A 43,097-nucleotide genomic window follows, 5' to 3' on the forward strand; every position below is an offset into this window, starting at 1 on the left:
GGCGAACCTTGAGTCCGCCGGGAAGCACTCCGGTACGTTCCAAGGAAGCGTCTTTGCATTCCTCCATGACCTTGTAGATATGAACTAGACCCGAACGAATTTCTTCGCGAGTGCGGTAGGTCTCTTCATTGGCCATCATGATCTCGGCAATTGACTTGCCAGAATTCTTCGAGTGTTCTAGTAAGCGTGCAGCCGTGGTGAACGGGTACGGTTGCTGCTTAACCTTTTCTTCAAGGTTTTTTTCAATGCGTTCTTCGGCGCCCTCGCGAACAATAAATCCGCCACCGACAGAGAAGAACGTTTCGTTCAGTAGTTCTTCGCCAGCTGCATTGAGAGCAATGAACTTTACTCCGTTGGTATGGCGCGGCAAGACCGTCAGCGGGTGCTGAATCATGTCGTTGACGGTGTAGTTCAGGTCCTTGCGAGCATCCATTTGGGATGCAAAACGAAGCACTCCACTTTGTTCCATCTGTGCCAAGCGCTCATCAACTTCGGCAGGCAGAATGTTTTCTGGCTCGTACCCTTCGAGTCCAAGCATGATCGCGGTGAAGGTTCCGTGACCCCGGCCGGTCGCTGCGAGCGAACCGTAAACATCAATGCGCAGGGAGGTGAGGGATTCAAGCTTGCCTTCACGAATCACCTGGGCCACAAATGCGTGCGCCGCACGCATTGGTCCCACGGTGTGGCTGGAAGATGGTCCAATGCCAACCGAGAACAAATCAAATACGCTGACCGCCATGACGGGTCACTTCCTTAAAACAGAGAGAATTCGGTACTGCTAGCACCAAATAATTATGTGGTGGGGTAGAAAATTGTGGTTCTTTCCCATGCCTCGCATTTTCTGTGGATGCCAGATGCGAGAGAGACAAAGGGCCCGGAACGCGATGTTTCCGCTTTCCGGGCCCTTCCTTCAATCAGAAGCTGTTACTCGGAAACCTTTGCAAGTTCCGGATACAGTGGGTGAGCCTCGGCGAGCTTCAGCACTCGTTCCTTGAGCTCTGGCAAGACGGCGGTGTTGCCATCAGCGCCAGCAATCAAAGCCTGCGCAATAATCTCCGCAACCTCAACAAACGCAGCCTCAGAAAAACCACGAGTCGCCAACGCCGGAGTACCAATACGCAAACCCGAAGTAGTCATCGGCGGACGAGGATCAAACGGCACCGAATTACGATTCACCGTGATCTCCACCTGAGCCAACAGATCTTCACCCTGCTGACCATCTAACTCGCTATTACGCAGATCAACCAACACCAGGTGCACATCAGTACCACCGGTCAACACGCTAATACCCTTAGCAGCAACATCCGCCTGAGTCAGACGCTCAGCAAGAATCTTTGCACCAGCCAAAGTCCGCTCCTGGCGCTCCTTAAACTCCGGAGTACCAGCGATCTTGAAAGCCACAGCCTTACCAGCGATCACATGCTCCAACGGACCACCCTGCTGACCAGGGAACACCGCCGAATTCAACTTCTTCGCAATATCAGCATCATTGGACAAAATAATGCCGCCACGAGGACCAGCAAGAGTCTTATGCGTAGTGGAAGTAACCACATGCGCATGAGGAACCGGCGAAGGATGCAACCCTGCTGCCACCAGACCAGCGAAGTGCGCCATATCCACGAACAAGTACGCACCGACCTTGTCAGCGATCTCGCGGAAACGCGCAAAGTCCAACTGACGAGGGTAAGCAGACCAACCAGCAACGATCATCTTCGGCTGGTTCTCCACCGCGAGGCGTTCCACCTCGTCCATGTCCACCTCATAGGTCTGCTCATCCACACCGTAAGGAACGATGTTGAACAAACGACCCGAGAAGTTCAGCTTCATGCCGTGAGTCAAGTGACCACCATGAGCCAGGTTCAAACCCAGCACGGTATCGCCCGGGCGGACCAGTGCGTGATACACCGACGCGTTCGCCTGCGCACCGGAGTGAGGCTGCACGTTAGCGAACTTCGCACCAAACAGGTCCTTCAGACGCTCAATAGCCAACGTCTCAACAACGTCAACTTCCTCGCAACCGCCGTAGTAACGGCGGCCCGGGTAACCCTCGGCATACTTGTTAGTCAGTACCGAACCCTGAGCCTGCATTACTGCCTGCGCCGTGTGGTTCTCCGAAGCGATCATTTCCAGACCACGCTGCTGACGAGCCAACTCGGCATCGATACGCTGCGCAATCTCAGGATCCAGCTCCGCTAGCGACTGCGTCAAGGACGCAGGGGCTAGGGATTCAAAAGTTGCGTTGCTCATTATTCGACGTTTCCACCATTCGCGCTGGCGTAATCTACTGCGGAAAGCAGTGGGCCTTCTTCGGTGACCTCAACGGTGAACAGCCAACCATTGCCGTATGGGTCTTCGTTCAGGATTGCCGGGTTATCGGCAGCTTCCTGGTTGACCTCAACGATGGTGCCGGTCACTGGCGAGTACAGGTCGGAAACCGACTTCGTGGACTCAACTTCGCCACAGGTCTCGCCTGCGGTGACGGTGTCGCCAACTTCTGGAAGGTCAACGTAAACCACGTCGCCTAGTGCGTCGGCGGCTACCTGGGTGATGCCAACCTTGGCTGGTGATGCTGCATCGATCCACTCGTGTTCGGCCGAGTAGCGCAACGATGAAAGAACTTTACTCACGATAATTCCTCTCCCAAGGGAAATGGTGGGCGTCTTTACGACGCCCGCTTAGGTTAAACGTTACTTGGCTCGGGTGTAGAACGGCAGTTCTACGACCACAAATGGCAAAGTCTTGCCACGAAGGTCGACATCTAGCTCAGTTCCAACTTCACTAAATGCAACATCTACGTAACCTAGGGCTACCGGGTAGCCCAGGCTTGGCGATGGCTGGCCGGAGGTGATCTCACCAATGGTCGCCCCATCCTTGACGATGGCGTATCCGCCACGGCCTGCCCGCTTGCCTAGACCCTTCAGGCCAACAAGCTTGCGTGACTGGGTCTGTCCGCGCAGTGCCTCAAGAGCTTCGCGACCAACAAAGTTTTCGGTCTTCTTGAAGGAAACTACCGGACCAAATCCAGCGTCAAATGGGGTGCGTTCAACGGACAGCTCGTTGCCATATAGCGGCATGCCAGCTTCCAAACGCAGTGAGTCACGCGAGGCCAAGCCACAAGGAACTAACTCGTGGTCCTTGCCCGCTTCCACGGTCTTGTCCCAGATCGCGGTGGCGTCTTCGTTGGCGATGATCAGCTCGAAGCCGTCCTCACCGGTGTAGCCGGTGCGTGCCAACAGTACGTCGATACCGCCCAGAACTACTTCGATTGCCGCGTAGTAGTTCAAGTCCTTCACGGCATTCACGGTCTGCTCATCGGTTGCCAGTGCGGTGACAATCGCTTCAGCGTTCGGACCCTGCACCGCGATCAGCGAGGTGCGTGCCGATGCGTCATCAACAACCACGTCGAAGCCAGCTGCGCGTTCTGCCAGCTTGGCGGCGACTACCGGTGCGTTACCAGCGTTTGGAACAACCAGGAAGCGTTCTTCGCCGAGGCGGTAAACGATCAGGTCATCAAGGATTTTTCCGTCTTCGTTGAGGATCAGCGAGTACTTCGCTTTGCCGATCTTCATTACCGCCAGGTTGCCAGCCAGTGCGGTGTTCAGCGCAACGCCTGCCTCTGGACCGGTAAGCCAAACTTCGCCCATGTGGGAGAGGTCAAAAAGGCCCGCGGTGGAACGTACTGCCTTGTGCTCGGCTAGTTCCGAACCGTACTTCAGGGGCATATCCCAGCCGCCAAAGTCGGTGAACGAAGCGCCTAGTTCGGCGTGCTTCTCGTGTAACTCTGTGTGCAAAATATCAGTCATCACGATGTCCTAGTCTTCGAAGGCTTCAGGAGGTGGGCAGGAGCAGATCAGGTTTCGGTCACCAGCTGCACCATCGATGCGGCCGGTGGCAGGGAAGTACTTATCGCGCTTGAGGCTGGCGACCGGGAAGGCTGCCTGCTCTACGGAGTACTTACGATCCCAGCTGCTGTTGACTACGGCCGAGACACTGTGCGGAGCGTTGCGCAGTGGCGACTCTTCGATGCTGTAGACGCCTGCGAGAACTTCCTGCATTTCCTGATGGATGGTGATCATCGCTTCGATGAAGCGTTCGATCTCGCCCAGGTCCTCGGACTCGGTCGGCTCAACCATCAGCGTGCCGGCTACCGGGAAGGACAGCGTTGGTGCGTGGAAACCGAAGTCAATCAGGCGCTTAGCCACATCTTCTGCGGTAGCTCCGGTCTTTGCGGTCAGTTCGCGAAGATCCAAGATGCACTCGTGAGCTACTAATTCCTTGTTACCGGTGAACAGTACCGGGTAGTACTCGTTCAGGCGCTTGGCAATGTAGTTTGCGCTCAAGATCGCGGTCTTGGTGGCGTCGGTCAGTCCGTCGCCGCCCATCATGGCGATATAAGCCCAGGAGATTGGCAGTACGCCGGCGGAACCGAAAGCGGTAGCCACTACCGGCACACCGTCACGCTCGGAGTAGGTACCCGATGGGTCACCTGGCAAGAATGGCACGAGGTGTTCGCCAACACCGATTGGGCCAACACCTGGTCCGCCACCACCGTGTGGGATGCAGAAGGTCTTGTGCAGGTTCAGGTGGCTGACGTCGCCGCCGAACTGACCTGGCTGAGCCAGACCAACCAGTGCGTTCATATTTGCACCGTCGATGTAGACCTGACCGCCGGCGGCGTGGATCTTGTCGCAGACTTCGCGTACGTCCGCGTCGTAGACACCGTGGGTGGATGGGTAGGTGATCATGATGGCCGAAAGGACATCCTTGTTCGCCTCGATCTTGGCATCAAGATCGTTCGCGTCGATGGTGCCATCTGCCGCGGTCTTCACCACAACAACCTTCATGCCGGCAAGTACCGCGGAGGCCGCGTTGGTGCCGTGGGCCGAAGCCGGGATCAGGCAGACGTTACGCTGGCCTTCGCCGCGTGAGGCGTGGTAACCGGAGATGGCAAGCAGCCCCGAGTATTCGCCCTGGGAACCGGCGTTTGGCTGGATCGAAACGCCAGCGTATCCGGTAATGGTGGTCAAGCGGCCCTCAAGGTCGGTGATCAGCTCGCGCCAACCCTCGGTCTGCTCGGCCGGAGCGTATGGGTGGATCGAAGCGAATTCTGGCCAGGTGATGGATTCCATCTCGGCGGCCGAGTTCAGCTTCATGGTGCATGAGCCCAGTGGGATCATGGTGCGATCCAACGCCAGGTCGCGGTCTGCCAGGCGACGCAGGTAACGCATCATCTGGGTTTCCGAGGAAATGGTGTTGAAGATTGGGTGAGTCATGAACTCGCTGGTGCGAACCTGGCCCTCTGGGATGTCAAAGCCCTCTGGTGCGGACAGCTCCACGCCGAAGACCTCTGCCAGCGAGCGAACAATCGCCGCGGTGGTGGCCTCATCGGTGGAGATACCAACCTGAGTTTCGGAAACCTTACGCAGGTTTACGCCCGCTTCAGCCGCCTTGGAAATCATCGCTGTGGCATCTTCGACGTTGACTACTACGGTGTCGAAGAAGGAGTCACTGGCTAGGGTGAAGCCACCGGCTACCAGGGAGCTGGCGATGACGCGTGCGTGATTATGTGTACGGCTAGCAATCATCTTTAGACCTGCTGGGCCGTGGTACACGCCGTACATCGAGGCACAAATTGCCAAGAGAGCCTGTGCGGTACAGATGTTACTGGTGGCCTTCTCGCGGCGGATGTGCTGCTCGCGAGTCTGCAGTGCCAAACGGTATGCAGGGGTGCCAGCGTCATCGCTGGAGACGCCAACCAGACGACCTGGCATGGAGCGGGTCAGCCCGTCAGCCACGGCGAAGTAGGCTGCGTGCGGGCCACCGAAGAACAGTGGCACGCCGAAGCGCTGAGTGTTGCCCACTGCGATATCTGCGCCCTGCTCACCCGGAGGGGTGATCATGGTCAGCGCGAGCAGGTCGGCGATAACAGTGACCATCGCACCGGCGTCTTTGGCGGCCGCGATGATCTGCTTGTGGTCGGCAATGGAGCCGTCGTTGCCCGGCTGCTGCAACACGATACCGGAGATCTCCCCCTCGGGCAGTCCCTGCGCCAAGTCGGCAACTTCGATTTCAAAGCCCAGCGCATCCGCGCGTCCCTGGATGACCTTGATGGTCTGCGGGAAGATATTTGAATCCAGGACGGTCTTGCCGTTGCCCTTTTTCTTGTTGACACGGCGCATCATCAGCACAGCTTCGGCTGCAGATGAAGATTCATCAAGCATCGAGGCGTTAGCGATAGGAAGGCCGGTCAGATCCATGACCATGGTCTGGAAGTTTAGTAGCGCTTCGAGGCGACCCTGCGAGATTTCTGGCTGGTACGGGGTGTAAGCGGTGTACCAGGCCGGGTTTTCCACGATGTTACGACGGATCACTGGTGGGGTGATGGTGTCGTAGAAGCCCTGACCAATCATCTGGGTCTTCATCACGTTCTTGGAAGCCAAGGCGCGCAGGTGAGCCAGCGCTTCGGTTTCGCTCAGTGCCGAGGGAAGATCCAAGGCAGAAGCCTGGCGGATATCAGCCGGAACTGCGGTGTCGATGAGCTCGTCAAGGCTGGAAAAACCCAGCGTCGAGAGCATGTGGTTAACATCGGCCGGACGTGGGCCAATGTGGCGTGACACGAATTCGCTACTCGTGGATGCCGAGGTCTGCGTAATAGTCATGGTGCAGTTATCTCCAGGGGGATCTGTCTTGGCGCATGCCAAAGGAAGGTCTCTGTCCCTCCCCATCCCTGTTTCATAACCTGAGAGTTTTACACATCCGACCAACAAAGCCGGTTGCTTGCACCTTCGGTGAACCGGAACGGGCCGGTTTCTTTCCAGAGTTGCCTCGTGATGGCGGTACGGGGGCCTGAGAGTTTCCTGGGGAGGAATTGCTCCTACGGCGCCCATCCATGGTGTGAACGGGTCTCTCCCGCCATCCGTCGAAGGCTGCATTAAAGATCTAATGATCTAAAACACAGTTACATCTTACCTGCATCGGTGAGCGTAGTCCAAGACCTAAAAATCTGCCCAGTTCATAAATGTAGCCAGTAACGTCATCTAAGCAAGTTTCACGTACTCAGGGTACCTAGCGCTCAAGCTGTCCCCCGAAGATGTACCGGTGAGCCGGCGCTTAATCCAAGGACCCAAATGTTCTTTGACCCAGCCCATATCTTGGCGCAGTCGCTCACCGCGAGAATTGACTGGGAGTTCAGGTAGCCCAGGAAGTTTGATCTGCTCCACCCACTTAGGGTCGGCAATATTGTGCTTTCCAAGCAGTTCCAGCACCTTGTTGGCCATCAGTGTGTGACCAAATTCGTTCATGTGCAGACGGTCACCGGCCCAATAACGCAGGTCAGAAAATTCTCGCCAGCGCCAGTAATCTGCCACGATCGCCCCGTGGTTGTCAGCGATTTCGCGGATCTTCTCGTTATAGATCGCCGTGCGTGGCCGCGTCTTGTTAAAGAGCGGCGAATCGACGGTATCAAATCCGGTAAAGAGCACCACGGTACTGCCGGCCGCAACAAAGCGACGCACCATTCCGTCATAACCGCGCATTAGTGCATCTAGGTCGGCGCTCGGACGCAAAATGTCGTTACCGCCGGCATAAATAGTGACCAGATCCGGTTTCAGTGCCAACCCTGCGTCGAGTTGCTGATTGATGACCTGACCAATCTTTTTGCCACGAATCGCTAGGTTCGCGTACTGCCAATCATCTTGGGTGCACAGCACTTCGGCGACTCGGTCGGCCCAACCGCGCACGCGGTTGGGCCGCACCATGCTGATATCGCCGACGCCTTCGGAGAAGGAATCTCCTAGCGCAAGGAATTTCATTTTGCTCCCTTCGCCAAGATCAGCTGGCGTGCCAGCTGGCTGAGCTTCACACCAGTTGAAATGTCTTTGGGTCCTTCGTTGCGTGAAGGGATGAATCCAAAACCAAGCTGGTAGGCCGGGTCGGCGAAAGCCAACGAGGAGTTCGCCCCGTCATGGCCGTAGGCGAAGATGGAGCCGTAGTCATTGCGGGCGGTGGCCTTCATGAAGCCCACGGCGAATGCTTGCAAGAGTCCGTTGGTGCGGTCTGGACCGTACACGAGTTCGGTAGAAACCTGGGCCCAGGTATCGGCACTGAGAATTCCTTTGCTCACTCCAAGTGCCGGTACCGCGCCAAAGGACGCGGCGTAAATTCCGGCGAGGGCTTCGGCGTTGGCCACCCCGCCCATGGATGCTGGACCTAACTGGCGTACCTGTGCAGAGTTGGCCAGCTCGTGCCAGTTGTAAACCGGACCGGATTCTAGGGCGAAACCTGAGGTGGAGTTCACCGATAGTCCGGTTGGTGAGAATGGATCCATGAAGGCAGGTGCTTGATCAGCGGCAGGCAACACGTCACGGTAGCGTGGTTCAATTTCTGCACCGTGCCCGATATAGGCGTCCACGCCTAGTGGTCCGCGAATGCGCTTTTCATAGACGTCTTTGAGTTCTTCTCCGGTCACCCGGCGAACGAGCTCTTCCATCAGTACGCCCATGGTGATTGCGTGGTATCCCACGATGTTCTGGCCCAGTGGCCAGATGCTTGGCATCGAGGCGAGGACCTTAGCGTATTCGGCCGAGTTCAATAGGACTTTGCTGGGGACCCCTCCAGGAACGCCGAGCACCCCGGCTTGGTGACTGAGCACTTCTCCGACGCTAAGTTTTTCTTTGCCGCCGATGGCAAATTCTGGCCAATAGGTACCTATTGGAGCGGTCGGATCAAGCACACCGTCTTGGATCAGCAACGCGATTACCAGTGCGCTCAAACCCTTAGTGCAGGAGAAGATGCAGGTCAGCCCATCACCGGATAGGTGTTCGCCGACACTGTGACTTAACACCAATTCTCCGCGGTGGTAAATGGCTAATTGGGCCGAGTAATTTTCTTCTTCTGCGGCCCGAGCTTCGAGCGCTTCGGCAAGTGGTGCGAAATCTTCTGAAATGACCGAATGCATGAAAATCCTTAAAGTGCTTGTTACTTATCAACTAACACTAGTATCAGTTGATAAAAATCTATGCTTGGTTTTCTACTGTTTCTTGGCGGAACCGTAGTTTCCAGCCGGTGCTTGTCTGTTGCCACCACGAAGAGCACACCAGAACCGGTGAGTTGGCGGGGTTCATCCGATAAGCAATGAGCACCAATGACGGATCCAGTAAGCGGGCGGTCAGTAGTTGCACCGGTCCGGTTTCTGGCAAGGTGCCTGCACCGTCAAGGATTGAACGCACGGTACTGACGTCTAAGAGTGAACCGTCGCGGCAAATTTCCTGGTAGCTAGGATGCAGGAAGTCACTCACCTCGGTGAAGTTCGTGCGCACTTGTGCGTCGAGCAGTCCCTGTTCCAGCTCAAATACGGTTCCGGTGACGTCTAGGCTCGTATTTTCTTCGGCAACGGGCTCCGGCTCGGGCTGCGGCGCTTCCTCGCTAGGCGTCGTCGGCGCACTTGAACCGACGTAGCCGGGTCCTGCATCTGGCGTTTTACCGCTTTGATGCGCGGTGGCAGCTGCACGAGCGCGGTCATCTGCTTCTTCGTTGAGTTGGTGACCGGCATGGCCCTTGACCCATTCAAAGGTGTACTTACGTCCGAGAATCGCGGTATCAAGTTCGCGCAGGATCTCCTGATTGAGTACCGGTTTGCCGTCGGCTTTCTTCCACCCTTTTTTCTTCCATCCCGGCATCCATTTGCTGATGCAATTGATCGCGTATTGGGAGTCGCACAGGATTTTTAGTTCGGTTTCGGGTTCTTTGGCGGTGGCTCTGAAGAGTTCGAGTACCGCTTGGAGTTCACCCATATTGTTGGTTCCGTGGTCCCAACCGCCGGAGCCCCAGTTATTGTCATCGATATACCAGGCCCACCCCGCAGGTCCAGGGTTACCAAGAGCAGAACCGTCAGCTGCCGCAATGATCGTCATATTAATAATCCTGCCATGTCCACCCCACATCTATAGACGACCTTCGCGCTCATGTTCTATTTTTAACGCACAGAAGTCCCGGTGGCCCCTTTTCAGGTGGTCCGCCGGGACTTCGTCTTAGTCTCGTGATGTTTCTGCGTCGCTTAGTTTTTACTGCGGATTATTAGGCCGGGTATAGCGGGTTGTGTCCGGCGGTCACTCGTTCTTCGGGGCGCACCTCGGCTGGCGCTGTGCCATCGAGGAAAGGACCGGAGGTAGCGAGTTCTTCACGTCCATGGGATTCGAGCCAATTACTCAGATCTGGGCCCTTGGGCACGATCTGCGTAGGGTTAATATCTTCGTGGACCACATAGTAGTGGGACTTGATCTGCTCAAAGTCTGTGGTGTCACCAAAGCCTGGGGTCTGGAATAGGTCTCGGGCATAACCCCACAGGTTTGGCATGTCGGTTAGTTTATTGCGGTTTGCCTTAAAGTGACCGTGGTACACCGGGTCGAAGCGCGCCAGCGTGGTGAACAGCCGGATATCTGCCTCACTAATGTGGTCTCCCATGAGGAAGCGTCGAGTTTCAAGGCGCTCTTCCAGATAATCCAGCGTGGTAAATAGCCGGTCATAGGCGTCGTTATATGACTGCTGATCGCCAGCGAATCCTGCGCGGTAGACGCCGTTATTGACCTCGGTGAAGATGCGTTTGATCAGTGGCAGCATTTCTTCAAGCGAACCTTCGGGGATCAAGTTGGGCGCGCCTTCGCGGTGAAATTCCTTCCACTGAGTGGAGAAGTCCCAGGTGATTTGTGGGTAGTCGTTGGTTACGACCGCGCCGGTTGGAATATCCACGATTGCCGGGACGGTGATCCCACGCGGGTAGTCTGCGAACCGCTTGAAGTAATTTTCTTGGACTCGTTCGGTACCTAGAACCGGGTCCTTGCCATCCTTATCAAGATCGAAGGTCCAGCTGCGCGCGTCATGAGTGGGACCTGGCAGTGCGACAGAAATGGCATCTTCTAACCCGAGCAGTCGGCGCGCGATTAGTGTGCGGTTGGCCCATGGACAGGCACGCGCTGCAACGAGTCGGTACCGTCCAGCTTCAACTGGCCACAGCTGTGCGCCTTCACCCAGACCAGCGTGGGGGTGGCCGATGGAACTCTGAGGTTCTCCTTGGGCAAAAGCTTCGGGACGAGGATCTGCCACGATGCGATCTTGAATGTAGTTGGTGTCTCTGGTGAAGTCACCACCGGTGACGTATGCGCCCTTAGTCGAAAATTCGTTGCTCATGATCTCCCCTGAAGATTTGCCCTCGGTTGCTACAACCTGCTTATTCACAGGCTAACGCTGAGGCTGGTCGAAAAGTAGTGTGGTGTTCCCCAAAGCACGGGATGTTCTCTTGCAAACTTCCCGGAGTTCATCCGGGGATTGTTTAGGCGTTGACCGAGGCTGAGGCGCGAACCGTGTTCATTGCGGTAGCCCAGGAAATAAGCTGGTCAAACATTGGCTGTACCGATCTGGCGGCCTGTTCGGTTGGCTTGAATTCTGAGAAGTTCTCAAAGTCGCTAAATAGCGAGAACATGCCGGTCTTCTGCACGTGAGCGATCTGCAGTTCGGAAAGAATACCGCGCAGGTGCTCTACCGCGCGGGCTCCCATGGCCGAGCCGTAACCCACAATGCCGGCTGCTTTATTGGTGAATTCCGCGTTCAGGTAGGACAGCGCGTTGGCCAGTGCAGGTGCGATCGAGTGGTTGTATTCAGGGGTAACGAAGATGTATCCGTCAAACTCGGCGATCTTTGCCGACCAGAGCAAGGTGGTTTCGTTCTGGTAGTTCTGGTAGGCCGCAGGGAATGCTTCGTCTAGCAGGGGCAAGTTGTAATCGGCAATATCCACCAACTCGTAGCTGGCATCATCGCGCTGCTGAGCCTGCTCGAGTACCCACTGAGCGACGCCGTGGTTGTTACGTCCTGGGCGGGTGGATCCGGTAATAATAGCGATTTTCAACATCTTATTGCTCCCTAGCGTTGTAGTGCGCTGCCTCATTATGGTTGACACGTCATCAAGTCTTGCTAAAAACAACATTACACGAGATGATTGATGTGTCAACAACTTTGAGAGTGTGCCTCTCACTACTATTTGCATATTAGGAGAAAAGAAAACATGGGAACCGAAGATACTCGCTGGCTCAACGAGCGCGAGCAGAAACTCTGGCAAACCATCCGCGAGTTCATCTGGCAGTTCCCCAGTGCCATGGATCGTCAGCTAACCCAAGATTCCGCCATGCAATCGGGCGAATACTCGGTCCTCGCAGTGCTTTCCGAGTCAAAAGAGACTTCGCTACGCCCTGCAGAAGTAGCCAACGAGCTACGCTGGGACCGTTCTAGACTCTCACACCTTTTGCGCCGCATGGAAGCTAAAGGGCTTATCACTCGATGTTCCGATGTCCTAGACCGCCGAGGTCACCAGATCGGATTATCCGAGCAAGGCTGGCAGGCAATCCGAGAGGCCGCGCCCGCACATGTGGAGTTCATTCGTCAGTCGCTCTTCGATTCACTGACTCCTACGGAGCACGCGGCACTAGAAACTGCCTTGCCTAAGATTTTAGCCGCAATTACACCGCGAGAACCAGCGAACGTTCCAGCGGACTAGCTGCGCTGCTGAGCCAATTCACTATTGTTTACCAACCGAGCAAATTTACCGTCCAACTTGACCAACTCGTCAAAGGTTCCTGACTCAATAATCTGCCCCTCGTCGAGCACTACAATCTTGTCGGCGCGCAACACGGTGCTCAACCGGTGAGCAATCAACAAGGTGGTTCGCCCCAAAGCCAGCTCATCCAAGGCTTGTTGGACCAGTGCTTCGGTGACCGTATCTAAGGCACTGGTAGCCTCATCCAGGACCAGCACCTTTGGTTGGCGCAACATCGTGCGGGCGATGGCCAGGCGTTGTTGTTCACCGCCGGAGAAGCGGTGACCACGCTGCCCAACCTGGGTATCTATCCCCTCGGGGAGGGAACGAATGAGCTCCGCGATTTGCGCCGCTTCCAAAGCGTTCCACAATTGTTGCTCATCGGCGTTCGGGGCAGCCCAAAGTAAGTTCTCGCGAACACTAGCGTGTAGCAAATAGCTTTCCTGCGCCACCACAGAGACTACCTCCGCAATGTCCTGCGGTTGCACGTGGCTTAGCTGCACACCATCCAAGCTCACGGTTCCCGAGCTTGGATCCAGTAGTCGTGGGACTAGGGATCCGAGTGTTGATTTGCCCGAGCCGGTAGCCCCGACCACCGCGGTCATGGTGCCTGCCTCGAGCTTTAGGTTGATCCCCCGCAAGGTATCGGCACGCGCCCCGGGATACCGAAAATCTACATCCTTGAATTCCAATTCACCGCGCACCGCATCGTGAACCAATCGACGTGGCTGGTTTGGCACCGGTAGCGCCTGGTCAGCGTCGAGGAACTCAAACACGCGACTAAAGAGCGCCAGCGCCGAGACCCACTGAATAGAAATACTCATCAGCCCCATCACCGGCCGGAATATTCCTGCCTGTAACCCGGTAAAAGCAACGAGAGTACCAATACTCATGCCATCCCCGGTGACCGGAAGCCCGGCAACGATATAAAGTATCGCCGGCACTCCGGAGAAAATAATCGACATCGCGGCCATCCGCCAGCGTCCAGCGAGCGCACTACGCATTTCCAGATCAATGAGTTTTGAGCTGGAGTCGGTGAACTGTTCGGCGTCCAAGGTGCCAGTACCCATCACCTTGGCAAGACGAACCCCGGAGATACTGAGTCGCTCTTCAATAATCGAGGTGAGCGTGGACATTTCACGCTGTCGCGCGCCGGTGATTTTCCGGCGCAGTTTTGCTGTTTGCTTGGCAAGGATAATCGCCGGCGGCAAAACCACGAGCGAGATCAGACTCAGCTGCCAGGAAATTGCCACCATCGCGCAGGCTGTAGCAACCACGGTGGTGAGGTTGGAAGCGATGGAGGTGGCCGAGTTGGTGATCACCGATTGCATCTGTCCAACATCATTGGTCAGCCGTGACTGCACCTCGCCAGAGCGAGCATTGGTGAAGAAACCCAGAGATTGTTTTTGCAGGTGAGTGAACAGTGTCGTACGCAACCTATGCATGACCTTTTGGCCCATCAGGGTGGCCCGCCAGGTTTGCACCACTCCGAGTACCGCGTTTACCAAGGCAATGAGTACCAACCCACCGGCCAGCGCTAACAGTAGTTTGACGTTTTGCTCTGGGATGGCCACATCGATCAGTTCCCTGATGATGAATGGCTGCGCCAAGCCAATCAGCGATGACGCGACGATTAGTAGCATTACGAAAATTACCGTGCGCAGATGTGGACGGAAAAGTTGCGCAATGCGGCGCAGCGAGACGGGATGCTCCTGCAACCATTCTTTATCTTTTTGGGAATTCCCCGCGCGGGCGCCGCCTGCCCCACCGCCGGGTCCACCCATCGGCATAGCAACCATGAGCACCTCCGAGATTCTTGTTCTATTTACCTCAAGAATAGCAGAGGTAACCTCACTATGTGGTTTCATCTTGAAATTGTTGGGAAAAACACCCTATGCTTAAGCACATGCTTCCCCAAGAGTCCGGCCCTGACTTGGTCGACCTGTTCAATCGCAGTTCTCGTATGCTTCGTGGCAAATGGCGCCGCGCCTTGACCCCTTACGACATCACACCTCATCAAGTTCGTACCATGATGCTTTTAGGACGCGTTGATGCCGAAGGCCTGCGCAACTCACAACTCGCCGAAAAGCTACATATTGCCCCGCGTTCTACCACCGAGGTCATCGACCAGCTGGTCGCCAAGGACTTGGCCACCCGCACCCCGGACCCTGCGGATCGTCGCGCCAGCTTGATCACGCTAACCGATGCGGGCCGTAAACTGCTGCAAAAATTACATGGCGAACGGAAGCAAAGCCACGAAGAATTTTTCTCCACCCTCGGCGAAGCTGACCGTGCAGAACTCAGCAGAATCTTGGGTATCCTCGTGGCAGACGCGCCCGGTGACCCACGCTGTTAGATAACTAATTTAAACCGCGGAAGGGTGGTTCCACAGGCAATGTAACTGCCTGTGGAACCACCCTTTTCCGTCTGGGTTAGTTCTCGGTTTTGCCCCGGCGCCAGTAGCCCATAAAGGCCACCTGCTTGCGATTTATCCCTGCCTCACGCACTAGGTAACGACGCAGTTCCTTGACCATCCCTGCTTCACCCGCAATCCACGCGTAAAACGGTGCAGATTCTGCCGCCCCGGTTTCCCAGAGGATCTGCTCATCGATATCAATATCTTCTGGATCCGCATCGGTGTGCACCGCGCCGGCCGCCGGAATTGCCACGACGTCTTTTACCGCTGCGGCAAGTAGCACCCCATGCTCGTTAGTTCCGCGGGTCAGCCACTGCACCGAAACACCTGAACGCGTGGAAGCACCAAGGATATCGTCGGTATCTGGAACCTCAATCAGCGCATGCCCGGTGACATTGGCAGGCAATGCTTCTAAAATTGCGCAGATCGCAGGGGCTGCGGTTTCATCTCCAGCGAGCACCACACGGCGAGCGCCTCCGGGGCGGAATTCAATGCCCCCATAGGTCTCATCACTCAGGGCGCGGTTTGGACCGAGTAAGAGCAGCTCATCGCCAACCTGGGCCTTGTCCGCAAATTCGGTCGCCGGCCCACCTTGCAGCGCACCATTAACTACCTGTCCATGCATGACAAAGTCGATATCCAGCTCCGCGGTGTCACCAAGGTTGTCGCGGTGTCCCACCTCGCGAAAGGCGCGAACGGTATATGTACGCATATATCCGCGGGAAGCCGGATCGATGGACAGCCAACGCCGGTACCATCCTTCCTGCTCTGCCGGACTGGATAATGCCTCAGGACGCAATGCTGCGATCTCCGCGGTGAGCGCGGACCCACCGGCAGGCGGCAACAATAGCTTGATGCGCATATCTAGCGGGTGACTGTTGGTGCCAAAGTGCGAAAGATCGGCACCGCCCACGGTGACCCGGCGGAAGGCAGGAGTGAGATCCTGTGTGCGCATCACCATGCACTGGTAGGCCAGGGTGGAAAGGTGTTCGGCGCCTGGGCGAAGCTGCGCTAGCTGATCTTCTTGCATAGCTAAAGCCGGCGTTTGGGGTTCGTCGGCTACCGTAGGTTCGTGTTTGACTGCCGGTTTGGTCAGTTCAACAGATTCTGGAGAGCGCACAATGCCTTGGGCGGCGAGCACATTTTCGGTGCGCAACACCCGGTGGCGTCCGATAGGCAATACCAAGGGAGTGCCGGCGACCGGGTCTGGGATCACCCGGCTTGGCATTCCAAAGACGTCTTTGACGGTGCGCTCGGTGACCACCTCGTTGGGGTGACCGGCGGCGTATATTTTTCCTTCACGTAAGGCCACCAAATGATCTGCGTAGCGTGCGGCGAGGTTCAGATCATGGAGCACAATGACCACCGTGATGCCGCGGGTGCGGTTGAGCTCGCTAATCACGTCGAGTACTTCAAGCTGATGCGCAACATCTAAGAACGTGGTTGGTTCATCTAGCAGCAGCAGCTCGGTCTCTTGGGCCAGGGCCATCGCAATCCATACGCGTTGACGTTGACCGCCGGAAAGCTCATCCACCGCACGGTCCGCCAGCTCCATGGTCCCGGTCAGTTCCAGCGCGCGGTTTACTGCCGCCTCGTCCTCGGCGGAGAACCGTTTGAACAGTCCCTGGTGTGGGTAGCGTCCGCGGCTGATCAGCTCCCGGGCGGTGATACCGTCCGGCGCCGTCGGTGACTGCGGTAGCAAGCCCAACGTCTTGGCGACTTCCTTGGCCGGCTTAGTGTGAATATCTTGGCCATCCAGTAGTACCTTGCCACCGGCAGGCTTGAGCAGTCGCGATAGGGCGCGTAGCAGCGTGGACTTGCCACAGCCGTTAGCCCCCACAACGATGGTCACTTCCCCGGTGGGGATATCCAAGGACAGTTCATCGACGATGGTGACCTTGTCATAGGCCAGGGTCAGATCGTTTGCCTGAAGTTGGGCCATGGGTTATCCCCCGCTTCCTGTTGAATTTGTACGCACCAATATCCAAATCAGAAACGGTGCGCCGAATGCGCCGGTGATAACTCCTACCGGCAATGAAAGATCTGCGAACAAGTTCGCGGCAAAGAAGTTGGCAACGATTACCAGTGTTGCTCCGGTCAGCGCCGCCAACGGAATATTGATGGGACCACGAGATAGTGCGGCGCTAATAGGTCCGGCCAAAAATGCGACAAAGGCCAAGGGGCCGGTCACCGCAATGGGTAAGGCACCCATTGCCACCGCGACAAAAACCAGTAGCACCCGAGCCCAGCTCACGTTCAGGCCCAGAGCCGCGGCGGTGTCCTCCCCCAGTTCAAGCATCTTTAGCTGACGCATCACGAAGGGAAGTACAAAGACTGCGATGATTCCCAGCGGAACCAGGAGCAACAATGCACTGTCCCAGTTGCTCGAAGAAAGCGAGCCGGTCAGCCAGTGCATCACATCGCTTGCGGTGTTCAGCTGCGCTTGGGTCAGCAGGTATTGAATCAATGCCTGCAACATGGCCCCAATGGCCAAGCCGGCAAGGATCAGCCGGGAGCCGGTACGTTTTCCCGAGGCCGAAAGCCAATAGATCAGCGCGGCAACCAGCAGGCCGCCTGCCAGCGCAAAGACGTTAAGTTTCCAGTCGTTGTAGCCCAAGACAATCATCGCAAAGACCGCGGCCGCCGAGGCACCATAGCCCACACCGATCACATCGGGGCTGGCCAACGGGTTGCCCAGCCAGCGTTGGAATAGGGCACCAGAAATACCTAACCCGGCGCCTGCCAGAGCGCCGACGGCCAACCGTGGCAGACGGTCGGACATGATGATGAAGCTTGTTCCGGGGACCTTTTCTCCACCAAGCACCTGAAGCACTTCCAGCGCAGGGAGCCGGTCACGACCCCAGAAAAGATAAGCCAGTGCGGTGGCCAAGATAGCTAGTGCCATCCATAGTGCACTGCGACGCACTCGACGTGACCTGTCAGCGGCTCTCGTTGACATATTTGTGTCTACCCCGTTGGCCGTTGCGGTTATCTCTTTTGAGCTCACAGGCTCACCGACTTCATACCGCTACGCATCATGATGATAAAGATCGGTCCACCGAGCAGGGCGCACATAACGCCCACCTGAATTTCACTTGGTGGCGCGATGACACGCCCCACGGTATCGGCCACCAGCAACAAAATCGGTCCGGCAATCAAACAGGCAGGCATCAGCCACCGGTAATCCGAGCCGACTAATAGCCGCACCGCGTGGGGAATCATCAGGCCCACAAAGGCAATCGGGCCAGCTACCGCGGTGGCGGTACCGGCCAGCACCACCACTCCTATCGAACCGATCACCCGGGCACGGCCTAGATTGAAGCCCAACGCGGTCGCCGTGTCATCTCCCATGGAAACTGCGTTGGAAACCTTCGCGGTGGACAACACGATCAGTGCCCCCATGGCCACGACGGGGATGGCACTGAGGAAGGTATCAATTCCGGTGGTGGACAGCGAGCCTATCTGCCACATACGGAATCGGTCCAGGGTGGAATCCGAGATCATGAGGATCGCATTGGTGACCGCTCCGACGCCCACGGCCAAGGCGGCACCACCCAAGGCAAGTTTGATGGGGGTGGCCCCCTCGCGTCCCACATTGGCCACGAGATAAACCAAGATCATTACTACCGCTGCACCGATAAAAGCGGCGGCCATAATTCCGGCTAGCGAGCTTACCCCGAGGAAGCCGATAGCCAACACCACACTCATCGAGGAGCCGGCGTTTAGCCCCAGGATGCCGGTATCTGCCAGTGGGTTGCGGGTCAGCCCCTGCAACCCGGCGCCGGCCAGGCCCAAGGCTGCTCCGACCACAATGGCGCCGACCGTGCGGGCAAAGCGCGAAGCAACCACACCCTGGTCCCCATTGGTTGGATCAAAATTCCAGATAGCGTCGGTGACGGTATCCAGCGAGACGCTCCGGGCTCCCAGAAGCAACGAGGCGAAGACCGCCAGAGCTAAAAAGAGGAAAAGTAAGAGGAAGGCGGTGAGCTTCTTCCCTACCTTCGGCGACTTCTCTTGCCCTACATGGGGCGTAATACTTTTAGTCGCGGTCATTGCTTCCTACACTCGTTGCTATGGCTCATCTTCCCTTGCCCACTATTATTGCCCCTGGCGTCGGCTTGCTGCGCGCCGAGAATCCTTCGGAAATGACGTTGGACGGGACCAATTCTTATTTGCTCTTTGACCCAACCTGCACCGAGCTGACTGCGCGAACTCCGGCAGTTCTCATTGACCCGGGCCCTGATCTTGAAGCCCATTTGCACGCCTTGGCGGCCTTCGATATCCAGCTGGTGTTGATCACTCACCGGCATGCGGATCATACCGGCGGAATTGATACCTTGCACAGGTTGACCGGGGCACCGGTGCGCGCCCGGCTCGAGGAGCACTGCCGAGAGGCGGAGATCTTCGAAGACTTGGAAGTCATCGAAGCCGCGGGAATTGAGGTTCAGGTGGTTTTCACCCCGGGACATACTTCTGACTCGGTGTGCTTTATCCGCCGGGGCGAAACTTCCCATTTGTTCACCGGAGATACCGTTTTGGGCCGCGGCACGACTATTTTGGAACATCCCGATGGGACCCTGGCCGATTACTTGGCGTCCTTGCAGCGGCTGTTGGCGATGCCAGATATGGCATTGCATCCGGCTCATGGTGAGCAACATGAGGTATCCCATCCGTTGCTGCAGAATTATCTGGCGCATCGCGAATCGCGATTGGACCAGGTGCGTGCGGCCTTGGACAAACTCGGCAAGGCCGGGGCTGACGTAGAACCAGCGCAATTGCTGGAACTTGTCTACCCCGACCTCGATGCGCGCTTGGTGGGCGCAGCTAGCCGTTCCTTGGAAGCGCAATTGCACTATCTAGGCTTAAATCCTTAGTCGTTATTTGGCGGCCGCTGCGTTTTCGGCAGCCGTGACGATCTTTGGAACAACGTGCTCCAACGCCCATTCGATGGACAGTGGCGAAGCTGCGGAGATAGCTAAGGTGGCCTGGTCATCTCCCGGGAGGGCCACTGCCTTATTTTTCACCGCAGGGATCTGACCGTACAGTGGCTGAGACTTGACGATGTCATCTACGCTGTTGCCAGCAAGGGCAGAGGCGAAGACGATATCTGAGTCCCACTCGTTGACCTTTTCAGGGGACACGGTGAAGAAGAAGGTGTCCTTCTCGGCGTTCTTCTGGACGTAGTCCGCCTGGGTCATACCCAAGGCGGACAGGAAGCGTGGACGAGTGTCTCCTTCGGAGTACACATAAGCGGTGTCCGGTGCGGAGAGGTCCGCAGCGATGAAGGTGGTGTCCTTCAAAGCCTTGTTATCCTCGCCAACCTGCGCCAGTTCGCCTTCGATTTCCTTGACCAGCGTCTTAGCCTCGTCTGCCTTGCCCAGCATCTGGCCGGCGGCTTCGGTGGTCTCTTCCCAACTGGTGGTGTAGTTCGGCTTAATCGGGCCGACTACTGGTGCGATTTCCTGTAGCTTCTCGTACTGGTCTTTCGTCAAGCCCGAATACGGGGCGAAGATGACGTCGGGCTTGCTCGCGGCGATTCCGGTGTAGTCAAGGTCGTCACCGATCTTGTACTGTACCGGCGCGTTCTCCGAGCCGAGAGGAGCACCAAGCTCTTTTAGCTTGGCATCTTTCCAGTCCGTTGAGTTGTTGGCGTTCTGACCGTAAGCGTCGATGTCCATGCCGACTGGCACGGTTCCCAGAGCTAGTACCGCATCAGCGTTGGCCCATGAAATCGTCGCTACCTTCTCAGGCTTCTCGGTAATCTGGGTTTCACCGTAAATATTTTTGATACTCACCGGGGTGAAGCTCGAGTCGGCGGAAGCCGAACTCTTTGGGTCAGTGCTCGAGGTCGAGCCACAGGCGCTCAGGCCAAGTGCCAAGATTGCGGAGGTTGCTGCCAGAAGGCCAGCACGACGCGTAATTTTCATGGGTCATAATCCAGACGTTGCGAGTTGTCATAAAATAACCGGCACTTAGGTTAGGTAAACCTATGTGAACCGCATGCAACTTTACGCCGATCTCACTTCAATACGCAACATCAAGGATATGTAATCCACGTTACTTAACCTCTGACTAGTTGAGCCAGCCCTAACCTCGGACGCCACCCGAGGTTATCGACCGGAATGATCTGCCAACAACCTGCGTGGGTCTGCGATGTTCAGTGACAACCGGATTACCAGCAATCCCGCAAGTAAGACGAGTAACACCGTGGCTACGGTCAGTGGCTTCAGCAGCAATGCCAACGACGCGAAGGGCAACACCAGCACCGCAGAAGCCACGGTAAAACCTATGGCCACCGTCAAAGCCGGAATCATCACGCTTTTAACTCGCGCCTTGTTGACTACGCCTAAATCAACGCCCAAACGATAAAGCCCCAAATATAGATCTTGACGATCCAAGGTACCGGCACATTGGCTGATTGCCGCCGAGATGGCCACACATATCAAGGAGATACTCAGCGTCACCAGCACTCCGGTTAATACATCGGTGCTCAGGTACAACTCCCACGAGCTGGCCATATCATTTTCCGAAAATGCAAACATCGCCGCCCCAGAACCACCGATTACGGCAACGAAGGCAGCCATAGCCACACCCGATACCTGACGCCAGGCGCCACTGGGCGACTCCAAAATCATGCGAGCGGCCAGCAGCTGTTCGGGGCTCTCGGCCTTCTTCAGTTTCGCTTTGCCCACCTTCGCTACAAGCCACGGCCCAATCAGGTTTAGCGCCAACAGGCCCACCCCAAATCCGGAGATGATGATGGCGATCAGGACGCCTAAGCCCACCGGCAACAGACCAACCTTGGAGAACAACGTGTAGATCACCACGATGCTGCCGATCGCGATGACCGCGCGCATCCAGCTAGGCATCGGCGCCGAACGCCGGGTAGCCACCGCCAACGGAGTAATGACCAACTTGCGCAGACCAGCCAGCGCGCTCACCACCGAGAGCAATAACACCGCGAGTACCGCCGCCGCGGTTGCCAGCGGAGGAAGGAAGATCGCCGTGCCAATGGCTTCACCTTGGAACTTCACCAGCGCTACCGCTGGGGCCAACGCCAAATACAGCACCACCCCGCAGATTGCGCCAATAAGCGCGGTAGCGCCAGCCTGAATCACGGCAACCGCACGGACTTGGAATCCGGTGGCTCCCAAGAGACGCAATGAGGATAAGGCCCGGTCTTGAGCGCGAGCCGAGAGTTTGGCAGCGGAGGATCCTAAGACCAGCAACGGAACTATCAACAGCACCAGCGCAAAGGCTGCTAAAGGAATATAGAACCCTTGCGCCTCACTTTCGAGCTTGGTAAATGACCAGGCACCGCCAAGTACTATCAGCACCATGGCGCTAACCATGGTGTAGGCGCCGACTGTCAACAGTTGTACTATTCGCCCGGAACTACTTGGACGTGCGAGCATCCACGCCATATGCAAGGTGTTCATGAACGTGGCCCCTGAATAACTGAGTCATCCGCGGTGATCTTGCCATCTTGAAGCGTGAGGATCCGGTGGCAGCGTTGGGCTACCTGCCGGTCATGGGTGACCATCACCAGACTTTTACCCATCCCCACGGTGCACTGCATTAAGATGTCCAGAACTTCGCTACCGGTGACCGAATCCAAGGCACCCGTAGGTTCATCGGCAAAGACTATGCTCGCGCCGGTCACCTGCGCTCGTGCGATTGCTACACGTTGTTGTTGCCCACCGGAGAGTTGACCGATGCGGCGTTGTTCCATCCCGGCTAGCCCCAATTGCTGCAAGGCTTCCACGGCACGCGCGATTGCTGCGGTGCGTGGAACGCCGTTGACCATCAAAGCCATCGCCACGTTTTCTTCGGCCGTCAGTTCCGGAATCAGCAGCCCGGACTGAAAAACGAAACCAAAAGCTTCGCGGCGCAATTTGGTTCGTGCGCTGTCACCAAGCCCATCAACTTCAACCGGCGCTTGACCCGGCAGGTTCAGGGTGACGGTTCCCGAATCGGGTAACTCGATGCCCGCCAAGGCGTGTAGCAAAGTGGACTTGCCTGAGCCGGAGGGGCCCATAATTGCGACCGCGGTCCCCGCGGCGATATCAACGTCAATGCCGTTGAGGGCATGGGTACTGCCGTAACTTCTGAGCAACCGACGGGCTTGAATAACTGGATTGGATACATACGAATTCTGAAGCATAATCTAATGTTCCCAATCGCGCCGGCCAGGCACATCGGAGCGCCGATGGAGTTATACGTGGGCGAACTCATCCCCCAGTAGGAGCCAACACTCCTCCTAGCTAAACGACTGGAGGTAGGCTCGTTGGTGATGCTGCTCGAACTTTATACCCAGCCATTTTGTGCCCCCTGCGTGCGCGCCCGCCAGGTAATTCACCGTGCCCAAGAACTGTTGCCCTTCCTCAACGTCGAGGAGATCAATGTGGTGCAACAGGTAGCCCGCGGCAAAGAATTGGCAGTGACTTCAACACCAGTAATTCGCTTGCTGGTAGACGGCGAAGAAAAGTTCCGGGCCACCGACGCCCCAACTTTGCAGCAATTATTATCTGCCATCGCGCAGGTCAGCGACTAGGCTCACCTAAGTTTCAGCACGATGTTGCACCGGATAAGCCACTTCATGGGGAAGAATGGATCAGGTGACTAGTGTGCCTAATGTTGACCATGAATGCTTCCAACGAGTGTTGGCAGATTCCACTAACCGTATTGAATGGTTACGGGCACGGTCACAAGGCATCACCGCAACGGACGTCGCTAAGCTGTCCACGGAAAAATCCATTCGCAATGCCGCCTGGGACAAGCTCTACGGTTCAGGGTTCTCCGGAAACACTTACACCGAGCACGGTCGACGTCGCGAGCCGGTCATCGCCGCCTGGGTGCAGGAAAACTTCAACATTTTCCCTTCGTCACAACTTTTCCACTCACAAAATTCTCGGCTGCATTTGGCAACCCCAGATGGTTTGGGCTTTGACCAAGACGGCGCACCGGTATTAGCGGAAATCAAGACCACCAATAAGCCGTTCAAGCGGATCCCTAAAAATTACCTTCGTCAGGTCCTGTGGCAGCAGCATGTCATCGGCGCTCAACGCACCTTATTCGTCTGGGAACAGCACTATAACTTCGTGCCTGTTCAGGCGGTTCCCGAGTTTCTTTGGATCGAACGAGACGACTCGATGATCCAAGACCTCATCGACAAGGCCGAGCAGCTCATTGCCGCCTTACGCGAGTCAACCTCCCGCGAACAGCAATACCTGGACTACGGTCCAGCAGCCCTACGCCTCTAAATATCTCAGGCGCAGGAGGGCCACCTCCGGCTATAGCGGAGGGTTCTGGATGGTGCGTGGGTCCGGCAGACATTCTGGATAACTCTGCACAAGTTCACCGAGCAGTTTTTCGCGCAACATATTGCGCAGGTTCCACAGGTCGCCTGGATCCCTGGCAGATAAATAAATGGTTACCGTTTGCAGGCCGCCGAAGGTGTCTGTCACGAGCAGGCTATTATCGCGTCCATCCCACCAGTCCGAAGATTCAAGCAACTCGGTAGTACGCGTACGCAGATATTCAATCGGCGCATTAAGTTTCAATTGCAAGGTGATGTTGCCGCTAATCTCCGTGCTGCGCCGCGACCAGTTCTCAAATGGCGTGGTGGTGAAGTAGGTGGAAGGCAGAATCATCCGCCGTCCGTCGATGAGCAACACGACCACATAGGTCAAAGTTATTTCTTCAACGGTGCCACGTTCGGCTTCAACCACCACAATGTCATCCACACGCACCGAGTCGGTAAAGGCAATCTGTAGGCCGGCAAACACGTTGGCCAACGAGGACTGAACCGCCAAACCAACAACCACCGAAGCAAGACCTGCAGAAGCCAACAGACCGGCGCCCAATGCTCTGACCTGTTCAATCGTCAACAGGACAGCGGCTACCGCGATGATGCAGAGCACAGCAATAAGGACTCGGCGCAGCAAACCAACCTGCGTTTGGACCTTGGCTAATCGGCGGCCCGGACCAAAGCGGCTTCTGATGCGCGCCAGCAGAACTTCCTCAACAACCTTGACCAGCACAATAATGAGCCAGGTCAGGAAGAACACCAAACAGATGAGCAACACAAACTGCCAGAATTTGTAAGAGCTACTATCGCGCTGGAAGGCCAACAGCGAACTTTTGAGAACAATCGATGCGAAGGTGCCGAAAATCGGGATTCTCGCGTTTTTTACCTTGACCTCACCGAGTCCGGTGCGCTGAAAAATACGGTGTGTCAGACCACTGATCAGGAAGGCAAAAATAGCTGAAAAGATTAATCCAACAGCGACAACAACCAGAAATTGCAACGATTGAGGTAGGAAGCTGGAGGCTTCCACGACTTCGTCGACGGTGGTATCGATAGGTGCAGACGGGCTTGGCAACATCGTTAAAGCATGTCACACGAGACTAGTTGAACGCTGAGCGACACCTTGAATATCCCCGGATACCGGCTGGTGCGTCACAGATACGCACCAGATCAATTCCAGTTAGATCCAGCGTCTTGTTCCGACTAGCAAACCGGGTTTTAGTAGTCTTACGGGTCCGGGCCGGGCCCTAGGGCGCACTCAGATAGAAAGCCGGTGGTTCATATGCGCCGCACCAAACTTGGACTTCTCGCAGCTCTCGCAGCAGCGAGCATGCTCACAGTAACCCCTGTAGCCTCAGCCGCTCCGGTGGCTACCGCCGCGGCCGGATGCCCAACCGTTTATTGGGGTTCTTTATCCAAGACCTCCAATGTCTCAAGTTCCTCCACGCTGACTAATATTCGTACCGGACGCCATACCTGTTTTGACCGGATGGTGATAGATCTCAGCGGTAACCCCGATGGATATTCGGTGAAATATGTCAGTGCACTGACCGGAATCGGGTCAGGCAAAGCGGTACCGACCACGGGTGGTGCCAAATTAGAAATCCTGTTGAAGTCCGGAACCAGCACCAGTTATCGTCCCGGATCCACCATCAAAACACTGAATTACACTACCTTCCGCCAACAGCTCTGGCTGGGAAGTTTTGAAGGCCAGACCAAGATCGGCATTTCCACGCGGGCACGACTGCCAATGCGCGCCTTTGTCCTCTCTGGCCCAGACCAAGGATCGCGTTTGGTGATCGATGTTGCTCACAAATGGTAACCAGCTGTGCCTAGGCCATGAGCTTGCCGTCATGACCGGACGCACCGCGTAACACCGTGTCAACCTGCTGAGGAATGTGCCACGATGCTTATATGTATCGCACATTTGCCTATCAGCAGGTTGACGTTTTTGCCCCCACAGCCTTCAACGGCAATGGGCTCGGCGTTGTCTTTGAGGCAGATCATCTCGATTCCACGCAAATGCAACGCTTCGCCCAGTGGCTGAATTTATCGGAGACCGTCTTCTTCGTGACGCCCACCGACCCCGAAGCCGACTACGCAATTCGTATTTTTACTCCGACCACCGAGTTGCCCTTTGCCGGGCACCCCACGCTAGGTGCTGCGCATGCGTGGCTTGAGTCTGGAGGTCAGGCTGGATCCAGTGGCCACCTACTCCAGCAATGTGATGCCGGGTTGATTCAGGTCCGGATTGAACGCGAGGCCAGCGAAAAGCATGAGCGTCGCCTCGCCTTCCTTGCCCCACCATTAACCCGCAGTGGGCCCCTAGAGCAAGATGTTTTGCAGTGGGCAATTGCCGGATTGGGGATTAACTCAGAAGACGTTATTGCCCATCAGTGGTTGGTCAATGGCCCACACCACGCCGGATTATTGCTTCGCGACGCCGACCTCGTGCTAGGAATTGAACCTGATTACGCGGCCCTTGACGGGCTGGAGCTCGGAGTCATTGGACCCTACACCGCCTCAAGTGTGGCCCAAGGTGTCTGGCAGCCGCAGGCTAGCGTTTTGCCCCGTATTTCCGGGACGCGCGAGGAACTGCGTCCCTTAGATTATTCGGATCAAACTCGTTCCGAGGAGCGCTTTGGCGCCGTGGTTCTTCAGCCACCTGCAGACTTTGAGGTGCGTGCTTTCGTTTCGGGTGAGGCCATCCAGGAAGACCCAGCAACGGGTTCGCTCAACGCCGGTTTTGGTGTGTGGATGACTAAGGCAGGATTGGCACCGCAACGTTACACCGTCCGCCAGGGCACTCGCGTGGGACGCGAGGCAATCTTGCATATTGAAGCGAGTGAAAGCGGCCTTTGGGTCAGCGGGGATGTCACTACCCGCATTGAAGGAACTGTGACTTTCGACTGAATCTCTGACTAAGTCGAATAATCCATTTTAGTTTCACCGTGCAAGCATTACTCTGGGTCAGTGCCTGAAATCGTAAACTCCCCGCCAGACTTTGACCGAAAAACCGCTTGGCGTGCCCTCTGGGCACTGGTCATTGGTTTCTTCATGATCCTGCTCGACACCACCATTGTGTCGACGGCGATGCCCGCCATCATGAAGTCCCTGGATGCAGATATCTCTGGAATCCTTTGGATCAACAGTGCTTATCTGCTCACCTTCGCGGTGCCACTGCTGATCACCGGGCGTCTCGGTGACCGCTTTGGTCCACGCAACATTTACCTCATCGGGTTGCTGATCTTTGCTTTGGCTTCGCTGTGGTGCGGGCTGTCGGACTCACTGGCTTCGCTCACCATTGCCCGTGCTGTCCAAGGCCTCGGCGCGGCAATGATTTCGCCGCAAGCAATGACGCTGATTACCAGGCTCTTTCCCTACCAACATCGCGGTGCCGCGATGGGCCTTTGGGGAGCCGTCGCTGGTATCGCCGCGTTGCTAGGCCCCATTGCTGGTGGACTGTTAGTCGACTCGGTCGGTTGGGAATGGATCTTCTTCATCAACCTGCCAATCGCCGTATTGAGCTTCATCATGTTGTTGAAATTTGTTCCCCGCCTAGCACCACAAGCCCATTCCTTCGACTGGGTTGGCGTAGTGCTTTCTGCCTTGGCAATGTTTGCTTTAGTCTTTGGCATCCAAGAAGGCGACTCAACTAATTGGGAACCATTCATCGGCCCACTGAGCTCTTGGCACCTAATCACTCTAGGCCTGGTGCTCTTCGCTGTATTTATTTGGTGGCAATCCAAGACGTCCAAGGAACCGCTAGTTCCCTTGCGGCTGTTTCACGTTCGTAACTTTTCGCTGGCAAACATCGCCATCACCTGCATGGGCCTGACCATCTCTACCATGGCCCTGCCCATGGTGTTCTTCCTGCAGAATGTGCGGGGCCTGACTCCTACCCAATCTGCATTGATGATCTCCCCCATGGCCATCGTGGCAATTTTCATTGCGCCAGTGCTAGGAAAGACGGTCAACAGGTTTAATCCTCGGACCCTCGCGGTACCGGGGTTCTTCCTGATCGGCACGGCAACCGTAGCTTACGCATTCATGATGCACGCGGACATTGCGCTGTGGACCTTGCTGATCCCTTCGGCGGTGCAAGGTATTGGTTCGGCTATGATTTGGCCTTCGCTTTCACTCGCTGCAACCAAAAACCTCACCCCAAGGGACGCCGGGGCTGGTTCAGGTATTTACAACACCACCAGGCAAATCGGTTCGGTCCTTGGCTCTGCGCTCATTGCGGTCATGATGGAAGCTCGCGTTTCCGCTGAGATTCTCAAGGTTCAAGCTCAGGGCCCTGGGGCGATCCCTGAAGCGACAGCTGTGGGTCTGGGCCAGGCATTGTTGCTGCCTGGTTTTGTGGCTATTGCCGCGGTACTTGTGGTGGTCTTCCTCAACGTCCCAGACAAGAAGAAAGTCTCTTAGCTTCAAGAAGCTACAAAAAACGGGGTGGGTTCCACGTAGAACACGTGGAAACCACCCCGTTTTTGTTCAGTCAAATTCGACTATGCAGACTGGTCTGGCTTGTCTTCGCCCTTGACCTTCTCTACGGTTTCACCGATCTTTTCCTGCGCGTCGGCGGCAAATTCCTTCACGTTCTCCGAAGCGTCAGCCGCGAATTCCTTCACGTTTTCGGAGGCGTCAGCAGCGAACTCTTTGACGTTCTCTGAAGCGTCACCGGCAAATTCCTTGACGTTCTCGACTGCTTCGCCCAGCTTCTTCTTTGCATTATCCAAGAAACCCATGGGTTCTCCTTTTTGGTTCGAAACCTGAAAGTGACTACTGAAGGCTTGCAGTTCCAACTAAAACTTTTCTCAGCTGGGAATGTTGCTCACCGTGGAGGACAAATTACTTCTTTTTCTTAGCCAGCTTCGCCGAGCGGCGACCAAAGATCAGCGCTACTGCGATACCTGCAAGCCATGCATCCTTGGCCAGAGCGGTGCCGTCACTTGTCGGGCGGATGCCATCAGATTCGGTCATTCCCGGGGTGCGCAAGTAGGAAGCAAGCAGTACGCCTGAGAACGCGCCGAGGCCAAGGCCTGCAAGTCGCGAAGGAATGATCGGTAGTAGCAGGGCGCTACCCAGTGCAATTTCGGAGACAGAAACTGCCTTGCCGAAGGCTGCTGGTTCCAACTGTCCCAACTGAGGCAAACCGTTGGAGGCCAACTGCTGCAGTCCGGCGGCACTCGCTTCGTCAATGCGAAGCTTGTTGATTCCGCTATTGAGAATGAATGCGCCACTGACCAAACGTAGTGCGGCGTTTGCGATAGAGATTCCCATGGGCCCTCACTTCTCTTCTAAGTAGTTTTACTGCGGCACTCGCAATAATGAGTTGCCTTGAACCTCAGCGTAGTCACCCCGGGGAATGATCACAATCATTTAGTCCCGTGAGCCGGAGTCAATTAGCCGAAACATGCTAAATTCAAGAATCATGATCTCTTCCTCCGCCGTACCTTCAGCCGCTCTGGACCTTTTGATTACCCAAGGGTTCGACACCACCAGCGTCGATGAGTTAGCGGCCACCGCCGGGATGTCACGGTCCACGTTCTTCCGCCGTTTTGGATCCAAAGAAAACATGGTGTTTGCCGATCAGGAAATGATCATCACTCATGTGAAAACGACACTTGCCGCGTCTTCTGTCAGTGCCACACAAACGCTTATCGACGCGGCGCACGTGGTCTTTGACCAGTACACGATGAACCCTGAGGCCGCCCAGTTGCGTCACCGCTTACTTTCCTCGGTGCCCTCGCTACGCGAGCGTGAGCTGGTTTCCACTCACCGCTATGAACGTGCTTTTTATGATTTCCTCTCCGCCAGGGAACTAACCAACACGGCTCCACACCGTGCCCTCAGTTTAGGGATCAGTGCAGGGTTGGTTGCCATCCACAATGACCACCTGCGCCTATGGTTGCGCGACCCTTCCGCTACAGATCGAGAGCATTTGGCTGCAGACGTGTCGTTATTTTTGGACCGTTTCGCAGACTTGCTTGATCCCGACCATGCTCCCAAAACAAAGCCATCTCGGGCGCCGCGCGTGGTGGTTTCCGTTCTTGACGCAGCAGATGATGAACAAGCGGTACTTGATGCCGTGTCAAAGGCACTGCGCGAACACCGCAACTGACACTTAGTTTCTTGACATGACATTGAGTTCCATTAGGCTGGGTATAGAACAGTTTTCCTTCTCTGCCTAGGAGCGCCCGAAATGACCCAGCAGCACACTGAATTTGAGTTTCCCACCGGCGTGGTGGAACCCGAATACGATCTATGGGCCGACGGGGTAGATATTGACCCCACCGGAGTGCTCGCCGAAGTTGATCCGGTAGATGCCGCGTGGCGTAACAAGGCGCGCACTTTCATCCTGGACGAAGTCAAAGACGACATCCACGAATACTGGGACAAGGCAGACTACCCACTTCACCTGATCAAAAAACTCGGTGACGCCGGGCTACTCCGTGACGGGTTGGACTTTGAGGGCCATGAACCAATGAGCCCGATGGCCGCTGGCCTGGTCAACATGGAGTTGGCTCGCGGTGACGGGTCGGTGGCTACCATCGTAGGCGTTCAGGGAGGCTTGGCTCTGCGCTCGGTCATGTTCTGCGGTAGTGCACAGCAGAAGACCAAATATGGTGTTCCGATGCTTGCAGGCGAGCTTGCCGGCTCCTTCGCACTGACCGAGCCGACTCACGGTTCGGACTCAGTAGGTCTCGAAACCCGCGCCCACAAGGTTGACGGTGGCTACGTCATCAACGGTGAGAAGAAGTGGATCGGCAACGGTTCCATTGGCGGCATCACCGTCACCTGGGCACGTGATGACGACGGTAAGGTGCGTGGTTTCTTGGTTGATCAGGAATCCGCAGGCTACACGGCCACCACCATTAAGAATAAGCTTTCCTTGCGTGCCATTTGGCAGGCTCATATCCGCATGGAGAACGTCTTCGTTCCAGACGAAGATGTGCTCCCGGACTCCCATAGTTTCAAAGACACAGCACGCGTTCTTTTTGCCACCCGTTTGGGTGTCGCCTGGTCTGCAGTTGGCCACGCCACCGCATGCTACGAATCAGCGGTGCTCTATGCAAAGGCTCGCACACAGTTCGGCCGGCCACTGGCAGCAAGTCAGATAGTGCAGGAACGTCTGGCCCGGATGCAGTCCGAACTGGCGACCATTCAGCTACTTGCGGTGCAGTCCACCAAGCGTGAGGCACGCGGAGAACTCACCGGCCCGCAGGCTTCCTTAGCTAAATACACCGCTACACGCACCGCACGCCAGATCGCTGCGAATGCCCGTGATCTCCTCGGCGGTAACGGGATCCTGACCAGCAACCGAGTAGCCCGGCACTTTGCCGATATCGAAGCCATCCACACCTATGAAGGTACCGAAACCGTTCAAGCCCTACTAATGGGCCGCAACATCACCGGCATCTCAGCCTTCGCCTAACCCAACAATTTACTTCAGATAACACCGTGGCCGAGGCACCATATTATTGGCGCCTCGGCCACGGTGTTACTTTCTTAGCCTTTATTTTCCCGACGCAACCTATTGTTCGTATAAGCGGTGGCTTGATGCTCCCATGGATCTTCTGGCCAAGGATGTCTCGGGTACTTGCCGCGCATTTCCGAGCGCACCTGTGCGTAAGGACCGTTAAAGAAACTCACTAAGTCCTCGGTGACCGCCAAGGGGCTGCCTTTGGGTGAAAGCAGGTGGAACTGTACCGGCAGTTTCTCCCGTACTAACCGTGGAGAATCTTTCAGTCCAAAGCATTCCTGCAATTTCACCGCTACCACTGCCGGACCGGTTGAATCCACCGGCGGGTACTCGATACGGATCCGTGAGCCCGAGGGCACTTGTAGTCGTTCGGGAACTAAGGAATCAAATTCATGAGCATGCTCCCACGGCAGCAATGTTCGCAACGCTCCTACCAGGTCTATCTTTGATGCAGGCTTCCCTGAGGCCAGATGCTCCAACCCTGCCGACAGCCAATCTGACGCGCCGTCTATTAAACTCGCCTCATCGACCGGGACAAAGGGTGCACCCAAAAGTCGGTACGCCACACCCATTCGGCGGCGTAGATTCTCAAAGGCTTGTTGTTCACCAAAAAGCGCGAGTGATTGCTCGCGGAGCGCCGTTGCGGCAGCCTTGCGCCCCAGTTCTTTTGTGGCCTTAATCGGATGCGAGGCAAGCTCAATGGCACCCAATGATTCAACCTTGCGAGCCGAAATCTTCCCATCCACCATCGTGGCGCTTTCGCTGACTTGATGAAGCTGGCTGAGCAAACTAAGCACCTGCTCTAGTTCAATACCCACCGCGCGGCGAATCATTGCACCGGTACTTGTTGAAGCGCGAGTAACCTCGGTAATCGCCAAAAACTCATAATGCGCCAGGTGACTCCCGCGTGGCAAGGAGGCGCGCGTCCCTGATGCAAGCAGGTAGTCGTGGTCTTGGACCTTATGCGCCACCCACTGCGGATAAGCCAAGGCGCAGACACCGGCGAGCGCCGAGGACGCGTCTTGGCCCCGCGCATTCCCGGTAAGTTTTTCAAGTCTTTTGGTCTCTTGCTCCCAGGCTCGGTGACCAGGATGTGTGGGGCGCCGAATTGCCTGAAGCAATTCATACAGATCAGCGTTGGCGATTCGTTCCGAGCTGGCGAGCAGGGCTACCGCTTCCGCGGTGGGACGTGAACCAAAATGTTCGGCTCCTTCTAGCAGTGCAGGTGCCGTCCTGGGATCTGCCGGAATTTTCACCATGCGCTCACCCAACGCGGTGATTTTTCCTTCACCATCTACCGCCTCCAGTGCACGCAGCACCTCCTCGTCGGTGTGCAACGTCTTAGCCGGTGGCTCTTCCCAGAGCCGGAGCCCCGCTCCGCGCGGTGTACCCCACGCTGCCAATGAAAGTGCTGCCTGGACCAGATCTCCGGTACGTATTTCTGGGGCAGAACTGGCTGGCGCCGCCGCAAAGGCTTTCGCATCCAATGTGCGCACCACCGTTCCCGGCCCTAGGCGTCCTGCACGCCCGGCTCGCTGCGTGGCTGACGCACGGCTTGCCACCACCGTGACCAGCCCAGCGATACCGCGTCCGGTGTCTCGGCGCGGTTCGCGCGCATAACCAGCGTCAACTACTAGACGTACCCGAGGTACGGTCAATGAGGATTCAGCAATCGAGGTGGACACGATAATTCGTGGTCCTTCGGTTGCCTCTGGTTCGGCAAGAATCTGGTCTTGAACCTTGGTGGGTACTTGAGAGTGCAAGGCGAAGACGGTCATCCCAGATGCTGCAATCTGGGCGCAGACACGGTCAACTTCGCGGGCGCCTGGAACGAAAACCAGGGTATCGATCACGGTTGTGGAGCGTTGATTCAGTAGTTTTGAATGTTTCACCGCCGTCTGGGCGACGTGGGATAGATAGTCTGGGCTGATTCCACGTTCGGTGATCCGTTGCTTAGCGAAACTGTCAAAGAGCTCGGTCACCTCAAATTGTGCGGTGTTAGCCGTCAAAACCTGTGCAGGTTCATCACGTGCCAGGAGCTCAGAAAGTTCTTGAGAATGCAGGGTCGCACTCATCACGATCAGGCTGAGGTCATCTCGCAGCTCGCTAACCTGATTCACCATGGCCAGCAAAAGGTCGGTATCGATGGATCGCTCGTGGACCTCATCAATGATCACCGCGCTGACTCCGGCTAGATCTGGATCGGCCAATAACCTGCGTAGCATCAGTCCGGCGGTCACAAATTCAACCTGCGTATTTGCCGAGCTTTGTCGTTCCCCACGGACCGCAAAACCTACCTTGTCCCCCACCCTTGAACCATCTAATTGCGCTAACCGGCGCGCTGCGGCGCGGGCCGCTACACGGCGTGGCTGAGTGACGATGATCTTGCCGGTGAGCCCCTGCGCAGACAGCGCCACCGCCACGGTAGGTGGCACGATGGTGGTTTTACCCGAACCCGGTGGGGCCTGAATGACTAGTGGCCGACTCGGTTGAGTTTGCAGGGCAACTTGTAGTTCTTTTCGACTTGGCCCGAAGGCCAAACCCGAGGCGATTCGTTCAAGGTCAAAGACTGGGACATCCATCGGTGCTATACCGCCCAAAAAGCTTGAATGGCACTAACCACCGGTTCAATGGGGAACAGCGTACTTCCGTGGGTTCGGCCCGGCAGCGCAACCAACCGAGCGTGCGGCAAAGCGCGGGCCATAATCTTGTTTTGATCAAAGCGGGGCTGATCACGGGTACCAATCAATAACAGCGTCGGGGTGGTGATCTTCGAAAGTTGACTTAGCTCTAGGTTTTGCACGGTTTCGGCTGCGTCATAGTAGGCGGCCAAGGCCAATGGGTCATTGTTAAGGAACGCTAATCGAGTGGCTGGGTCTAGCCTGCCGCGGGTTTCTTGCCCGGTGACAAACCCTTCGATATCTCCTTGACGCAATACTTCTAAGTAACCGGGGAAGAACAGTTTGCCAATCTCCCCGTCGGTAATCTCATAGGTTCCGCCGAGCATCGTGAGGCTCAGGACCCGATCAGGTCGGTCCATCGCTACATGCAATCCACTACGTGCGCCGAAAGAGTACCCAATAATGTGTGCTGCCGGTAGACCAAGGTGATCTAGTACCGCATAAATATCACTGGCAATTTTGTCCATCGTGTAATCGGAGCTTTGATGAGACTTCATCGATTTGCCATGCCCGCGCAGATCCATGCGAATGGTGCGGTGGTTGGTGCCTAGGGCTTTGGTATATCCCAGCCCACGCCAGATAGAACGTGACAGTGCCGATCCGTGAAGGAAAAGAATTGGCTCACCGGAAGCTTGGTCGTCATCAAAGAAGATTTCGGCACCATCTGCGGGGTTATTAATCATCGGCATACCTCCGATTAAATCCCCTCGTGTCTCAGCGAGCAATTCGCCGGGCACCAGAGCGGTGTGCATTACCCGCTTCTATCGACTTTGGGCATAAAAAGGATGACACTAAAAGTATGAGGTCGATGGCTTTATGCCGCGACACGAAGACATGCGAGGGAAGGAGCATCATGCGCAACGGTCAAGAGGACGAACTTGGAGTCGAGACTCAGGAACAGGCCACGGCACACGTGAAGCACGATCATGAAGAAGAGTTAGTGGAGGAATGGGAAGACGAATCATTCCCAGCCTCTGATCCACCCTCGAATTACTAATCCAAACAAACTGAGGATTCGTTGACCTCACGTTCAGCTATTGATAAGAATGCCGTCCTAGAGTGGTGATTACCTTCTCAAGGTGCGAGTGATTTATAAGAATCGATCTGCGCGGGCGTTACCTCCTTGACCCCCGCAGATCGATTCTTTCTTTAAGCTTCTTCGTTACTTCTTCTTCGTGAACTCAATTGTCGTAGCACTGCTCGCGGCCACATCCAACTGGAGTTTGCCGGTCGCATTCTTCGTCACACCACTGCCCTTGGCAGCAAACGGAGCCTCGGCTCGCAACTGGGTCTTCTCGACAGCTCCGTTTCCAGGTGCATAAATCTGGGCTGCTCCGGTGGCTCGATATCCCTTGGGAACGTTAACTGTCAGCGGGTTTTTCGACTTCTTGGCTGCATCATTTTTATTGATCACGGTCACCAGAACATTGCCATTTTTAGCTTTAACAGCATAGGCCGCAATATTTTTGTCCCCCGAAATTTTCGTAGACATAAACTGGCTACCAATGCTCAAGCTGGCTAAGCGCATAGCGAGGTAATTGGGTTGGGCCAGCACTTGGCCTTCCCCCTTGCTACCGGTTCCGTCCGCGGAACAGATAACCGACATCGGCGCCCCACCTCGGCAGGCACCAAGCATGGAATGCATGTTCATTCGCTCCACCCCAAGATGCGCTGACGCAAAAATATGGTCAATGGTCCACAACGCGGTGGCGTGAGTACGCGAGGTGTTATTCGTCCCCGGGCAGCTCGTTGACCCGGTTTCTTCGACCCACAGCGGAACCTTCTTCTTGTTGGCCTTGGCTATTCCAATTCCCAACATTTTCGTAGCACTCTTGCTCACCACAGGTTCTAGTAAGTTCTGCCATTCGGGTCCGCGCCCTGGCACCTTATCTGACGAGCATTCATAGGTCGCATAGTAGTGCTGGGTCAACGCCGTTGTGTTCGGTAGTTTCGCATTCAAAAACGCGCTCATCCACGAGCCGTCAAAGACTCCGGGACCGACGATTGGAACCTTCTTACCGGTAACCTCATCGATGGCCTTGACGTACGCCCGCACCTGCGTGACGTACTTCTTTTCATTCCATTGCGAAGGCTTGCGGACTTGTAGCCCAGGACGCGCATCATTGGTATACCCGTTGGGTTCATTGCCGATAGAGATTCCAATCAGGTGATCCCCGAAAGTCTTCACCGCATATTTGGCCATATCGGCCCCGCGCTTGGGATCGTAATGGCCCAGCGGAATACCGATGGTGACCTTAGAGTCGATCTTCTTGACCGTTTTCATCACGCGTTCGAGGTCTTGGGGCGTGACCAAGGTTTTACCCTTTGGCGCTTCTTCTCCTGTTGAAGTCCAGAAGGTTTCGCGGTCCAAGACATTGCCGCCAAAACGTAGACCAGGATTCCCCAACGCACCGAGCATCTCGTCGAGGTTGCCGACTTCTGGGTCCCAACGCGGATCGCTAAGCTCGGTAGCCTCAAAGGACACCCCGATGTTGTCATCGCTCAGGCTAGTACCAAGGTTTGAGGAGCCGACATTCAAGGTAGTTGCTTTGCCTGCGGGTTTGTTATTAAAGCTCTGGACAAAGTCCGGCAACGGTTCTGGGGTCGGTGGCGCCGGCGTCACGGAATTTGAGGCCTGTGGCTCTTGCGTTGTTGGGCCCGAGGAGCAGGCGGCCAACAGTCCGCAGATCAAGAGCGCGGCAAGGGATTTTGTCGCTTTGGAAATCACTTCGGTCCTCACAGTTATTTGCATGCTGTCCAAACTTCACTCTATCGCGAGCCTTGAGATTCTCTGTTGACATGATTTATCGCGAGTCTGGTTCCGCGAAGATGAATCACTAGTTTTATTAGATAGACCAATGCTCTTGTGTAAGTTCTGCCATAGAGTTGTTTTGAGCAACAAAGACTCATTCTATGGAGAGGCACCACATGGAGTACGAACTTGTCAGCCCGCGTCCCGACAGTAATCGTCCGTACGTCGCGGCAGAAAACCGTTACGAGAATTTCGGCTACCGTCGAGTCGGAGATTCGGGCTTAGTTTTGCCTCCACTCTCGTTGGGCCTGTGGTGGAACTTCGGTGACAACCGCGCATTTGATACCCAACGTGAGGTCTTGCGTCACGCTTTTGACCACGGCATCAACCACTTCGACCTAGCTAATAACTATGGTCCACCCGCTGGTTCGGCTGAAGAGAACTTCGGCCGAATGATGCGCAAAGATTTCATGCCTTACCGTAATGAGCTGGTTATCTCTTCGAAAGCCGGCTACGACATGTGGGCCGGACCATTTGGTAGCTTCGGGTCACGCAAATACTTGCTGGCCTCCGCTGAAGCATCCTTGCAGGCAATGAACCTGGACTACGTGGATATCTTCTATTCGCACCGCTACGACCCGAAGACTCCTTTGGAAGAAACCATTGGCGCCTTAGATACCTTGGTCCGTCAGGGCAAGGCCAACTATGTTGGCATTTCCTCCTACTCCGCCGAACGTACCGCACAGGCCAAGGCCATCGCGGACGAGCTAGGAACCCCACTGGTCATCCACCAGCCTTCCTACAACATCTTGAACCCATGGGTAGAGCACGGTCTACTGGCCACCTTGCAGAAGGAAGACATGGGAGCTATTGCTTTTACTCCTTTGGCTCAAGGCCTACTGACCGACAAGTACCTCAACGGCACCGATGTGCAGCGCCAGGGCGGACGACGTTCCCTGGACGCACAGCTAACCGAAGAGAACTTGGACAAGATCCACAAGCTCAACGAGATTGCGCTACGTCGCGGCCAGTCTTTGGCACAGATGTCCTTGGCTTGGTTGCTCCGCGATGGTGCGGCCACCTCGGTGCTCATCGGCGCTTCCTCAACCAAGCAGCTGGATGAAAACCTCGGCGCACTGAAGAACGTTGAATTCACCGAGGCCGAGCTCAATGAAATTGCTTCGATCGCTCAAGGCGACGCCGGAATTGATTGGTGGAAGACCTCAGCAATCAGCTAGTTTCTTCCTAGTTTTCAAACACCCGTGTGGCGTATTCTCAGGCGCCGCACGGGTGTTTTGCATTCGACTGCAAATGAGAGACATTCGTGAGGAATCCGTCTTGAATCCCAGACGATTCAACGGATCTGAGTGTGGCCGATTTGCCGAACTGAGGATATGCTCGAATTAGACGCGCCGTGAAGTGATTCACATTCATTTTACGGACAGGATGGGTATCGTGGAATCCACAAGCCCACACAGACCTCAGCAAAGACTAGACAGGAGCATCATGAGCGCCCCGACCTACAAGGTACTAAACCCGGCAACCGGCCAGATCGTTGAAGAATTTCCGGCAGCCACCGACGCACAGGTCGAGCAGGCACTCGCCTCCGCACAGTCCGCTTATGAGACTTGGCAGAACGTTGATATCAACGAACGTGCAAAGATCGTTAGCAAGATTGCTCAGCTCTTCGCTGACAAAGCCGATGAACTAGGCAAAATCATGACCTTGGAAATGGGCAAGCCACTTTCCGAGGCAGTAGGCGAAGCAGAATACTGCAAAGACATCTTTGAATACTTCGCTACCGAAGGCCCAACCCTCGCGGCAGATCAGGAAATCAAGTCCTTCTCCGGCGGCAAGGCAGTCGTCCAGCGTCGCCCCGTCGGCCCGCTGCTGGGCATCATGCCGTGGAATTTCCCGCTGTATCAGGTCGCTCGCTTCGCCGCACCAAACCTAATGTTGGGCAACACCATTGTGCTCAAGCACGCTGAGTCCTGCCCACGCTCGGCTCTGGCAATCCAAGAAATCATGGATGAGGCAGGCGTTCCTGCAGGCGTGTACAACAACGTTTTCGCCACCCATGATCAGATCTCCACCATCATTGCCGATTCACGGATCCAGGGTGTTTCGCTGACCGGTTCCGAACGCGCTGGAGCGATCATTGGCGAGCAGGCCGGACGCAACTTGAAGAAGGCAGTACTTGAACTTGGCGGTTCGGATCCATTTGTTGTTCTTGATTCAAATGACGTGGCTGGCATCGCCGAAACCGCGTGGGGCTTCCGTATCGACAACACCGGTCAGGCATGCAACTCCAATAAGCGCATGATCATCATGGAAGATATTTTTGATGACTTCGTTACCGAGCTAACCAAGCATGCCGACGGGCTAACCCCCGGTGATCCAATGGCAGAAGTCGACGGAACGTTCGCACCGATGTCCTCGCGTAAGGCTGCCGAAGATCTGCACGCACAGGTACAAGATGCGGTGTCTAAGGGCGCCACGCTCCACACCGGTGGCGTACTGCAAGACGGTCCTGCGGCCTACTACTCCCCTGCCGTGCTCAGCGGTGTCACCAAGGACATGCGCGCTTACTACGAGGAGCTATTCGGCCCAGTCGCCGTAGTCTACAAGGTCACCAGCGACGAGCAGGCCCTGGAACTAGCCAATGACACCATCTATGGCTTGGGCGGTTCGGTGCACTCCACCGATGAAGCTCGTGCAGCCAAGGTTGCCATGGGCCTGCAGTCGGGTATGGCCAACGTTAACTCACCAGCAGCCGAGGGCGCCGAAATGCCATTCGGTGGCGTGAAGCGCTCGGGCTTCGGACGAGAGCTTGGCCCACTGGGCATGGAAGAATTCGTGAACAAGCGCCTGTTCTACATCGGCGAATAAGCACCAAAATGAAATACGAAAGACCCAGAGAAACGAAAACGTTTCTCTGGGTCTTTCGCTTTGTTGTCCGGCTATCGGTCGCTCAAACGTTGATTAATTCTTTGTGCTGTATCGCAGGAGCAGCCTCAATGTCTTTTTTCCGCAGAATCTTCTTATTAATGAAACCGCGGATAGTAGTCCACTCTCGATTAGAGATGAATAGTAGATCGAGGGCTATCATGACCAATGAGAACTGCCAGAGACCAGCAAGAAGCACTGCAATTCCCAAATGCATGGTGAAGAGCACTGCTACAGCCCACGGACGCGACTTGCGCCAAAGCACAAAGATGATAAATCCACCTTGCGCAATGAGCGTGAGCCATGACGATACCTTGACGAATAGAGTCGATTGCCAAAGTAGCTCATTGATCATTGGATAGATCTGATAAGCCTCCAGGTTCAATGAGTAGAAGAAGCCTGTACCGTCGATCCAGTTATCACCGATCAACTTCAGATAGCTCGAAACCAAGTACACAATCACGATTTGAGTCATGCATAACAGCAGCGCGATGTTATGCAATAGATTCCAAAACTCATTGCTGCGCTCTTTCTCGCGGAAATTTCCTTTCCGACGCCTGAGCCATGAATCAATTGAGAAGTGCTCACTGAGATTCGCGAAAATCAAGAAGGTCAGGGTAATCCGACCCAATGTATCCCCACCGTTAGTGAGATATGAATTATTGGACTGCAGCGCTACCAACATGATCAGAACAAGAGGTGTAATATAACGCGTCTTCCATCCAGCGATGAAGACGAGAACGAGCACAATAAATGCCACATAACCAACGTCAAACAATATTTCATTGCTCTTGTTCAAAACCGTATCGAAGGTCCAGTAACCGCGGCGCTTAGCTTCCGGGTCGACCCACCAAGATGAAGGACCCCAGAGCACTGAACGATCCGCGAAGCTTGGGATGAGTACCGTTAGCATTCCGAGGCCATAAATAATGCGCAAGAGCGAGAAGCTAATCAGTGAATGTTTCGATTGTAGGAGCCAATTACCGAACTTAGTCGTCATTGAAATCATGGGTTAACGCCCCTCCTGACGATCAATTATTTGTTCAAGTTCTTCTACCGCAGGTTCATAAGATCCAGCATCAGAGGCTCTCCATCCGAAGGTCGTAATCCGATCTTCAAACTGATCTGATTCCATAAATCGATGAGCAAAATCGTTGTTCTGTTTACGAACCACTCGCCACTGAACTTCGTCAGCAGAAGTATCAGAATGCGCTTCGGTAAATACCGTTGCATACCGAACCAACATATAGTCCATGCGTACGAAACGCACGACAGCTGAAGAATTTTTCTGTTCTCCCTTGAGCAACTCAATGATTTCGTCATCGCTCATCACTTTGCGTTTGCTTTGGGAGACTGAGACGAAGTCTTTCCGTGCCGACGTTCGTTGATCAGACTTCAGCTTGTTGTACCTAGACAAATAAGCTGTCGATACGTTCTGGCTAAGCTTCTGAATACGTGACTGGGCTAGGCTTCCTTTATTGCCCCGGCGTTCAATCGCAGTCACTGGAATCCATTCAGACTCAACAGTTTTTCCGTCTGAATTGACAGAGCGATTCCGAACCTCGAGGAAGTAGTCCTTCTTCTGAATATTCGGAGCAAAGACGTTCCATTTTTGGCTGAAGTATGGGGACAACGCGCTTTTGACCGGGCTTGATGCTTCAACCGACATCGATAGAGCAACTGTTGTATAGCCGAGCACCATAACTAAGGCCGCTATAACTGCCATAAATCGTTTTTTCTGACCTTGTTTGGCCATTGTTACCTCTCGAACGCCCGATCATTCCGTAAACTGTCTGCTGAATCATTCAAGATTCTCACCAATCTTTTTCATGAACTCCGAAGTCTCATGATTATTGGTTGTGTCGTCTTACAGTTCAAGAACTATTTGTTCTCCATTGCAAACGCCAACAATTTTCAACCTTGTATGAAACAAATCTACGGTAATCCAACTTCACAGAATTCTGGGATACAAAATTTCGCGAAGATAAAAAGTCTTGAGCTGGGCAACATTTATCTGCTGCCCAGCCCAAGACTATCGTGCTAATTTATGACCGATTAGGCCTTCTTGCGACGGATGAACGTAACTGCTCCACCCACAACTACGAGCAACAGTGCGATTCCGCCAATGATAAGTGGTGAGCTTGTGCCGGTATCGGCCAGGCGGTCCTTCTTATCGTTGTTGTTCTTGGAATCTCCATTGTTCGAGCCATCGGAATCAGAGCCGTCAGCGTCAGTTGCATCAGCATCAGTTGCATCAGCATCAGTTGCATCAGCATCAGTTGCGTCAGCGTCTACTGCATCAGCATCAGTTGCGTCAGCGTCTACTGCATCGGTCGCGTCAGCGTCAGTTGCATCAGCATCAGTTGCGTCAGCGTCAGTTGCATCAGCATCAGTTGCGTCAGCGTCTACCGCATCGGTCGCGTCAGCGTCAGTTGCATCAGCATCAGTTGCGTCAGCGTCTACCGCATCGGTCGCGTCAGCATCAGTTGCGTCAGCATCTACAGCGTCAGTTGCGTCAGCATCTACAGCGTCAGTTGCGTCAGCATCTACTGCATCGGTCGCGTCAGCGTCAGTTGCATCAGCATCAGTTGCGTCAGCGTCAGTTGCATCAGCATCAGTTGCGTCAGCGTCTACCGCATCGGTCGCGTCAGCGTCAGTTGCATCAGCATCAGTTGCGTCAGCGTCTACCGCATCGGTCGCGTCAGCATCAGTTGCGTCAGCATCTACAGCGTCAGTTGCGTCAGCATCTACAGCGTCAGTTGCGTCAGCATCTACTGCATCGGTCGCGTCAGCGTCAGTTGCATCAGCATCAGTTGCGTCAGCGTCAGTTGCATCAGCATCAGTTGCGTCAGCGTCAGTTGCATCAGCATCAGTTGCGTCAGCGTCTACTGCATCGGTCGCGTCAGCGTCAGTTGCATCAGCC

At 55.5% G+C, this 43,097-nt stretch carries 39 protein-coding genes and 1 riboswitch (1 of these 40 only partly in view); of the genes, 13 read left to right on the forward strand and 26 right to left on the reverse strand.

Translation table 11 applies throughout. The annotated features are described in order from the left end of the window. The 10 genes from CQ011_RS07060 to CQ011_RS07105 form a co-directional block, all read right to left on the reverse strand. Positions 1-739, reverse strand: partial view of an L-serine ammonia-lyase gene (locus CQ011_RS07060; RefSeq protein ID WP_105675913.1) — the 5' portion only. The gene continues 671 nt to the left of window position 1, outside the view; the window shows 739 of its 1,410 coding nt (coding positions 1-739); it begins with the start codon at positions 737-739; its stop codon lies off the left edge, out of view. Positions 740-924: 185 nt separating this feature from the next. Beyond that, a complete protein-coding gene (gene glyA, locus CQ011_RS07065; protein ID WP_105675915.1) occupies positions 925-2,247 on the reverse strand; it encodes a serine hydroxymethyltransferase in 1,323 nt (440 codons plus the stop codon). Further along, positions 2,247-2,627, reverse strand: a complete 381-nt coding sequence (gene gcvH, locus CQ011_RS07070) for a glycine cleavage system protein GcvH (protein WP_105675917.1) — start codon at positions 2,625-2,627, stop codon at positions 2,247-2,249. Before gcvH ends, glyA begins: the two co-directional genes overlap by 1 nt. A 60-nt stretch (positions 2,628-2,687) precedes the next feature. Then, entirely contained in the window at positions 2,688-3,803 is a 1,116-nt protein-coding gene (gcvT, locus tag CQ011_RS07075) for a glycine cleavage system aminomethyltransferase GcvT (RefSeq protein ID WP_105675919.1), read from the reverse strand. 9 nt (positions 3,804-3,812) lie between these two features. Beyond that, positions 3,813-6,659: an aminomethyl-transferring glycine dehydrogenase gene (gene gcvP / locus CQ011_RS07080; protein ID WP_105675921.1), complete on the reverse strand. Its 2,847-nt coding sequence runs from the start codon at positions 6,657-6,659 to the stop codon at positions 3,813-3,815. Between the two features lie 165 nt (positions 6,660-6,824). After that, a riboswitch (glycine riboswitch) is annotated at positions 6,825-6,922 on the reverse strand. Between the two features lie 115 nt (positions 6,923-7,037). After that, entirely contained in the window at positions 7,038-7,811 is a 774-nt protein-coding gene (locus CQ011_RS07085; RefSeq protein ID WP_105675922.1) for an SGNH/GDSL hydrolase family protein, read from the reverse strand. Next, positions 7,808-8,956 (reverse strand): serine hydrolase domain-containing protein, encoded by a 1,149-nt coding sequence (locus tag CQ011_RS07090; RefSeq protein WP_105675924.1) that lies wholly within the window; start codon positions 8,954-8,956, stop codon positions 7,808-7,810. Before CQ011_RS07090 ends, CQ011_RS07085 begins: the two co-directional genes overlap by 4 nt. 58 nt (positions 8,957-9,014) lie before the next feature. Further along, positions 9,015-9,911 carry an RNase H family protein gene (locus CQ011_RS07095; RefSeq protein ID WP_105675926.1) on the reverse strand — a complete coding sequence of 299 codons (897 nt, stop codon included), beginning with the start codon at positions 9,909-9,911 and terminating at the stop codon, positions 9,015-9,017. 163 nt (positions 9,912-10,074) lie between these two features. Then, a complete protein-coding gene (locus CQ011_RS07100; protein ID WP_105675928.1) occupies positions 10,075-11,184 on the reverse strand; it encodes a glutathione S-transferase C-terminal domain-containing protein in 1,110 nt (369 codons plus the stop codon). A 142-nt stretch (positions 11,185-11,326) separates the two neighbouring features. Then, on the reverse strand, positions 11,327-11,902 hold the full coding sequence (locus CQ011_RS07105) for an NADPH-dependent FMN reductase (protein ID WP_105675930.1): 576 nt from the start codon (positions 11,900-11,902) through the stop codon (positions 11,327-11,329). Between the two features lie 153 nt (positions 11,903-12,055). Between CQ011_RS07105 and CQ011_RS07110 the strand changes: the two genes are divergently transcribed. Further along, positions 12,056-12,544: a MarR family winged helix-turn-helix transcriptional regulator gene (locus tag CQ011_RS07110; RefSeq protein ID WP_105675932.1), complete on the forward strand. Its 489-nt coding sequence runs from the start codon at positions 12,056-12,058 to the stop codon at positions 12,542-12,544. Here CQ011_RS07110 and CQ011_RS07115 read toward each other — a convergent pair. After that, the gene (locus CQ011_RS07115) at positions 12,541-14,451 is read right to left on the reverse strand and encodes an ABC transporter ATP-binding protein (RefSeq protein WP_353616163.1); all 1,911 of its coding nucleotides are present in this window, start codon (positions 14,449-14,451) and stop codon (positions 12,541-12,543) included. The genes CQ011_RS07110 and CQ011_RS07115 overlap by 4 nt on opposite strands. 38 nt (positions 14,452-14,489) lie before the next feature. Here CQ011_RS07115 and CQ011_RS07120 point away from each other — a divergent pair, with 38 nt between their 5' ends. Beyond that, positions 14,490-14,939 (forward strand): MarR family winged helix-turn-helix transcriptional regulator, encoded by a 450-nt coding sequence (locus tag CQ011_RS07120; protein WP_181148020.1) that lies wholly within the window; start codon positions 14,490-14,492, stop codon positions 14,937-14,939. Between the two features lie 76 nt (positions 14,940-15,015). Here CQ011_RS07120 and CQ011_RS07125 read toward each other — a convergent pair whose 3' ends face one another. The 3 genes from CQ011_RS07125 to CQ011_RS07135 are packed head-to-tail and all read right to left on the reverse strand — an operon-like array spanning position 15,016 to position 19,052. Beyond that, complete coding sequence (locus tag CQ011_RS07125; RefSeq protein ID WP_105675941.1) at positions 15,016-16,941, reverse strand: SIP domain-containing protein; 1,926 nt, start codon at positions 16,939-16,941, stop codon at positions 15,016-15,018. Between the two features lie 3 nt (positions 16,942-16,944). Further along, positions 16,945-17,958: a FecCD family ABC transporter permease gene (locus tag CQ011_RS07130; RefSeq protein ID WP_105676177.1), complete on the reverse strand. Its 1,014-nt coding sequence runs from the start codon at positions 17,956-17,958 to the stop codon at positions 16,945-16,947. A gap of 44 nt (positions 17,959-18,002) precedes the next feature. Beyond that, a complete protein-coding gene (locus CQ011_RS07135; RefSeq protein WP_105675943.1) occupies positions 18,003-19,052 on the reverse strand; it encodes a FecCD family ABC transporter permease in 1,050 nt (349 codons plus the stop codon). A 20-nt stretch (positions 19,053-19,072) separates the two neighbouring features. Between CQ011_RS07135 and CQ011_RS07140 the strand changes: the two genes are divergently transcribed. After that, the gene (locus CQ011_RS07140) at positions 19,073-19,873 is read left to right on the forward strand and encodes an MBL fold metallo-hydrolase (RefSeq protein WP_105676179.1); all 801 of its coding nucleotides are present in this window, start codon (positions 19,073-19,075) and stop codon (positions 19,871-19,873) included. A gap of 3 nt (positions 19,874-19,876) precedes the next feature. Here the strand turns inward: CQ011_RS07140 and CQ011_RS07145 are convergent, their stop codons facing one another. The 3 genes from CQ011_RS07145 to CQ011_RS07155 all read right to left on the reverse strand — a co-directional run bounded on the left by CQ011_RS07145 (position 19,877) and on the right by CQ011_RS07155 (position 23,163). Beyond that, complete coding sequence (locus tag CQ011_RS07145) at positions 19,877-20,926, reverse strand: ABC transporter substrate-binding protein (RefSeq protein ID WP_105675946.1); 1,050 nt, start codon at positions 20,924-20,926, stop codon at positions 19,877-19,879. Between the two features lie 183 nt (positions 20,927-21,109). Next, entirely contained in the window at positions 21,110-22,438 is a 1,329-nt protein-coding gene (locus tag CQ011_RS07150) for an FtsX-like permease family protein (RefSeq protein WP_105675948.1), read from the reverse strand. Beyond that, a complete protein-coding gene (locus CQ011_RS07155) occupies positions 22,435-23,163 on the reverse strand; it encodes an ABC transporter ATP-binding protein (protein WP_105675950.1) in 729 nt (242 codons plus the stop codon). Before CQ011_RS07155 ends, CQ011_RS07150 begins: the two co-directional genes overlap by 4 nt. Positions 23,164-23,292: 129 nt before the next feature. Between CQ011_RS07155 and CQ011_RS07160 the strand changes: the two genes are divergently transcribed. Further along, positions 23,293-23,553: a glutaredoxin family protein gene (locus CQ011_RS07160; RefSeq protein WP_105675952.1), complete on the forward strand. Its 261-nt coding sequence runs from the start codon at positions 23,293-23,295 to the stop codon at positions 23,551-23,553. A gap of 64 nt (positions 23,554-23,617) precedes the next feature. Beyond that, positions 23,618-24,262 carry a YqaJ viral recombinase family protein gene (locus CQ011_RS07165; RefSeq protein ID WP_229676922.1) on the forward strand — a complete coding sequence of 215 codons (645 nt, stop codon included), beginning with the start codon at positions 23,618-23,620 and terminating at the stop codon, positions 24,260-24,262. Positions 24,263-24,292: 30 nt separating this feature from the next. Here CQ011_RS07165 and CQ011_RS07170 read toward each other — a convergent pair whose 3' ends face one another. Then, entirely contained in the window at positions 24,293-25,387 is a 1,095-nt protein-coding gene (locus CQ011_RS07170) for a mechanosensitive ion channel family protein (protein WP_105675954.1), read from the reverse strand. A 204-nt stretch (positions 25,388-25,591) separates the two neighbouring features. Between CQ011_RS07170 and CQ011_RS07175 the strand changes: the two genes are divergently transcribed. The 3 genes from CQ011_RS07175 (at position 25,592) to CQ011_RS07185 (ending at position 28,737) form a co-directional block, all read left to right on the forward strand. Continuing rightward, positions 25,592-26,131 (forward strand): AMIN-like domain-containing (lipo)protein, encoded by a 540-nt coding sequence (locus CQ011_RS07175; RefSeq protein WP_105675956.1) that lies wholly within the window; start codon positions 25,592-25,594, stop codon positions 26,129-26,131. 92 nt (positions 26,132-26,223) lie between these two features. Continuing rightward, a complete protein-coding gene (locus CQ011_RS07180; protein WP_105675958.1) occupies positions 26,224-27,222 on the forward strand; it encodes a PhzF family phenazine biosynthesis protein in 999 nt (332 codons plus the stop codon). Between the two features lie 60 nt (positions 27,223-27,282). Beyond that, the gene (locus CQ011_RS07185; RefSeq protein ID WP_105675960.1) at positions 27,283-28,737 is read left to right on the forward strand and encodes a DHA2 family efflux MFS transporter permease subunit; all 1,455 of its coding nucleotides are present in this window, start codon (positions 27,283-27,285) and stop codon (positions 28,735-28,737) included. An 80-nt stretch (positions 28,738-28,817) separates the two neighbouring features. Here the strand turns inward: CQ011_RS07185 and CQ011_RS07190 are convergent, their stop codons facing one another. Both CQ011_RS07190 and CQ011_RS07195 read right to left on the reverse strand, forming a co-directional pair. Beyond that, positions 28,818-29,057, reverse strand: coding sequence for a hypothetical protein (locus CQ011_RS07190; protein ID WP_096255656.1), 240 nt, complete (start codon positions 29,055-29,057; stop codon positions 28,818-28,820). A 103-nt stretch (positions 29,058-29,160) separates the two neighbouring features. Continuing rightward, complete coding sequence (locus CQ011_RS07195; RefSeq protein WP_105675962.1) at positions 29,161-29,592, reverse strand: DoxX family membrane protein; 432 nt, start codon at positions 29,590-29,592, stop codon at positions 29,161-29,163. A gap of 151 nt (positions 29,593-29,743) precedes the next feature. Here CQ011_RS07195 and CQ011_RS07200 point away from each other — a divergent pair, with 151 nt between their 5' ends. Then, positions 29,744-30,433, forward strand: a complete 690-nt coding sequence (locus tag CQ011_RS07200) for a TetR/AcrR family transcriptional regulator (RefSeq protein WP_181148021.1) — start codon at positions 29,744-29,746, stop codon at positions 30,431-30,433. Positions 30,434-30,514: 81 nt separating this feature from the next. After that, positions 30,515-31,747, forward strand: a complete 1,233-nt coding sequence (locus CQ011_RS07205; RefSeq protein WP_105675966.1) for an acyl-CoA dehydrogenase family protein — start codon at positions 30,515-30,517, stop codon at positions 31,745-31,747. A gap of 74 nt (positions 31,748-31,821) precedes the next feature. Here CQ011_RS07205 and hrpB read toward each other — a convergent pair whose 3' ends face one another. Both hrpB and CQ011_RS07215 read right to left on the reverse strand, forming a co-directional pair. Next, positions 31,822-34,377: an ATP-dependent helicase HrpB gene (gene hrpB / locus CQ011_RS07210; protein ID WP_105675967.1), complete on the reverse strand. Its 2,556-nt coding sequence runs from the start codon at positions 34,375-34,377 to the stop codon at positions 31,822-31,824. A 5-nt stretch (positions 34,378-34,382) separates the two neighbouring features. After that, positions 34,383-35,228 (reverse strand): alpha/beta fold hydrolase, encoded by an 846-nt coding sequence (locus tag CQ011_RS07215; protein WP_286161115.1) that lies wholly within the window; start codon positions 35,226-35,228, stop codon positions 34,383-34,385. Between the two features lie 101 nt (positions 35,229-35,329). Here CQ011_RS07215 and CQ011_RS17765 point away from each other — a divergent pair, with 101 nt between their 5' ends. Beyond that, positions 35,330-35,473 (forward strand): hypothetical protein, encoded by a 144-nt coding sequence (locus tag CQ011_RS17765; RefSeq protein ID WP_181148035.1) that lies wholly within the window; start codon positions 35,330-35,332, stop codon positions 35,471-35,473. A gap of 165 nt (positions 35,474-35,638) precedes the next feature. Here CQ011_RS17765 and CQ011_RS07220 read toward each other — a convergent pair whose 3' ends face one another. Next, complete coding sequence (locus CQ011_RS07220; RefSeq protein WP_105675969.1) at positions 35,639-37,204, reverse strand: hypothetical protein; 1,566 nt, start codon at positions 37,202-37,204, stop codon at positions 35,639-35,641. Between the two features lie 200 nt (positions 37,205-37,404). Between CQ011_RS07220 and CQ011_RS07225 the strand changes: the two genes are divergently transcribed. Continuing rightward, complete coding sequence (locus CQ011_RS07225) at positions 37,405-38,466, forward strand: aldo/keto reductase (RefSeq protein WP_105675971.1); 1,062 nt, start codon at positions 37,405-37,407, stop codon at positions 38,464-38,466. A gap of 268 nt (positions 38,467-38,734) precedes the next feature. Continuing rightward, positions 38,735-40,117, forward strand: coding sequence for an NAD-dependent succinate-semialdehyde dehydrogenase (locus CQ011_RS07230; protein ID WP_105675973.1), 1,383 nt, complete (start codon positions 38,735-38,737; stop codon positions 40,115-40,117). An 82-nt stretch (positions 40,118-40,199) separates the two neighbouring features. On the opposite strand, the gene CQ011_RS07235 is transcribed toward CQ011_RS07230, so the two are convergent. The 3 genes from CQ011_RS07235 to CQ011_RS17770 all read right to left on the reverse strand — a co-directional run. After that, positions 40,200-41,183, reverse strand: coding sequence for an HTTM domain-containing protein (locus tag CQ011_RS07235; RefSeq protein ID WP_105675975.1), 984 nt, complete (start codon positions 41,181-41,183; stop codon positions 40,200-40,202). Positions 41,184-41,186: 3 nt separating this feature from the next. Continuing rightward, positions 41,187-41,930, reverse strand: coding sequence for a DUF5819 family protein (locus CQ011_RS07240; protein WP_105675977.1), 744 nt, complete (start codon positions 41,928-41,930; stop codon positions 41,187-41,189). A gap of 299 nt (positions 41,931-42,229) precedes the next feature. Then, the coding region (locus CQ011_RS17770) for an LAVTG motif-containing sortase-dependent surface protein (protein ID WP_181148022.1) at positions 42,230-43,097 on the reverse strand (868 nt) is incomplete at its 5' end.

Origin of the sequence: Arthrobacter sp. MYb213 (genome assembly GCF_002979915.1) — a bacterium.
In the GTDB taxonomy this organism is placed as follows: Bacteria; Actinomycetota; Actinomycetes; order Actinomycetales; family Micrococcaceae; genus Glutamicibacter.

Excerpts from the sequence above, each read along its gene's own strand:
- gcvT (WP_105675919.1), bottom strand. The coding sequence starts at position 3,803 with ATGACTGATATTTTGCACACAGAGTTACACGAGAAGCACGCCGAACTA.
- CQ011_RS07115 (WP_353616163.1), bottom strand. The coding sequence starts at position 14,451 with ATGAAACCACATAGTGAGGTTACCTCTGCTATTCTTGAGGTAAATAGA.
- CQ011_RS07120 (WP_181148020.1), top strand. The coding sequence starts at position 14,490 with ATGCTTCCCCAAGAGTCCGGCCCTGACTTGGTCGACCTGTTCAATCGC.
- CQ011_RS07135 (WP_105675943.1), bottom strand. The coding sequence starts at position 19,052 with ATGACCGCGACTAAAAGTATTACGCCCCATGTAGGGCAAGAGAAGTCG.
- CQ011_RS07170 (WP_105675954.1), bottom strand. The coding sequence starts at position 25,387 with ATGTTGCCAAGCCCGTCTGCACCTATCGATACCACCGTCGACGAAGTC.
- CQ011_RS07125 (WP_105675941.1), bottom strand. The coding sequence starts at position 16,941 with ATGGCCCAACTTCAGGCAAACGATCTGACCCTGGCCTATGACAAGGTC.
- CQ011_RS07130 (WP_105676177.1), bottom strand. The coding sequence starts at position 17,958 with ATGTCAACGAGAGCCGCTGACAGGTCACGTCGAGTGCGTCGCAGTGCA.
- CQ011_RS07095 (WP_105675926.1), bottom strand. The coding sequence starts at position 9,911 with ATGACGATCATTGCGGCAGCTGACGGTTCTGCTCTTGGTAACCCTGGA.
- CQ011_RS07215 (WP_286161115.1), bottom strand. The coding sequence starts at position 35,228 with ATGCACACCGCTCTGGTGCCCGGCGAATTGCTCGCTGAGACACGAGGG.
- CQ011_RS07150 (WP_105675948.1), bottom strand. The coding sequence starts at position 22,438 with ATGAACACCTTGCATATGGCGTGGATGCTCGCACGTCCAAGTAGTTCC.
- CQ011_RS07240 (WP_105675977.1), bottom strand. The coding sequence starts at position 41,930 with ATGGCCAAACAAGGTCAGAAAAAACGATTTATGGCAGTTATAGCGGCC.
- CQ011_RS17765 (WP_181148035.1), top strand. The coding sequence starts at position 35,330 with ATGCGCAACGGTCAAGAGGACGAACTTGGAGTCGAGACTCAGGAACAG.
- CQ011_RS07190 (WP_096255656.1), bottom strand. The coding sequence starts at position 29,057 with ATGGGTTTCTTGGATAATGCAAAGAAGAAGCTGGGCGAAGCAGTCGAG.
- CQ011_RS07105 (WP_105675930.1), bottom strand. The coding sequence starts at position 11,902 with ATGTTGAAAATCGCTATTATTACCGGATCCACCCGCCCAGGACGTAAC.
- CQ011_RS07145 (WP_105675946.1), bottom strand. The coding sequence starts at position 20,926 with ATGAAAATTACGCGTCGTGCTGGCCTTCTGGCAGCAACCTCCGCAATC.
- CQ011_RS07140 (WP_105676179.1), top strand. The coding sequence starts at position 19,073 with ATGGCTCATCTTCCCTTGCCCACTATTATTGCCCCTGGCGTCGGCTTG.
- CQ011_RS07200 (WP_181148021.1), top strand. The coding sequence starts at position 29,744 with ATGATCTCTTCCTCCGCCGTACCTTCAGCCGCTCTGGACCTTTTGATT.
- CQ011_RS07225 (WP_105675971.1), top strand. The coding sequence starts at position 37,405 with ATGGAGTACGAACTTGTCAGCCCGCGTCCCGACAGTAATCGTCCGTAC.
- CQ011_RS07110 (WP_105675932.1), top strand. The coding sequence starts at position 12,056 with ATGGGAACCGAAGATACTCGCTGGCTCAACGAGCGCGAGCAGAAACTC.
- CQ011_RS07180 (WP_105675958.1), top strand. The coding sequence starts at position 26,224 with ATGTATCGCACATTTGCCTATCAGCAGGTTGACGTTTTTGCCCCCACA.
- CQ011_RS07230 (WP_105675973.1), top strand. The coding sequence starts at position 38,735 with ATGAGCGCCCCGACCTACAAGGTACTAAACCCGGCAACCGGCCAGATC.
- CQ011_RS07155 (WP_105675950.1), bottom strand. The coding sequence starts at position 23,163 with ATGCTTCAGAATTCGTATGTATCCAATCCAGTTATTCAAGCCCGTCGG.
- gcvP (WP_105675921.1), bottom strand. The coding sequence starts at position 6,659 with ATGACTATTACGCAGACCTCGGCATCCACGAGTAGCGAATTCGTGTCA.
- CQ011_RS07195 (WP_105675962.1), bottom strand. The coding sequence starts at position 29,592 with ATGGGAATCTCTATCGCAAACGCCGCACTACGTTTGGTCAGTGGCGCA.
- CQ011_RS07235 (WP_105675975.1), bottom strand. The coding sequence starts at position 41,183 with ATGATTTCAATGACGACTAAGTTCGGTAATTGGCTCCTACAATCGAAA.
- glyA (WP_105675915.1), bottom strand. The coding sequence starts at position 2,247 with ATGAGCAACGCAACTTTTGAATCCCTAGCCCCTGCGTCCTTGACGCAG.
- CQ011_RS07160 (WP_105675952.1), top strand. The coding sequence starts at position 23,293 with ATGCTGCTCGAACTTTATACCCAGCCATTTTGTGCCCCCTGCGTGCGC.
- CQ011_RS07175 (WP_105675956.1), top strand. The coding sequence starts at position 25,592 with ATGCGCCGCACCAAACTTGGACTTCTCGCAGCTCTCGCAGCAGCGAGC.
- CQ011_RS07085 (WP_105675922.1), bottom strand. The coding sequence starts at position 7,811 with ATGAAATTCCTTGCGCTAGGAGATTCCTTCTCCGAAGGCGTCGGCGAT.
- CQ011_RS07100 (WP_105675928.1), bottom strand. The coding sequence starts at position 11,184 with ATGAGCAACGAATTTTCGACTAAGGGCGCATACGTCACCGGTGGTGAC.
- CQ011_RS07205 (WP_105675966.1), top strand. The coding sequence starts at position 30,515 with ATGACCCAGCAGCACACTGAATTTGAGTTTCCCACCGGCGTGGTGGAA.
- CQ011_RS07090 (WP_105675924.1), bottom strand. The coding sequence starts at position 8,956 with ATGCATTCGGTCATTTCAGAAGATTTCGCACCACTTGCCGAAGCGCTC.
- hrpB (WP_105675967.1), bottom strand. The coding sequence starts at position 34,377 with ATGGATGTCCCAGTCTTTGACCTTGAACGAATCGCCTCGGGTTTGGCC.